This is a genomic window from Colwellia sp. KU-HH00111 (assembly GCF_040362745.1).
Taxonomy (GTDB): Bacteria; Pseudomonadota; Gammaproteobacteria; order Enterobacterales; family Alteromonadaceae; genus Colwellia.
Map to the genome: position 1 here is coordinate 57,672 of NZ_BAABWO010000009.1, position 57,671 is coordinate 115,342.

A 57,671-nucleotide genomic window follows, 5' to 3' on the forward strand; every position below is an offset into this window, starting at 1 on the left:
CTTGAACAAATTTTAGCCGCAGGCATGCGAGTGCCAGATCATGGTTGTTTGCAACCTTGGCATTTTAAAGTAGTAACCGATGATGGCTTGCAGCGCTTAAGTGATCTGTTTGTGGCAAGTAGTGATGCACAAACACAGGATTTAGATAAAATTGCTAAAAAGCCGTTTCGTGCTCCTATGATTATTGTTATAAGCACAAATTATACTGATCATGAAAAAGTCCCTTTGTCGGAGCAATTAATCACCGCGGGTTGCTGTGCCCATGCAATGCAAATGGCTGCATGTTCGCTAGGTTATGGGGCTATGTGGCGTACTGGTGGTTTTGCTTATAATTCACAAATAAAACAAGGGTTAGCAATAGCAGAACGAGATGATATTGTTGGTTTTTTATATATTGGGACACTGGGTAGACCGCAAGTATTGAAACCGACCAAGGCTTTTGCCAATCACGTAAGCTATTGGACATAACTACACATTGCTATTGTTAGAAGGTAGTAGTCAGCTCGGTCAAAAACTACTCTGACACTAAGCTGACTACTTTTTCGTAGCGATTCTTTTATTAGAATGCGGCGTTATTTGGGGTTCTTGGGAAAGGGATCACATCACGAACATTTTGCATACCCGTAGCATAAGCGACTAAACGCTCAAAACCTAAACCAAAACCTGAGTGAGGCACTGTACCGTAACGGCGTAAATCACGATACCAACTGTAATCGGCAACATCTAAGCCCATTTCATCTAAACGGCTATCAAGCACATCAAGTCGCTCTTCACGTTGACTACCACCAATAATTTCGCCTATACCCGGAGCTAAAATATCCATAGCAGCTACCGTTTTACCGTCATCATTTAAACGCATGTAGAACGATTTAATATCTTTAGGGTAATTTTGTAAAACCACTGGGCCGTTAAAGTGTTCTTCAGCTAAATAGCGCTCGTGTTCAGAGTTTAAATCTACACCCCAAGATACTGGGTTTTCGAACTTCTTATCACATTTTTCTAATATAGTGATGGCGTCGGTGTAATCTAAACGTACAAAGTCATTATCAATAACCGAGTTCAAACGCTCAACAAGGGTTTTATCAACACGTTGCTGGAAGAAAGCAATATCATCAGCACGTTCGGCTAATACCGCTTTAAATACATATTTAAGCATTTCTTCTGCTAAATCAGCTGCGTCAGACAAGTCAGCAAAAGCAATCTCTGGCTCTACCATCCAAAACTCAGCTAAGTGGCGAGAAGTATTAGAGTTTTCAGCTCTAAATGTAGGGCCAAAAGTGTATACTTTTGATAACGCGTTACAATAAGTTTCAACGTTTAATTGCCCTGATACCGTTAAAAAGGTTTCTTTACCGAAAAAGTCTTTTGCGTAGTCAATGCCGCCTTTATCATCGCGTGGTAAGTTCTCCATATCGAGCGTACTCACACGAAACATTTCACCAGCTCCTTCACAATCACTACCGGTAATTAGTGGTGTACTGATCCAGAAATAACCTTTGGCATGTAAAAAACGATGGATTGCTTGTGCTAAACAGTTACGAACACGGGTAACCGCGCCGCCAATATTAGTACGCGCACGCAAATGTGCATGTTCACGTAAAAATTCGATACTGTGGCGTTTAGCTGCCATTGGGTAAGTGTCAGGGTCTTCAACAAAGCCTAACACTTCTACCGCGGTGGCTTGGATTTCAAATGACTGTCCCTGTCCAGGAGATTCAACCAATATACCTGTCACTTTTACTGCGCAGCCAGTGGTTAATTTAAGAACATCATCTTGATAATTTGTCAGATCGCTAGGTACAATAGCCTGAATAGCATCAAAGCATGAGCCATCGTGAATCGCTAAAAAAGAAATACCTGCTTTAGAATCACGGCGAGTTCTTATCCAACCATGAACGGTGATAGTTTCGTTAACAGGAAATTGTCCTGCTAATACATCAGTAATTGCTATAACTGACATTGAATGACCTCTTATATATTTATATTATTTAATACTGGAAGATTTGCTGAAATTTTTAAGATGGTTATGTTACCGTGACTATTATGTTTAACAAGTAAAACTTGTTAAATAGATCACAATAATGAAAAAATAATGGGATTGATTAAATATTAATGGCTAAAAAAGTTGAAAACGTGTTGAGAACTCAGCATTCTACCTCTAAACCCGAACGTCGAAAGTCAGCAGACTTTTGGTTTTATTTAGCAAGAGTACTTAACCTTTGTAGTTGGCTTGCTTTTTTGGCTGCTGTGATTATCTCTTATTTTGTTGCCCCAGAAACCAATTATGGTGTACTACGCTATCATAATATTGAAATTAGACAATTTTGGCTAACGCCATTAACGGGGTATTTATATTTAGTGATTTGGTTTAGTGCTGCAAGCAGCTATTCAGCCTTACTTATTGATAAATATCGCAGCCGCAGAGTACAAGACAATCCCCATTACAATTTATATATATTATTGGTCATAAACCTTCTTTGGTTATCGGTTATTTTGCACCATGTACTTAGTGCAGCAAATATTATTTAATACCTGTTGCTGTTGTCTTGACTGCTAAGCCAAATAAACGCGCTTGCTAAGGTAAAAAGCAACTATCTTCGTTTAGCACCGTTGCCATCGCATCAACTAAGTTAATAATTTGCTCTTTAGTAATAACTAATGGAGGTATAATATAAATGAGTTTACCAAAAGGGCGGATCCATACACCTAATTCAACAAAACGTTTTTGAATGACAGCGACATTGACTGCTTGCAAACATTCTATAGCACCAATAGAGCCTAGTACTCGGGTATCGTTAACGCGGGCATGTGCTTTTAAGGGCAATAATGACACTTGCAGTTGTTGTTCAATTGAATGAACCTGGTGCTGCCAGTTGTTTTCAAACAATAAATCAATACTGGCATTAGCCACAGCACAGGCTAAGGCATTTCCCATAAAGGTTGGTCCATGCATAAAGCAACCGGCTTCACCATTACTGATGGTTTGAGCAACTTCACTGGTACACAGTGTTGCTGCTAACGTCATATAACCACCGGTCAATGTTTTCCCTAAACACAGAATATCTGGGCTAATGCTCGCCCATTCACAGGCAAATAGTTTACCAGTACGACCAAAACCAGTAGCAATTTCATCTACAATCAATAACACATCATATTGACTGCATAACTGTCGGCACGCTTTCAAGTACTCTGGATGATAAAAACGCATACCTCCGGTGCCTTGAACAATGGGTTCAATAATAAAGGCAGCAAGTTCATGGTGGTGGTGTTCAAATAATTCGGTAAGTGCTTTTACATCGCTGGGTTGCCATACATCGCCAAACTTGCAACTTGGAGCCGGTGCAAAGATATTTTTCATCAACACATGTTCAAAAATTTGGTGCATACCGGTAACGGGATCGCACACAGACATCGCTGCAAATGTGTCGCCATGATACCCATTTCTTACCGTCATCAATTTTGTTTTTATATGCTCGGCAGGCGTATTACTTTTGGCTTGTTGATATTGCAATGCCATTTTCATGGCAACTTCTACCGCAACGGAGCCAGAGTCAGATAAAAACACCTTATCGAGTCCTGCTGGCGTTAAACTCACGAGTTTTTCGCACAAAGTTATTGCGCTAGAGTGTGTTAAGCCACCAAACATAACATGAGACATGCGCTGTGATTGTTCAATTAATGCCGCATTAAGCTTAGGATGATTATACCCATGTAAAACCGACCACCATGATGACATGCCATCGATTAGTGATTCACCACTGGCGAGGTTTATATGAACGCCATGAGCACTTTCAACTAAATATGAAGGTAAGGGCGCTGACATTGAAGTATAAGGATGCCAAACATGGGTTTTATCGTAAGCTAACAGTGCTGAAGCTGATGTAGGTTCTTTTTTAATCATTTGTAAACTAAAAGTCCAATTCAATGTTGACATAAACATGATGATCGCTAGACTACCTGTTAATTTATTTAGATGCAAACGAGTTTTCCATGTCAAAAGTAGTGTCACAAGCTGTTCTTTCTGCTACATCAGTACCTGAGCAATCAGGTGTTCGCCATAATTGGACGTTAGCTGAAGTTGAAGCATTATCTGCCTTGCCTTTTAACGATCTAATGTTCCAAGCGCAAACGGTACATCGCCAAAACTTTAATCCTAATGAAGTACAAGTAAGTACCTTATTATCGATTAAAACCGGTGCCTGCCCTGAAGATTGCAAATACTGTTCACAAAGTGCTCGCAACAAAACCAATCTTGAAAAAGAACGTTTGTTAGAAGTTGAAAAGGTACTTGAAGCTGCTGCTAAAGCTAAAGCGATGGGCTCAACCCGTTTTTGCATGGGGGCAGCATGGCGTAACCCTAAAGAGAGGGATATGCCCATTGTACTGGATATGATCAAAGGGGTTAAAGCCCTAGGGTTAGAATCTTGTATGACGTTAGGGATGTTAGACGAAAACCAAGCCCAACAGCTCCAAGATGCAGGCTTAGATTATTACAATCACAACCTTGATACTTCGCCAGAGCATTATAATCAAATTATTACCACCCGCACTTATCAAGATCGATTAGATACCTTAGATCACGTGCGCAGTGCAGGAATGAAGGTTTGCAGTGGTGGTATTGTTGGTTTAGGTGAAAAAGCCATCGATAGATCGTCATTACTAGTTCAGTTAGCCAATTTACCTAAGCAACCAGAAAGCGTACCCATCAACATGTTAGTAAAAGTTGAAGGTACACCACTTGCTGATGTTGAAGATCTAGAAAGCTTTGACTTCATTCGCTGTATCGCGGTAGCGCGGATTATGATGCCAGAATCTCACGTCAGGTTGTCTGCAGGTCGTTCTGCAATGAATGAACAAATGCAATCCTTATGTTTTTTAGCCGGGGCTAACTCCATTTTTTATGGGTGTAAATTACTCACCGCGGAAAACCCAGAAACAGATAAAGACATTCAATTGTTTAATAAATTAGGCATTAATACTGAAACCGTGGTTGATGAGAGTGCAATTCAAGATAAACAACTTAAAACTTCTTTAGTTAACGAACAGCATAAAGATCTATTCTACAATGCAGCAACCTAATCAACTCACTTTAGCGAAGCAATGGCATGGCATTTGAGTTTATTAAGCAAAAGTTAACCAAACAGAAAACGTTATCAAGGTATCGTCAGCGTACTTGTATTCAACAAAGCAAAGTAAACCTTAGCACTGTTGATAACGAGGAAAGTGCGCAGATTATTGTTGATGGTAAAACCTATATTAATTTTTCATCAAATGATTATTTAGGTTTAAACAACCACCAACAAATTAATCAAGCGATGCAAGAAGGTATAGATAAGTTTGGGTTATGTGCAAGCGCTTCAAGTTTAGTAACCGGTTTTCATTATGCGCACCAAGCGTTAGAAGATAAAATTTGTCAGTGGTTAAATCAACCTAAATGCTTGCTGTTTTCTAGTGGCTTTACTGCTAACGTTGCCTTGTTTCAAACATTAGGCCAAGAAGTAAATGGTGATCGCTGTCATTTTTTTCTAGACAAATTATCTCATGCTTCTATGCTCGACGGTGCGTTTGCAAGTAAAGCCAAGGTACAACGCTTTGCACACAATAATACTGAGCAACTTGCGCAATTATTGAGTAAAAGTAATTCCGACCATAAACTGATTGCCTCAGAAGGGGTGTTCAGCATGGATGGCGACCAAGCCAAATTAACGGCTTTGCAACAATTAAGTCATGAGCACAAGGCTTGGTTATACCTTGATGATGCTCATAGTATTGGCGTTATTGGTGAACAAGGTCAGGGTAGTTCAAGCCAATTGATAGCGTCAAATGAAGATTCATCAACATCACATATCATTATGGCAACCTTTGGTAAAGCCATCGCTACCAGTGGTGCTTTTTTAGCTTGTGATGAAAACCTTCATGATTATTTGATCAATTTTGCCCGACATTACATCTATTCAACAGCAATTTCGCCAGCGCTTGCTTGGGCAACTATAAAAAGTATTGAGCTTATTCAACAGCAACAATGGCGTCGTGATAAAATAAATGAATTAAGTCATTTGCTGATACAGCAACTTGATCCTAGTATTACTATTATACCTTCTGAGTCATCAATCCATGCGATAATTATTGGCAATGAACAAAAGGCTTTAACGATAAGTCAGCAATTGAAAAAACAAGGGATTTGGTTGACTCCTATACGTCCACCAACCGTTGCTGAAGGTAGCTCAAGGTTACGTGTTACGATATGCGCCAACCATAATGAAAATGATATCAAGCACTTAGCTAAAAGCTTGAACGAGGCGTTGATTTAGATGACAGCAAATAGAATAAGGCAACATAATAAGAAAAAAATCGCTGAAAGCTTTGGCTCAGCGAGTAAGTCTTACGATGTGTCGGCGCGGTTACAGCGATTTTCAGGTAAACATTTAATGCCTTGGTTACCTAATAGACATGATCTAACCGTACTAGATTTAGGATCAGGTACTGGCTTTTTCACTAACTTATTGGCAACATCTTATCGCCAAGTTATTGGTCTTGATTTATCAAAAGAGATGCTTAGATTTGCCAAAGAAAGCAGACATAAGGATATTGTATGGGTCGAGGCCGATGCGCATAAAATCCCCCTTCAAGATGAAAGCATTGATTTGATCTATTCAAATTTAGTGATTCAGTGGTTTGAGCCACTTGATGTAGCCATCAAAGAAATGCTTAGGGTGTTAAAGCCCGGCGGCTTGATTATCTTTACCACCTTGGTGGATGGCACACTGTATGAGTTAAAATCTTCTTGGCGGCAAGTAGACGATGACCAACATGTTATTGATTTTAAAACAGAGGCCCAGTTAGATGAACATTTTAATACAAACAACTCTAGTGTATTAGAACATAAATGCCAAGACATAGTGCTTGAATACCAAAACGTCATTCATTTAGCTCGAGAGCTCAAAGGGCTTGGCGCGAATCATCTCCCTAAAAAACAAAATAGGGGATTATCTGGCAAGGATAAATGGTTCAAAATGACCGATCATTACCAAGATTTTTGCGAGCCTAATGGTATTTATCCTGCAACGTACCGATTGTACTCAGGGCTAGTGGTTAAACTTAATACTTAACTAAGCTGAACTAACTTGTCTAAGTCAACAATTCCAACTTATGTAAAAAGCAAATATGAACGCTAAAAATTCCGCAAGCACACCAGCAAAAGTAAAGCGCCAACAAAGAAATTTTTTTATTACCGCAACTGATACTGATGCCGGAAAAACTTTTGTGGCTTGTGCCATTATTCAAGCATTTACTGATGCAGGCAAACGGGTTGCCGCATATAAACCGGTGGCCGCAGGTTGCGATAAAATAGACGGTAAGCTAATCAATGAAGATGCGCAATTATTAACACAGTTTGCAAATAGCCAACAACTAATTAATGAGGTAAACCCTATTTCCTTGGAGGCGGCTATTGCGCCTCATATTGCGGCAGAGAAGTTAAATATCACATTGACTCTAAATGAAATAAAAGCTGGCTTTGAGCAACTCGTGTCATTAAATGCCGATATTAATATTACCGAGGGTGCAGGGGGATGGAGACTACCATTGCAGTTAAACACTCCAAGTCCAACATTTTTATCTGATTTTGCGATTAACACTAAACAAGATGTTATTCTAATTGTTAATATGAAATTAGGCTGTTTAAATCACGCGCTACTCACGTATCAAGCCATCATTGCAGATGGCTTAACTTGTGTCGCTTGGGTAGCCAACAGCGCCAGCTCAACAACGATGTCAAATCTTGATGAAAATATCGCTAGCCTCGAACAGCTTCTGCCTGTACCCAAAATAGCGCAAATTAATTTCGATAGTGATGCCAGCAGCAGTTTAACTGCTAAAATTTTTGCCGCAGCAAAAGAAATCGATCTGACCTTACTTGGTTAGCCTAGCCTTATTTACTCAATTCAACTATACAGGCATTGGCAATAAACCCTGAGCGGGTTTTATACGCTGAACTTTTACTTACTTTCTCATCTATCTGCTTGATCAGTAACTCAGGTAAGGTCACATTGATTTTGTGACTCTTACCTAAATAGGCACTGATATCAATATCAACAATCGCCCAAAACACCTGTGCATGGGTATGCGGATTATCAATAGCATATTGCTGTCGGTGTTTTTCTACACTTAATGCGTTTGGTACTTTTTCACCGTACTCGGCCAAAATAGCTAAGTGAGATTTAATATCTTGGCTTATTTTTTCTAATCCTAAATCAATAGAATTAGCGCTAGTGCTGCAACCAGGCAAGTCAGGCACCATGATCTGGTAACCATCGCCATTTTTACTATTTTCAAAGATAACAGGGTATTTCATATCGTGCCTTGCTTGTATTTTAAGAGTCTTCAAATTATAACCCTGACAACTCTGCAAGTCAATCGAATTGTAACTCTAGTAACTCCTGTTGAGTTTGATTTGATAACTCTGATAACCCCGCTGTGAGGTTGTCACTACAACTCTAATAACCCCAAAATAGCTGGTGTGAATGTTTACTTCCGTTTTAAAACCCATATAGTGGTAATAGGTAAATACGTGTTAATTTGTTAGTGACTTAATCAAAATACTCATTGTCGATTAGATAAGAGTTAAAAAATAATAAGGCTGGAGTTACTTTTTAAGCTGGCAGATTGAAAATTTGATCATTATAATGAGGTATGATCAAGGAAATTTATTGACCACTGGGTCATCTAACACGCACTTTTTAGGTATGGAGTTAATTAATCATTCACTCGTACCATCACGCTGTCACTTGAGCTACTTACCAAGGATGGCTTAGGAATATTTATGAAAGAACTTATTCACGCCAACCCAAATTTAATGATTACAGTGATCGGTATTGGTGGCTGTGGTTGTAATACCATTAACATGCTCTATGAAAATAACTTGTCCACGAGTGTTAATTTAATTGCAGTTAATACCGACCTAGCAGCACTAAACTCTCTTAATGTTGAAAATAAAATATTAATTGGTGAAGAACTCACCCAAGGCTATGGTGCAGGCTCTAACCCTGACGTAGGCTTGCAAGCGGCACAAGAAAGTAAAGAGATACTCACCAGTGCTATTCAAGGCAGCGATATTGTTATTATTACCGCAGGTTTTGGCGGAGGTACAGGAACAGGCGCTAGTCCATTGGTTGCTAGAATAGCGAGAGAGTTGAACATTAATTGTTTGGCAATTGTTACTTTGCCTTTTGAGTCTGAAGGAAAGCTACGCATGGATTTTGCTTTACAAGGTATTAATGATATTAAAGAGCCAATTCATGCCTATATCACTTTATCTAATGATCTGCTCTTAAAAGGGCTTGGCGAAAGTATTGGTTTATTTACGGCTTTTAACCAAAGCAATGACGTACTAAAAAACTTGCTGATTTCATTGGCGCAAATGTTAACCGAAACCGGGTATGTTAATGTCGATAAAAATGATTTTTCCAGTATTTTGTCTTATGAAGGAGAGTCGATTTTAGGTGTCGGTAAGGCAGAGTCAGAAGAGTTGGCTTTTGAGGCGTTAGACCAAGCGCTTAATAATCCATTAGTGTCTATTGCTAGAATTGATAGCGCCAAAGGTATTATTTTTCAATTATTTTGCAAATCTGAGCCTAAACTAGCCACTTATAATGGACTAATTGATCATATCAGAGAGAAAATAACCAATAAATCAGTGCTTATTGTACCTGGCGTTACCTTAGATCCCAATTTAGCATCAGAAATTGAAATTCTAATTGTTGCTTCAGGTATTGACTCAAGTACAGGAGAGCTCACTAAAGAAGAGTCGCCAATTATCGAACAAACGGGTTACCTTGATGATGAACTTACCTTTGTTGATGATAAAGAAAAAGCGTTAACAGACATTCCGGCGATAACGCGGAAATTAATGGCAATGCGATCCTTACGAACCAATAATGTTTAGCACTAGCAACTTTAGTCATTAAAAAGTAGAACAATTTATGGCAAAACCTAATAAAAAAGGGCCCACCAAAACCATTAATGTTTATTGCAAGGCTTGTAATGCGCCATTATTTAAATATCGTAAAGGCGGCAAGGGAGCACTGGTAAAATGTTTTAAAGAACGTATTAGTCAAGATTTTACCCATATTGCTTGTACTTGTCCCCAGTGTGAAAAGGTTTTCGCCCGTGAAATACTCATTAAAGGCACACCTGCATATAAAATGATTGGTGGTAAAGTGTGGTTTAAATAATTCCAATGATGTGTAGTGAATTTATGTACTAGTGTGCTTATGCAGTAGCTCAAAATTGATCGAGCACTTTTAAGTGCCAGGGTTTAACTAATTATGACAGACGGCTTCAAGCTCATAGCTGCCAGTTGAGTTTATATAAGAACGCTTTCTTTTTGAGGTTATCTAGCCTAAGTGATTTTTATAGGAGGATTAGATTTTTGACCCATTGGTTTTTCCCAAATAAACTCTACAGCGTCTAGCTTAGTTACTCTTTCAATTGCTAGTTTATTGTTTTTAAAGGATTGTCTTTGACGGTTAACCCATTTTCCAAGCCCTGTTGTTCCACCATATAATTGAGGAACATCACAATGACCATTTATCTTAATAAATTCAATCAACTCATTGTATTTACTTTCCCACTTATCACCTTTTTTATGAAGTGAGAGCACTACCCCCAACTCTTTTAATAGGCTGATTTGTTTATCTTCTAATTTTTTATTTCTAAACTTGGTTAATTGATTAAATAACCAGCTTCTTAAAACAGGCAGTTTCTTATCAACAGTAGTTATTTCTGTTAGTGAAAATTTTTCTTTATAATTTACCAACTCAGCGTACCTTTCTTCCCAACTAGCTATGACTTGATTCACAAAGGAAAAATTTATTTCTTCTAATTTTAACTTTCTATGATCTGCTAATTTATCATTTTTATAATTATACCTTTGTGTTTTAACCCATGAACTTAATGCCGTGTTTTCTTGCCAATTTCTAGGGATGTTACAGTGCCCATTTTTAGCAAAATACTCTTCCAATTCGCTAAACCTGTATTGCCAAAGAACTTCATTATTTGTTGTTATGTTGCTTTGTTGTCTTTCTTTTTTTGGTTTTTGTTGTCTTATTTTATTTGCTGAAATTTTATCTCTAGTGAAGAAAAAATCAATACCTTCTAATTTATTTATGCTTTCTATGTCTAAAGAGCCATTTTTAAATAATCGCCTTTGTCTATTAACCCATGAACTTAATGCCGTGTTTTCTTGCCAGTTTCTAGGAACATTACAGTTTTTATACTGCTGCTGATAAGATTGTAATTCTTTAAATCGCAAATCCCATCTAAGAGCATTCTCCCTATATGTTTTATTCTGTAGCATGTTAGAAGTATTGTTTGAGAAATCAATACCTATATCTTCTAATTCTTTGATTTCTTCTATTTCAAGTAAATTATTCTTAAATTTTTTATTTATTCTGTGGATCCAGCCCCTCAAATTATAAGGATCATTTTCCATATTGAATTTAGCGGTGCCATTTTTTTGTTTAAAGTCTTTTAACTGAGCAACTCTTTCAGAAAAACTATAATAATTTCTTTGTTCTAAAAAATTAAAATTGAATTCATCAAGTAGCTCTTTTTTATATGTTGGTAAATTTCCTTTTCGAAATACTTGTCTTTGTGCGTCTACCCATCGACCTAGCTCTCTATCTTGTTTCCACTTTGCAGGCACTCTAGTATTTCCATGTTTTTTTTCATATTGCTTTAATTTTTCAAGCATTTCTAAAAATTTATCATCTCTTTTCTCACTAGTATTATTCCCTTCCCATTTAAAGCCTAGCTTTTCTAATTTTTCTATACGGTTACGCCACTTACGGGATTGAAGGTACTCTTTATATTTTGCTCTTTGAGAAGAAACCCAAGTCGCTAATTGCCTATAATCTTCATCATATTGGTCTACACAAAGGTGGCCTTTAGCATTTTTAAACCTCACTAATTCATTATATCTTTGGGTCCACAAATCGCCTCTAGGAGACCAACTGAATTCAATTAAATCTAGTTTGTTTATTTGCTCTTCATCTAGTTCATTTTGATGGTATTTTTGACGCTGACCTACGCACCATGTTCCTAGGCTTCCGTATCTAGCTGGGAGTAAGGATGTTCCATTTAAATTATAATACTCTGCTAATTCGTCATACTTGTCGTCCCATTCTCTATTTGAAACAGGTTCCCATATGAAATTTAAAGCATTTAAACGGTTGACTCGATCTTCTGATAATTTATTATCTTTCTTATCTCGGATTTGAGTTTTCATCCAATTATAAAGCGTGCCATTATCGTAGCGAGTGTGTACGGTCGTATTCCCAAATTCATTGTAATATTGTTCTAGTTGCTTAAATTTATCTTCCCACCTTGCACTAGCGATATCCCATTTAAAGTTTAAGGTTTCTAGTTTATGAATTCGTTCAATGGTAAGGAGAGGAATTTCATTTTTATATTGCTGCCTTTGGTATTGTACCCAACTAGCAAGTCTTGTATTTTCATTATCATTGGGGACATCAGAGTGACCATATTCATTATAAAAAGTCTTCAATTCTGCAAAACGGTCATACCAAGCAGGAGCTAATTTATTAACAATTTTTGTTTTAATAGCATTCTTTAAATCATTTAAATGAATTTCGGGGCCAAGCACCTCTATAGTTTTATTAAATCTATCATCTTGAAAACCTTTTATATCATTTGAATGCTCACGTATATTACAAATGCTGCTATATAATTGTTCATCTTGTTCTTGAAGAGCATTTAGTACATCAAAGACCTCATTAAATTCTGTTTTACCTATTGCTTCATCAACAGTTTCACCTGTTTCTAGCTCTAAAAATATAGGTACTAATATATATCCAACATCTTTATTTTGGCTTTTTCTCATTGCTCGACCAGTTGCTTGTATAACATCCACCTGACTTCTTTTAGGTGAAAGAAAAGCGACCATATCTACCGTTGGAACATCCACACCTTCGGTTAAACATCTAGCATTCGACATAAGGGCAAAATCACTATTCTTGAAATCATTTATAATGTTTTCTCGACTACCTGCATTTATGTCGCCATTAACATGGAAAGTTTCTAATTCAGGGATATGGTGAGCAATACCTTCATCACCTTCACTGGTAAAGGATTTAGCGGACGCTATTGATTTATGAAAAGTGAATATTTTTTTAACGCCATACTTTTCTAAACACTCTTTTATAGCTAATTGATTAGCAACTTGCTTTGCCTTAACATAATCAGAACCTAAATCTACTCCACTACGTTTGAGTAATTCACGACTTACCGTTTCATTTGTTATCACGGAAACTACAACTTTATAATTACAAATAATTCCTTTATTGGCAGCTTCTGCAAATGTTAACTTGTAAGAGACTTCTCCATAAACATCTTCCTTATCCATTGAATATACTGGAATATCTTTAAAATAATTGTTGTTTTCCCTTATTGAGTAATGCTTCGGAGTTGCAGTTAAAAACAGCCTTTTTTGTATTTTTATATTTTCATCTTTAAGGGCGAAGCTAAACTTTTTACCTTCTCTTCCTGCTGTTTTATGTGCTTCATCAAAAACCCCAAAATCAAATATAAAGTCATTATTAATTGCTTTAGATACAACTTTTGCTGATTGGTATGTTGAAAAAACTATTTTGGTGCCAACAGTATTCTTAAGGTATGAAGCAAGTTCATCAATATCAGTGGTCACAGGGAAGCTTAAATCTGAGGTATAAGCATCAATATTTTTAGTTACCGAGTTATCAGAACAAATACATATATATGAAGAATTAGTTAAACTGGTTTCGTAACACCATTCTTTAAGTATTTGTCTAACTAAAGCTAATGATGGTAGTAGTACCAATATAGATTGAGGCTTCAGTTTTTCCGCAACCCAAAGAGAAACTAATGACTTACCTGTACCACAAGCCATTAATGCTGTTGTTCTTGAAGTACTTTGTAAAGCGTTGGTAATGTTATTTATAGCATCTTGCTGGTGTGCTCTTGGTTTTTTAATGACCCTATTGGTTATTCCTTTTGATAACCAGTTATTTATACGATTAAAGTCGTCTGTTTTTAAATAATCTAAATCGCTCCCCCTAACGCAGTGCAAACCACTTCTTTGATGTAATACATCATCAGGTAAACGAATACTGTTAGTAAAAATTAATTTTGATTTAACAGAGTCTGATAAGCCAATGAACGTTGAAAGTTCATCCCAAGTTAATGATTTTCTATACGATCTAAATTTGACTTGATAAGTACTGTATTGACCAAGTTTATTTAAATAAACACCATCTATCCCTTTGTCATTTGAAGTATTTATATTTAATAAATTTTTTATTTTTAATGGGATATTTTCAAAAGACCAAACTTCTTCGGCTTGTAGAGTAGGCTCAGTAGCAATATAAGCTTCAGCAAATACTTCAAAAGAATCTCCTTTATCTTTAGCGATAGATATTTTTTGAATACGTAACTCTAATTCTTTAAAAGAATTAAGTCCTTCAAACAAACCTTTGGAATAATATTTTGTGGATTTTATATGCTTAGGAAGATCCATTTCTACGATAAACCAATAATACGAAATATATAATTAATTTAACTATACAGAGAACTTTACTTCCGATCCAATAGCTTATTAATATTCATTGGTTTTAGGTGTTTAGCTAACTTTTCTATTGCTGAGTTTCATTCCCATTTAGACCATATTGTTAGTGTTGATTAGTTTAATGACGAATGTCCGCAATGGTGGCTTTTGCGACGGTCAAGTTGAATTACAACTTATGGAAACAAAGTGTCAGTTTAAGTTTTGAGTTACTACTGCTTGGTTTACTTGCTAGGATAACCAGTGATGCTTCTAATTGCTTTATACAAAGGGTTTAATCGAGAATACATTTTTTGATAAACGCTATGATACAACTGATGATATAATTTTTTATTGGCGTTAATTGGCGTAAACACTTTGCCGCCATGGGTCATATTATCCACAGCTTGAGTGTAATCAGCATAAAGGCCAACCCCAACGGCCGCATTAATAGCCGCCCCCAAGCCTGAGGTTTCAAAGGTATGCGGTCGCTGAACGGGCATACCAAATATATCGGCAGTGATTTGCATGGCTTGATCACTTTGTGAGCCTCCGCCTGAGACCATTAACTTAGTGATTTTAATTCCAGTTTTACGTTCGGTAAGCTCTTTTCCTTCTCGCAGCGCATAACCAATACCTTCAATTATCGCACGATAAATATGCGCTCGGGTGTGAACATCACCAAAACCAATCATAGCGCCTTTTGCTTCTGGTCCGGGAGTTCTTATGCCGGGATTCCAGTAAGGCTGTAACACTAAACCCATAGAGCCTGCGGGCACCTGTGCTAATAAATCATCAAACAATACTTCAGTGGCAATACCTTGTTTGCTAGCTAGCTGTTGCTCTTTTAAGCCAAACTCACGTTTAAACCAACTTACCATCCAATATCCTCGTTGAATAATCAATTCCGTGTTATACACATTAGGCATTGCAGCAGGATAGGCTGGTAAATGTTTTATCGCTTCTACATAGTTGGTGTTGGTGGTATTAAAGGTTGCTGTTGTGCCATAACTCAAACTGCCGGTGTCTGGGGTTAAGCAGCCCGAGCCTAGCACTTCACACGCTTTATCTGAACCAGCAGAAATAAGCGGTAAACCTTGAGGTATGCCAGTTTCTAGCGATGCCTGTTCCGATATAACACCTAATGACTCACCACAAGGAATAAGTGTCGGTAGCATGTCTTTGGTTATTGGTAGAGCTTGCCAGCGCCAATCTAATGGTTTACACCAGCTTTGACGTTTAAAATTAAAGGGTAGGTAGCCAACTTGGCTAGATATTGAGTCAACATAGTTTCCCGTTAATTTAAAACTATGAAAACCTGATAGTAACATCAACTTATGGGTGTTTTTCCATACATCAGGTTGTTGATGTTTTATCCAATTTGCCTCAGCTTGGCGTCTAAAGTATTCAATGGTTTTGGTTTCACCCACCAAGGTAAACAGCGCGCGCCAATACCAACTCATGGTATCTAAGTTGTGTTGTTCACGTTGATCTAACCATACAATTGCTGGCCTAAGCGGCTTTCCTTCAACATCAAGGTTAACCATGGTGGCCCGTTGACAGGTCAAAGCAACGGCTTTAATGTGTGATTTGTGTATATTTTTCTTGTCTAATTCTGGCCAAAGTTGCTGGCATGCCTGTCCAAGCATGGTCCAGTAATAGTTCGGCTCTTGTTCCGCCCAACCGGGATGTTTTGAAAAATAAGGTTCAATGTCAACTTTACTTTTCGCAACAATTTCGCCCTTAAGATCAAATAACAGAGCCCGAATACTCTGAGTACCATTATCAAGTGCCAATAAATAGCTGGCTTTATTGTTAGATTTAATCATGATGATGTATTGGGCTTTAAATCAAGAGACATGGGTAAATAATAATATTGTTTAATTATGGCTTGATAGCGGGTGAGTTCATCTTGCCACTTAGTTTCGCTCCAGCCAAGTTCTTGTTGAAAAATAACTGCTAATTGATTAAATAAAGATTCGCCAGCATTTTTTACCAACAAGCCTAATCGGGTTCGTCTTAATAATAAATCATCAAGATGCACAACAGCTTCGTGCTTAATAGCCCAACGGCACTCGGCTAAACAGAACTGAGTATTCTCTATAAGCTTTGTTTCTGCTTGGCTCGTGTTTGATAATATCAAAGGAGCATTATTGCCATACCTGCCAACCAAGCGGGCTAACCATGCTATGTTGTGTTGATGCTTGCTGGGAAACAATTGCTCAACAGCTAAATTTGAAAAAACATGACTTTGCTCGCTTTGCTGGTGTTCTTGTTGGTTTTTTGTCTCAGAAGTTAACCAAGGCATCGCTGCATCAAGTGCTTCAATGGCTGTTAATCTAAAGGTGGTTAACTTGCCTCCACTAGCGGTTACTAACCCTGATTCAGCCCATATAGCATGGTCACGACGTTCTTTTGAAGCTTGTTTAGCAAAATGCCTATCACAACTGATCACGGGTCTAACCCCTGAAAATGTCGAGATTATGTCATGGTGAGTGATCTGGTATTGAGCAAAATTTTCATTAACCACCGCGAGTAAATAATCAAGTTCTTCTTGGCTGATCTTTGCTTCGTTATCCAAATCATCCTGGTGATCTAGATCTGTGGTGCCAATAATGGTTGCACCTTCCCACGGGTAGATAAAAACAGGTCGTTTATCAGCACTGTGCAATAATGTTAACGCAGAATTAACTGGCAATGTGGCTTTACCGACTACTAGGTGACTGCCACGTAACGGCCTGACACGTTGCTCAGTCACTACTTCATTTCGTAATTTATCTGCCCACGCACCAGTAGCATTGATCACCACCTTAGATTGTAGCGTCAATATTTCAGTAGATGGCGCATGGGGGCTGTTGTCTTGAATATTAACGCCAATCACTTGTTGTGTGCGGGGATTTTTCACTAGTGAGGTTGCTTTTACATAATTAATAGCTTGTGCGCCAGCGTTGATAGATTCTTGCAGCACACGCATGACCAGACGCGAATCGTCAACCGTTGAGTCAGTATAATAACAACTGCCTTTAAGGGTTTGACAGCTTAAGCCGGGAAACTTCTTGATGGTTTGGCTGACATTAAAAAAGCGATGATCTTTGATTCCTGCCAGCCAATCGTATAGCCACAACAAGGTATTCATGATAAAGCGCCCGGGTATTTGCCCTTGTTTAAGTACAAAGTAATAGCCCATTCGCTCGATCAAACCAGGGGCTTCTTTTAATAGACGTTCACGTTCTTGCAGGGCTTGTTTGGTTAGTTTGATATCGCCTTGTGCAATATAACGAAGGCCACCATGCACCATTTTTGATGAACGACTAGATGTGCCCCAAGCAAAATCTTGTTGTTCAATAAGCAGGGCGCTTAAACCTCGACGTCTTGCTTCTTGTAAAACTCCTGCGCCAACAATACCGCCGCCAATCACAATAACATCCCATGTTTTACGGGTGGTTTTTGTACTATGTTGTCGTAATTGCGCTAAAAAATCAGTACGGTCGGTAAAGCTAATCGCTGAGTTAGAGTTGTTAACCATAGTGTTACACCAAGGTGCCGGGGTTCATCCGTTTATCTGGATCAAACACCTGACACAAGCCTTTGATCGCTGCAATTCCTAACTCACCTTTTTCTGCTGCTAAATAGGGGGCATGATCTTTACCTACGCCATGTTGATGGCTAATAGTTCCCCCTTGCTTAACGATAGCCTGTGCCCCTGCAGCTTTAATTAATTGCCAACGCTTAAGTGTGGTATCGTAATCTTTGCCCATACGAAAAAGAAACGTGGTGTAAATACTACAGCCTTGTCCATAAAAGTGTGATAAATGAGTAAACACATGAATTTTTTCAGGCTCTTCGCTCGTACCACTAGCTTTAGCGCAATTTGTTTGTGGTGTTAAAGCATTTGCAATAGCTGATTCAATAGTGTTGACAGTATCAGGTACTGCCGACCAATCTACACAGGTTTCCATTGTGTCAACGACTACGCCTATATCCCAAAATCCTTGGCGTAAATAGGGACTTCGAAAACGGCTATGTTGCCAATGTTTACCCAGCGCAGTACCAATATAAACGCCACTGTGTTGGTTGATAAACTGTTTGGTAATTTTCAAGGCGGATTGACATTGCGCCTTGCTACCTGTTATTCCAAAGGTGAACATGGTTTTACTATCGTCATTAGCGATGCCCCGTAAGCGTAAATATTTCTCTAAATATTTAACCGCAGTATCATGACCCGCCAAGGTTAAGTGCGAAGCCGTTTCAACAGCATTACTCAAACGCATCATCGACAATTGTACCCCCGCTTGGGCAATGTCACGCGTAGCGGCGATTCCTGTTTGCCAATTAGGTAAAAAGGCAACATAAAAATATTCTTGCTGAGCGATTTTAGTGACTCGCATTTTCACTTCGGTAATAATTCCCATGCGACCTTCGCTGCCTAACACCATTTCTCTCATATCCGGGCCTGCAGATGATGCTGGAAAGGTAGGAATATCTATAGCACCTTTTGGTGTAACAACTGTGCCACCGGCAAATAGCTTTTCTATTCGACCATAACGCAGTGATTGTTGACCACTAGAGCGACTAGCAACCCAACCCCCAACTGTAGACAGCTCCCATGATTGTGGGAAATGCCCTAAGGTGTATCCTAAAGTTGCTAATTGTTTTTCTACATCAGGTCCTAGCGTGCCAGCGCCAAAAGTGGCAACTTGGCTAAGCTCATCAAAGTCAATCAGCTGATTCATCTCGCTTAACGCAATCGTAATAATAGGGCGGTGATGGTTCACTGGGTTGATATGACCACAAACTGAAGTGCCACCGCCATAAGGGATTACAATTAAATCTTCTTGCTTGGCAAATTCTAATAAGGTATGTACCTGCGCTGTGGTTTTTGGAAATGCTACGCCATCAGGAAACGCATCAAAATTTCCACTGTGAGTTGCGATCCAATCAGGAATACTTTGTCCTGTGCAATGACGTAAACGGACTTCGGCACTGGTGTTAATTAATTGATGTTCTGGTGCTTTTGAAGGCGGCACTTTGGCAATTGCGTCAGCTAATGAAATTGGAGCTAAGGGGGTACCTTTGCCTACAATATTTTCAATATAATGTTGTGAGGTTTGTGTTAGTTCAAAACTAAAATTGTTTTTATCATCACCCCAGCCATTCCAACGTTTCATCTATTCACCTTCATTATTAATCGTCATTATTTGCATACTAGACTCAATTATCGTTCGGTTTTATGGTTTAATAGGGTTGATTATTGATAATTTAGGACATTCAAACATGAATCAAAGGCTAATGAGTATCGATTCAATTAATGCAAAACAGTCAATTATGGGGATTTCGCTGTTAGGAAAGTTGGTTGTTAGTAAGGGCTATGACCTTGAAGGTATGCTTAACAAGTCAGGCATAGCAATGGATTTACTGAACGATCCTAAAGCGAGCATCTCTTTAACACAAGAAATTGCCTTTACCCGAGAACTTGTTAATACCATGACTGAGCCTGATCTTGGTTTTCAAGCAGGGCAATGTTATCGAATTAACGCTTTTGGTCATATTGGTTTAGCCGCAGGCTCTAGTGATACAGTTGAGGAGGCGATTACTTTTTTTTTGAAGTATATACGTCTGGCTTACACCCATTTTGATATAGATTTTTTTACTTCAGCCGGCAATGCTGTGCTCAGATTTAATGATAAATATAACTTAAATGATTTAAGACGGTTTTATCTTGAGCGTGATTTTTCTTTTGCGTTTTTATCTACACGAGACATGTTTCCACGCTCTATTGTTGGGCAAAAACCTAAAACGATACATTTCGACTTTCCTTGTCCATCCAGTGTCGAACACTATCAAAAGTTATATCAATGTCCTGTACATTTTTCGATGCCGCATAATCAAATATTATTTGATGAAAGGTATTTAGCGCTAGCGCTACCTTTAGCGAATTCATTAACACGTGAACTACTAGAAGAGCAATGCAAAAGCCAAGAGAGAGCTTTGTTAGGCCCACAAAATTATGATGAAAAAATCAGAGTCATTATCCAAGCAACCCAAGCTGAGATACCAAGTTTAGATAAAATTGCAAAGCAGTATTTTATGACGCCAAGAACGTTACGACGAAAATTAAAAGAACAAGGGGTTAGTTTTCAGCAATTGGTCAACGAAGAGTTATGTAAAAAAGCGCTACATTATTTATCAACCACCACGCTAACAGTAGAGCAAATATCAATACGGTTAGGTTATAGTGAATCAGCAAGCTTTATTCATGCCTTTAAGCGATGGACAGGTAAAACGCCTAAAGCCTACCGTTAGTTGATCTATGATTATATACCCGCTCCACTTGAAGATGCAGGATTCAGCTGGAGTTAGAAACGTCTTTAGGCAAGGCATTGATTGTAGAGAATGGTTATTCCCTTCTCAAAATCAATAACGCAGCATAAAGCGTTTCTAAACCAGCCCTCGGGGAAGGCTGAGCAAATCATATCCATCGTTACATTTCTTTTTAAGGGAACAACCCTTAATAAAAAAAATGCGCCTTGGTTATGAATCGCTCAGACTTCCTGAAACGAGCATCTTCAAGTGGAACGGGTATAGTAATTAAATCAAGGATAAAAGTTATGCTAGCACAGTTATTTTGTTCTACACTCAAGGTAGCCCTTAAAACTAACGGAAAACTGCATTGCTTTTTTTTGTACGATTGTCGCTAACACACTTATTTTTAACTTTAGCCATACTAATTTCTAATCCTGTGTTAGCGCTTGAAAATATTGTGCTGCAATTAAAATGGTCGCATCAATTTCAATTTGCCGGCTATTATGCAGCTAAAGAACAAGGTTATTACGCTGAAGCTGGTTTTGACGTCACTATACTGCCTTTAGATCAGTCAACAACACCAACTGATGCGGTGTTAAACGGTCAAGCTGATTATGGCATTATTGGCTCTAGCATTATTCTTGATCGAATGCGGGGAATTCCTTTAGTGGCGGTTGCTGCTGTGTTTCAACATAGCCCTTTAGTGTTAATCACTCGTACTGATGATCAGCTACTTGGCCCCTATGAACTAAAAAATAAGCGAATCATGTATAGAAAGGGATATGACGATGCCACTTTAATAGCCATGTTTACTCAGTTAAACATTAATGAGTCAGATTACCAGCATGTCCCCCACAGTTTTGATCCTAATGCGTTAGCCACAGGCGAAGTTGATGCTATTTCTGGCTATTTAACCGATCAACCTTTTTATTATCAAAAAGCCGGTGTAAACATTCAAGTGATTAACCCTATGAATTACGGGATTGATTTTTATGATGATATATTATTTACCAGTGAAGAATTAATACACCGCGATCCTGACAGGGTAAACCAATTTGTCAAAGCAAGCATGAAAGGGTGGAAATATGCCTTAGCGCATAAGGCAGAATTAATAGAGCTGATTCAAACCAAATACGATTCAAACAAACCATTAGCTAATTTAAAGTTTGAAGCTGAGCAAACAGAAAAAATGATCCTGCCAAACTTAGTTGATATTGGCCATATTAGCAGCTCACGCTTTAGGCGCATTGCTGACATTTATAAACAATTAGGCTTTGTACCACTGGATGCAACATTTGAGGGTGTTGATTTCAAAGACTATCTTGTGAAAGAGAAACACTCTCCATTTGAAATGAAGATACTGTTGGCTTTAGTTGGAGGAAGTTTACTGCTTGTAATAGTGCTTTTTTATTTAAATAGACGTCTGAATCATATGGTATCAGACAGAACACAGGGGCTTATGCAAGTAAAAGAGAATTTGGCGCGCTATATAGACATTGTCGACCGCTATGTGATCTCATCTCAAACCGATTTGGACGGTAAAATCACCGATGTCTCCACCGCATTTTGTCGGGTATCAGGTTATAGCAAAGAAGAGTTATTAGGCCAAACACATAAGTTATTAAAACACCCTGAGACCAATGAAAGTATATATAAAGAAATGTGGGACACTATTACTCAGGGAAACACATGGTCAGGGGAGTTATTAAATCAAGCCAAAGATGGCTCACGTTATTGGGTCGATGCTAAAATTGACCCAGTAAGAAATGAAGAGGGTAAAATCTGCGGTTACATTTCTATTAGGCACAATATCACCGACAAAAAAAGAGTAGAAGAATTATCAATTACCGACAAATTGACCGGGCTCAATAATCGTTTGCGTCTTGATGATATTATGCTCGAAGAAATTAGCCGCATGAAACGTTACTCATTGACATTATCAATAATCTTGGTTGATATAGATTTTTTCAAAATAGTTAATGATAACTTTGGTCATTTGGTTGGCGATCAAGTACTGATTGAAATTGCACAAATACTACGTATTAATTGTCGTGGAGTAGATGTTGTTGGCAGGTGGGGAGGAGAAGAATTTCTTATTATTTGCCCTGAAACCAGCATCGAAGAAGCGATTAGTGCAGCCAACAAATTTAGAACAATAATTGCTCAACATGATTTTCCAGAAGTAGGAAATAAAACCGCTAGCTTTGGTGTAACTACGGGCATACCGAGTGATTCTGTTGCGGATATCTTGCGCCGGGCTGATAAAGCATTATATCGAGCAAAAGACCAAGGGAGAAATCGAGTTGAATTTTTGTTAGGCAAATCATCAGATAATTTACAATAACTGCTGAGGTAAAGCGTGAGGCTAGTCAAAGCTACATTAGAAATACAAACGATTTGGGTGACAACGCAAGAAATGGTGTTGCTAGTATATATTGGCAATTTAGACAGACACAAAAAAGCCACCAGAATAGTTAACTAAACTATCTCTAAGTGGCTAATTTATAATATAAAAAATGGTCGGAGTAGCAAGATTCGAACTTGCGACCTCACGTCCCCCAGACGCACGCGCTACCAAGCTGCGCTATACCCCGACGTACAAAAACGATGCACAATACTCTAAAGTAGTAACCTAGGGAGGGTAACCCAAGTATCGTCGTTTTGCGACGCCTATATTAATGATTTATTGAGTTAATGCAAAGACATTTATGTGATCTATCGGCCTATTATTATTAACTGCTTAACTAATACACAATTATTGATTGTTTTGCTCTGTAAAACGCTTAATAAAATGTACACCGTCGATCATCAATGGAAAATCTTTATTTACGGTGATCGGGGCAGCTAATTGGCTTGAGTAACTCTGAAAATTACCATTTTGGTCAATTAATACTGATTTATCCTTATTAAATACCAGCAAACCTTCCGGTGAAGTATTGGCAATAACACGATCTTTCGTCAATGTGGTTAGATCTGCGCCATTACTATATCGGCTTTGATCAAGCTGACAACCCAACCAGTTTTTCATCAATGTTGGCTGTAAATCCATATGGCTAGTAAGCGTACTTAACTCGTCATTATTATTAGTTAGTTGCAATTGCTCGTTAGGGGTAATCAATAAAGCCGACTTTGTAGAAAGCCGGGTTTCTTTAGTTTGGTTACCTAATGAACTGATCCAAATAATGTCTTGTTGCTTTTTATGTTTTTGCGCCAATAATAGTGCGTCAATAAACAACTCAAATTGATACTGGCTGCTTTGATTTTTTGGCGCATTATCACCACTTTGAAAATAAATTAAATGAAGCCCAGGCTTTTTATTATTAAGCTTTTCGGCAAAAACCAAACTTGAAATATCATTGAGTTGAGTATTTTCTTCAAATAATGGCGTAAACCAAAAGGTATTACTGGGTTGTTCAATAGCCGCATCTTTCTGACTATTGGGTGTTATCAGGGTGAATGAGCTGGTTAAACCTTGTTGCCTAAGCGCTTGAAATAAAAGCGGGGTAGTGTTTTGAGCCAGTATGTCTTGCTGGTAAATAGAGGGTAATGCATAAAACAGATTAAACCATGCATCATCAAACAATGCGGTATCCACATGATTATTTAGTTGATAACGATTTGCATTAATTCTACGGCTAAAATTATAAAACTGCTCTTTATTAAGCTGTTCATCGGTAAGTACTAAAAATACCGACTTGCTAACTGCTGGGCTCGCACATTGCTGAGCCTGGAGTACTGGATAGCGCGGAATAGCACTACTAAAAGATAACGGTCTTGTTTTTCGCTCAATATAGTCGTCAACATCAAACAACCCATATTTAGTGAGTAAGGTTTGTGCTGTTGCCGGATAAGACAATGGCAATACCGTATCTTGGCGCAGCACATCATAATCTAAATTGGCATCGGCCCAAATATGGGTTAAATGACTAAAAAAGAAAGCAACTACTAAAATCATAATTACAAAACGAGCGAAAATGGTTTTTTGTAACTGCTTTAAATGCTTCCACGCATAGTTACTAATAATAAATTCAAAACCCAAAATTATGATAGCAAGCATGCCACTAACGGTATAAAAAATCGCGTTTTCTTGTGCTATTTCTTTGATCAAACTAATGATTTGGGCACTCGAAGATGCATTTACATGGTAGCCTAATCGGCTGTAAATAAAGCCATCAAGTAATAACAGTAATAAGCCAAAGGTAAAAATTATTGAGCCGCTGGTTCGAATAACCTTGGTATTAGGCCAAATGATTGTTAACGGAAATAACAACAACACAAAGCTCATAAAGGTTAGAAAGGCCATATGACTGACCCATGTGGTTATTAGGTATACTTGTCCTATTAAGGTGGTTGGTGCGGTTTCACTAAACAGGTAATAAGACGAAAGGGCAATTGCTGCGATAATATTAAAAAAAGTGAACCAATGGCTCCAACTGATTAAATGTAATAGTTTTTTACTATAGCTTTTTGTATCAAAAGAGACCATTGAACTTCATTCTTCTTATTACGGATTAAATAATTACGGGTAAATATAAAACTAATGTGTTTTTTGAATTGATTGATTTAATGCGCGCGTAAAATTGTCTACAATGGCACCTTGTTTATCTGCTGGAATTTTACTAATAATATTAGTTATGGTATTTCCAAGACACATTAACGCTAAATCGGTGGTTGCTGATTCTTTTACCAGTACATCCATAAGTTCTTGAATAATTTTTTCTACACGTTCATTGGAGTATTTCGATACAATGGGCATAATGACACTTAATTGCTGATGATAAATAATAGTTTTGTAGTTTATCAAATGCCTGAACAATATACTAATATATCGATCCCTAACTATGAGTTTAATGATTTCTAATATCGCACTACATTATATTTCAAAAAAAGAAGAATCAGGCGAGGTTGTATTACGCCTTGGCCCTGAAAACATTGACATTAGCGCAAAAATAACAGCGTTTGTCGATGGTTTACACACTATATACAACGCCAAAGGCAGTAAGGCTTATGGTAGCTTTTCTGATATGCCAGCCCCAGGCACAAATGATGACGGCACTGATGTGCAAGCGGCACGTTTTGTTGATTTAATGGAAAGCTATTTGGGTGAACGCCAAGACTTTTACCAATTTAGCATTCAGGCAGCTAATACCCTTAAAAATGAAATAGAAAAATATGATCTTGAAGAAAGTGGCTATTTAGTGGTTTGCCACTATGAATTTATGGGGGGGCGTTATCTTTTAGTGGCGGTTATTCCGGTTTCACAACATTATAGCGTTGATGGTGAGCTTAATATTTCAGCGGATCAACACCTTGATACCAATAAATTACAGCTTGCTGCACGTATTGATTTGTTTGATTATCAGCAAAATGCCAGTGGTAATCGTTATATCTCTTTTATTAAAGGTCGTGCTGGGCGTAAAGTGTCTGACTTTTTCTTAGACTTTTTAGGGTGCGAAGAAGGCTTAAATGCCAAAGAGCAAACTCAAACACTAGTACAAGCCGTTGAAGACTTTGTTGCCGTTAATCAACTTGATGCAGGTGAAAAACAGCAAACACGTAAAGAGCTTTTAAGTTATTGCAAAGAGCAAAAAGCTAGCTCTCAAGATATTTCAATGCAAGATGTCGGCAAGGTTATTGGCCATACTACAACTGATACCAGCGGGAATGAACAAGATTTTTATCAATTTTGCCAGCAGCAGTCTTATCCTATTGAAGAGTCGTTCCCTCATGATCAAGCGGTAGTGAATAAAATCACCAAGTATTCCGGCTATGGCAATGGTATTAGCTTAAGCTTTGAGCGTAGTCATTTTGGACAAGACGTGGTTTACAATCCTCACAACGATTCAATAACCATATTTAAAGTGCCGCCAAACTTAAAAGAACAATTACAGGCTTTATTAGCAAACAATAGTGATGACACCATCGAAAACAGCTAGGATAGCCATAGAAATGGTTACGCGTAACCGATATATCCTTTATTAAACAATTACCTAGTTGTATATGGTAATTAAATAGAACCATTAAAGAAAAGAGACATTGCATGACAAACCCAACAGAATCAAGCCCAGTAAATAGCATAACTATTGTGCGTCCGGACGACTGGCATGTACATTTACGCGATGGCGAAGTATTAAAAAATACGGTCAAAGACATTAGTCGATATTTTGGGCGCGCAATTGTTATGCCTAATTTAGTACCACCTGTTACTAATTTAACGCTGGCTAAAGCCTATTACGATCGCATTATGGCTGCTGAGCCAAAATCAGGGTTTCAACCGTTAATGGTTTTGTATTTAACTGACTCAACTAGCCCAGAAGATATTATAGAAGCCAAAGAATCAGGGCTTGTTTTTGCAGCAAAACTCTATCCAGCTGGTGCAACCACAAATTCTTCTTCTGGTGTAACCGACATCACTAAAATGGCTGACGTTTTAACAACGATGCAAAAAGTTGGTATGCCGTTATTAATTCATGGTGAAGTTACCACCGATGATATTGATATATTTGATCGTGAGCAGGTGTTTATTGACACAATTTTATCACCGTTAGTTGCTAATTATCCTAATTTAAAAATAGTGCTTGAACATATCACTACAAAAAATGCCGTTGACTTTGTAAACAGTGCCAGTGAAAACGTTGCTGCAACGATTACCGTGCATCATTTATTATTTAATCGCAATCATATGCTCGTTGGTGGTATTCGTCCGCATTATTTCTGTTTACCTATTTTAAAACGTAATATTCATCAACAAGCTTTAATTAAAGCGGCCACTAGTGGTAGTGCTAAGTTTTTCTTAGGGACTGATTCTGCACCACATGCACAACATGCAAAAGAATCTAGTTGTGGCTGTGCTGGCTCTTACACTGCACATGCAGCAATAGAATTATATGCTGAGGTGTTTGAACAAGAAAATGCACTAGATAAACTAGAAGCGTTTGCTAGTTTAAATGGCCCAGCTTTTTATCAATTACCGACAAACAAAGATACAATCACTATAACAAGAAAACCGTGGCAAGTTCCTGCAACGCTCAGCTTTGGAAATGATGTAGTTGTACCGATCCGCAGTGAAGATCAAATTGTTTGGCAAGTGGAAGACTAACGAATGCAATTATTTGTAGACAACCTAACCGTTATTGATTTTTCTTACCTTTGCAAAGTACGTGGCATAGTTGGGGAAAGTTGGATTGTTGATGTATTACTTGATGGCTCACTTAACGAGCAGTCTATGGTGCTTGATTTTGCTATTGTTAAAAAACAAATTAAAGCCATTATTGATGAGGCGGTAGACCATAAGCTGTTGTTACCATTAAAAGAAAAAGCGTTAACGGTTAACGACTCAAGCTATCATAAAAACCACCAAACATTAGATTTTGTCAGTGAACGTGCCAGTTATTACCTGCAATCACCAAAATGTGCCTTTGCTAGCATTGATTGCTTAGAAATAACCATTGATTCCGTTACTCAGTATTTAAACGAAATTATTATGGCTGAACTGCCAAATAACGTGCAAGGCTTAACCCTAACTTTACGCCCTGAGGCTATTGCCGGTGATTTTTATCATTATACTCATGGCTTAAAACTTCATGATGGTAACTGTCAACGCATTGCCCATGGTCACCGCTCTAAAATACAAGTATTTGTTGATGGTGTTAAAAATACCCAATTAGAGCATGACTGGTGCCAGCGCTGGCAAGACATTTATATTGCTAGTGAAGGTGATAGGGTGGCGCAATCTGAAATTCAACTCTCCAAACAGGCGATGTTGAATTTAACACCCGATCACCAATATTTTAGTTATTGTGCGCCACAAGGTCGATTTGACATAGCCGTAGAGAAACAGGTATTAGATGTAGTAGATTGTGACTCTACCGTTGAACTATTAGCGGATTTTGTTGCCCGTCAACTTAAGAAAAATTTACCTACTAATACCATTAAAGTGATTGGTTATGAAGGTGTTGCCAAAGGAGCTATTGTAAGTGTTTAAAGGTTCATTACTCAGTAATAGCATTATTTGTTTATCGGTTTTATGTTCAAGTTTATCTGCAACTGTGGTTCAGGCAAAGCCAACAATTGAATTACTCGGTGAAATACAGCAGGGTGGTTTAATTGTTGGTAAAACAAGTGCTGAAAATAAAGTGATGCTAAACGATACACGGTTGCCTGTTACAAAGCAGGGCAACTATGTTTTTGGTTTCTCGCGAGATGACAACACACAATATCAACTGGTGATTACTGAGCCAGACGGCTCGCATACTAGCAAAACCATTACACCTAAAAAGCGTGAATATAAGCTGCAACGTATTGAAGGCATAAAAAAAAGCATAATGCAGCCTAACCCTAAAGCTGTAGCAAGATCAAAAAAAGACAGTAAACAGATCCGCGCGGCACGTAAAATTTCAAGTGAGATAACCAGTTTTGCCAAGGGATTTATTCCCCCCATAAATGGCACTATTACTGGTGTTTACGGCAGCCAGCGCATTTATAATGGTGTACCTAAAAGGCCACATTTTGGTTTAGATTATGCAGGGAAAATAGGCGATCCGGTTAAAGCTCCTGCATCAGGTAAGATATTATTATGGGTGCCTGATATGTTCTATTCAGGTGGAACTTTAATTATAGATCATGGCCATGGCATCAGTTCAACCATGCTACATTTAAGTAAGTCTTATGTTAAAAAAGGTGATATTGTTAATCAAGGCGAGGTGATTGCCGCTGTTGGTAATAGTGGCAGAGTCACTGGACCACATTTAGATTGGCGTATAAACTGGTTTGACGTAAAAATTGACCCTGCATTAGTGCTAAAAATACCGTCGCTACAATAGGTTAAATAGAGATAACAATATAGAGAACTACTGATATGGTACCCAAAGCTATTAAACAGTTAGTTAAGCTATTTAGTTTAATATTATGTTTTATATTACCCGCACAAAGCAAAGAGTTTGTTGTAGGCTGGGAGCTGTGGTATCCATATCAATTTCACAATAATGAAAGTAAACTTACCGGTGTTGATGTCGAAATTTTTAACTTGATCGCTAAAAAAGCCGACATGACAATCTCTTATGTAGAGCTACCTTGGCAACGCCATTTAATGTATATCCAAAATGGTATGGTTGATATCGCGTTTGGCGCTTCACATACCGAAGAACGTGCAAAAACTGCGCATTTCTCTCTTGCCTACCGTAAAGAAAAAGTTAACTTATTTGTTAAGAAGGGCACTAAAAACGACATAAAACTGAATAAATTAGCGGATCTGATCTCAAGTGATTACCTTATTGGTGTAGAAAATGGTTATTACTATGGTGAGAATTATGAAAAACTCAAACACTCACCAGAGTTTATGGCACAAATAAGTAGCGTACTAGATATAGAGCAAAACGTTAAAATGCTATTAAAAGGGCACATTAATGGATTTTTGGCTGATCCCTTTACCATGCAGTCGTTTATAAAAAAATACCAATTTAAAGATCAATTTGAGATTCATACACTGCCTATTTACCAAAGCGACATATATATTATGCTCAGCAAAAAAACTTGTGCTGTTGAAGATTTAGCTAAAATCAATCAGGCAATTACCACTTTGAAAAATGAGGGTAAATTAGCTGAAATTATACAGCGTTGGTCTACAAAGTATTAATCGATATTTGTTTTAAATTAATAAAGACGATTCTTACAGTACCTTTCCATGTAAATCTTAGATTTTGTTGTCGTGTTTTGTTATTCTTTAATCATTAAATATGAAACAAGGATTGTGATGTACCGAGGTCTGTTAACTAAGTGGGATAATGCCAAAGGTTTTGGTTTTATAAAATCATCAGAATTAAGTAGCGACACCTTTATCCATATATCTGCGCTCAAACATATGAGCCGAAAGCCTAAACAAGGCGATTTCATTCATTTTGATGTTGAGCAGCACAAAGGAAAATCTAGAGCGACCAATGCCCGTATTGAAGGCGTAAAAGCGAATTCATCCTTTGAAGTTTCCAAAAATTATAAACCTCGCTCAGGCAATAAATTTATTTATGCTGCTGTAATTGTCGCAATCGCAGCATTCACGTTTCAGCATCTTGATTTAGGCCAAAGTAATCAAACACAATTTACACCAACGCCAATACCAACACAGCAGTTTACCTGTGATGGACGCCAGCATTGCAGCCAGATGACATCTCGTGCAGAAGCAGAGTTTTTTACTAAACATTGTCCTAATACAAAAATGGATGGAGATAATGATGGTATACCTTGTGAAAACGATTTAAGGTTTTAAGTAATGACATACCATCTAAGAGTAGTTCATTCCAATTAAATGCAATCTATGACCACAGATATTAAAGATATAGATTGGACACAGGTCACTAAGTCCGATACTGTTTAGTACTGGACTTAATTGTTACCTTATATGTATGTGGGAAATGCCCATGGAAATAACTAGATGAAATTGTGATCTAACCCACAATAAAATGCTTCGCTGAGTAAATTCTAGTAAGTTATCCCGCACAAAGTACCTAGATTTAACAGAGAATCACCTATATTTTAATAAATAATAAGCGAAAAGCTTATTTTTATTGGCGTATCGGTTAGTTTTACTGAATTTAAATGCAGTTAATCGACTTTTCTTTTTTTACCACTTTCAGCACGTAACTTGTTTTCAGATTGTACATACACTGTATCTGTAGTTGCCATGCTGGCATGACCCAAGTCTTCAGACAAATCTTTTAATGCGCGGCCACGTTCAATTTCCATACTTGCACCCGTATGGCGAAGCCAATGTGTGGTCGCTTCTTTAAGTTTCATGGCTTTGTTTTCACCTTGAGATTTTTTCATTCGTGCAAAAGCGTGATCAAAGATGTCTTGTACTAAACGTCTTAAATGTCGAGATGACATGCCACCTTGACCGCGAATTTTTTCAACAAGTACGTTGTTTTCACCACTAGAAGGTAAACCAGAAATATCTCTAGATGATCGGTAACGTTTTAAAAATGGTATAAAATCTGGTGGTACTGTGGTGTCACGTAACTTTCGGCCTTTGCCAAACACTTTAAGCCACCAATTTTCATCTTCATCTTGCCAAAAATGCCCCATAATGGGTGACCAATTATCGCGCTCTGACAGCTCAGATATTCTTAAAAATAGGGTTTTTAGTGAGGCTATTACAAATAAGTTTCTTTCGTACAGTGGATCATGGTTGGCCATATCAACGGCTGTATCAAGTAGGTATTGCCATTGTGCACCAGACAATCGCTTAACTTCTTTAACTTGGGTGTCGCTAATAAAATGCTTACAATCTTTTTTAGCTATTTGTGCTGGATTACCATAACAAAGCTCTTCACCCATTAAATAGTTATAAAACACGATTATTGCAGTAAAGGTTGACGTTAAGGTTTGCTGAGACGGTCGATATTTCTTTTTATCGACGTCTTTTAATTCCTGGCTTTTAGTAGCTTGCAGTTTAAATGGTTTCCATAACTCGTTAACATTGAAGTAGCTATTTTTGTGTTTAAATCGCTCTTGATTACTAGTGCCAATCCAAGACACAGGTGGTTTCCAACAAAAATCAGCGTAGTCTAAAATATCTGTTTTACGTAGTTCATCTATGTTTTTTTTCTTTTCAAGAAATGACCATAATAAAAATTTTTCAATTTCATTTCTAAACCTGTCATATGTGTGTGCTGATTTATTTCTGCCCGTATATTCAAGAAATGCTTTTCCCCATTGCCAATGGGTTAAGCGCCACTGACTGTCAGCTAACAAGAAGTCGTTTAACTTAGGATAATCGCTAAAATCAAATTCACAGAGTTCAGCGTAAGTTGGAAACAAAGGTAACGGCGTGGTTTTAGACATAAGCGAGATTAAAAGAAGTTTAAGTATGACTTTTCATCATTATATTTAGCTATCCACACTAAGTCCAGTACTAAAAGGTATCGGACTTAATGGTTGTTACCCTTTGATTGTCTAGCTTCATTATGGCGCTTACTATGATCTGCTTAGATTTAACGTGCTACACCATTTGCTTGCTTTTAGAAACTCTTCTTGAACCAGGTTTTGATCGAGTGAATATTGATCCAAACTGTGAATTAACTCTGTGTCTGAGGTGAGCTTTTCTCTACCAACAATATAGCTTGTTGTTATATCAAGTAACTCACCTAGTAAACCAGCATGTTTAACTAAGGCTGTTTCAATTGGCTCAGCTAATGGCATGGTTTTAACAATTTCAGACATTGGCATTGATAACATCACTTCTATTGAACTTAGCAAGCCAGTGATAAAAGCAAAATCATTAACTGATTTAAATGCGGGGTTTTGACTTAAAGCCTGCATCATTTTACCAGTGATCAAGGCTTGTTTACATACTTCGTCGGTTGTTTCAGAAGTTAGATTGGATAGCGCTAAAATTGACACAAACTGTCTCAATTTGTCTTCACCTAAATAAGCAGCGGCTTGTTTTAACGAATTTATTTCAACTCTTGCTCCGGTGGCTACATTGTTTACCATTTTTAACAAGCCAACGGTTAAGTTAACGTCGTGACTAATTATTTCAGCAATGGTTTCGTAGTTTAATGGATAATTAAATGTTTCACTTAACAAGTTAAGCATTTGCGTTTTTATCGGAGCAAGCGTTTGGCCTTCAATAATTTCTGGCTCATGGTAAAAGTAGCCTTGAAAATAATCAAAACCGACTTCAGCTAATGTTTGTTGCTGATTACGTGTTTCAACGCGCTCTGCCGCAATTGCAACATTAAAAGGTCGCATTCTGTTAACTGCGGGTATCAAGCGCTTGGTATTAATTTTTTCAATATTAACTTTAACAATATCAATATAAGGAAATAACAAATCCCAGTGTGGGGCTAAATCATACTCAGTTAATGCTATTTTATAACCTTGTTCATGGTAAAACTTTATGATTTTAAGTAACTTTTTGGTGGGTTTCTCCTGCCCCACTAACTCAATAACAATTGATTTTTTATCAAACATCAATGGAAATTTATGAATCAGGCAGTTCTCGGTAAAATTAATGAACGCCAACTTACCCATACTGATTGTCTCAATATCACCATGAATATGATTTTGAATAATCAGCTTTGAACTAGCGATGTCCATTTCCATATCAGGAAATTTATTATCAACGCTATCTCTAAAAAGTAATTCATACCCAATGGTTTCGGATTTGCCATTGAGGATTGCTTGTCGGGCTATATAAGAATTTTTCATTTATTGGCTGTATTATTATTAATTGTAAGTAAAAAGCAAGGCTCATTAGATTATACTATGAATGCTAAGTGTTGCTAGCTAATTTAATAATAACGTTTTTATTACTGTTCAGCAGTTGTAATTACGGTGTTTTAACTACTGGTGCTAATTTTTCAATTTTACCATCAATATTAGCTAACGGCTTAAGCCCAAGTAATTTTGCCATTAGTGGTACAATATGAATATTTTCTATAGGCTCAACTACCCTACCAGGAATTATATCAGGGCCAGAAGCTAGAAAAATTGCTGACAATTGCGCTTGGTTTTTGGCATCGTAGCCGTGTGTTGCTCGGTTACTATCAGCCCTGTTTTCACTGAAAATAACACTAGGTGCGGCCTCTACGATAAAGTTGGGGGTGATGGTTAACTTATTATTAAATTGCCAATGGCTTGGATAGTTATTTTTTTGATACACCGTAAAGAGGCTAGCATTTTGCTGTTGTTTAGCTTTAACTGATTGTATTATTTTTATTTGTTGCGATTTAGTCAGTTTTTTATCATCAAAATAGACAAGTAATTGCGTGGAACTTTGTGCCACAGTAATGGCTTTGTCGTCAATAAACGCTGCAATGTCATCATTAAAAATAGTTGATACTGCGATATTTTTTTCTATTTGCATCATGCCGTGATCTGACACAAGAATAATGTTTACTTGTTCTGCAACTTCTTGTTGTAATCGTTTGATAAAAAAGCCAAAAAGCTGGTCAAACTTAGCGATAGCCTGTGCTAGTTCAGGCGAGTTAATACCATACTCGTGCCCTATTTCATCAATTGTAGAAAAGTAGCTGACAACAAATTTTGGCGCCTGTGCCTGAGGAAGTTTTAACCATTTGATTATTTGGTTAAATTTTAATTCGGCTGAATCAATATTATTGTAAGGAATATTAAAGGTTGGCTGGTGGCTTTGACTTTTTGCTTCTGACTCAGGCCAAAAATAAACGGCTGATCTTAGGTTGTTTTCTTCAACATATGACCAAAAGGGCTTAGCGGTTAACCAAGCACTATTTTTTTTACCCGCCCCCATTGAATAGAATTCAGCTAAGTCAGGATGATAAAATTTATTGTGAATAATACCGTGTTTATTCGGATAAACCCCAGTGATGATCGATAAATGGTTAGGGAAGGTTTTACTCGGATAAACAGGTAATAATTTAGCCGCTACCCCAGATTTAACAAATGCACTTAAATTTTTAGGTTTAAATTTGTGTAAATAATCATAAGCAAAACCATCAATAGAGAGTAAAATCAATGGTGATTGTGTTGCTTTTCCATAAACAGAGCCAGAAAGTAACAAGGCTGCTAAAACTAGAACTAAACGGCTCAATCAGCATTAGCATTTTCAATGATGTAATGTAAGCCGTGAACTTTTATCTCTTTACTTTGCTGGTTAATGCCATAGTAAGATGAAGTGCGTACAGCAATGTGGTCAGTTTCAACTTTTTTAAAATCAAAAAACTCTTGCACGGCGATACCAATGGGTGCGCCACCACGCCATATTCCAACAATAAATTGTGGTCTAAAGCCATCTTGATATACTTTTGCTGCTAATCTAAATGAATCTTCAAGCAACTCTTGCGCTGTAATGTATTTCTTTTCCATTAATATGAACCTTAAATTTAACTTATGGCTTATTATAACGTGAATAATAAAGTTTTTTAAAATATTTGTCTAATTAGTCAAGTTTTGTTGGTGTTTATGCCGATATGATCATCAAAAAAGCGCAAGTGAGCAAATATTGACTGGCAAGCTTGCAGGTAAAACCCTAAATTTACATTAGCAAAATCATCATGTGTTGTATGGTAGTTTTTGTGTGTACCTACGCCAAAGTAAATAAATGGGATTTTCGCTCGATTAAAAGCTCCGTGATCACTTGCTCTGGTCCAACTAATACGGTTGTTGGTGCTGATATTTTTATTCTTAAATCCACGTTTGAGCTTTATATTTTGGCTATGTGGAAGTCGGTAAAGTTGTTGGATTTTGTTGGGTGATAAAACCTGCCCTAAACGATTATCAATATAATACAAGCGCTTGGTTTTTTTACTGCCGGCGATCATATCAATATTTATATTGAGCTTTATTTGTGGCAGTAACTGCTGTTGCTCATTAATAAAAGCTTTAGCACCGAGTAAATTAACCTCTTCTGCATCAGTAAATAAAAAAATAACGCTATGCTTTAACGGTGCTTTAGCTATTTTTTCTGCAAAAACAAGTAATGCTGCTGTACCTGAGGCATTATCATCAGCACCGTTATAAATGTTAGTGCCTTTTTTGCCAAGATGATCGTAATGCGCACTTAAAAGGATATATCGATCAGGAAAGCTTGTACCTTGAACATAGCCAATTATATTCTTGCCTAATTTTTTTGTGAAAAAAGTGCTATGGGTGAATGGATGAATAAATTGTTGCTGCCATGGTTTTACGTCACTTTGGGCTAGAGATGCTATTAAATACTCTTGTGCTTTAATGCTCTCGGGTGAAGCAAAGCGTCTACCAGCCATATTGTCTGCTGATAAACTTGCTAAGTGTTGGTGAAGCTGCTCTACTTGGTAGGGCGCAAAAACTGTTTCAACAGCCCTACTCTGCTTATTTTCTGGCGGTGTGACAGTGCAACCAATTAGCATCAGGTTTACAGCAATAAGTGCGCTTGCGGCTAGGTAACTATTAATTAGTCATTTCTGCCTTTAAAAAATTCAACTTTGCAATATATTGATGCTCGGTTGTTCTACTCCTGTTTAACGATAAAGCCTTTCTCATAGCCACTCGGGCGTCAGATAATCGGCTCATTTGGTAGTATACTTTTGCCATACCAAAATACAGTTCATGTATTTTATTATTTAATCTGATTGCTCTTTTATAATGTTGCAACGCTTGTCGATAATCATGATTGAAATAGGCTTCATCAGCTAACACTGCGTGGTAATAAGGGTTTTTTCTTCTTTTTGCTAGTAAATAACTATTAATTTCATCTGCTTCTTTCTTTTGATCTTGACTACGTAATAAAATCGCTAGATTTGTTAACGCCGTTAAATTATTAGCATTAAGTTGTATGGCATAACGATAAGACTTTTCAGCAAGTGAGGTGTTATTAGTTAATCGGTATAATACCGCTAGATTCCCCCACGCGGGGCTAAAACTGCTGTCTGCTTGAGTGGCCGCTTTTAAATATTGATAGGCAACATCATAGTTATGATCAACAATGGCTTGCCCTCCTTTGTTATTATAAAACATGGCTAATACGGTATTTTTTTCTATTATTCTTTTAGGAAAAGATTGTTTAACTACAAAGGGATCAAAGTCGATTATAATATTGTCATTACCATAAACAATTTTAGTCTCTTCTGGAGCGCCAGGTTTAATTATCAAATTAACGTGGCCAGTAAGCAAATTATACTCTCTATTTCGTACCCAATATTCGGGCACATCCACTTGTTGAAACTCTACATTTAAATTGGCTCTTTTAGCTAACGCATAGGCCATAATGGTGAGTGACATACAATTGGCTTTTTGACTGTGGTATGCCTCTCTTGCAGTAAGATTGGCATTATTTGAGTAACTCAAAGCTATTTTCTCTTTCGCAAAAATATGCCTTAACAGCTTCATGGCTTTTTGTTTAGTGGTTAGTGCACTCGTTAAGCTTTTTTCAACCATAGTAATCATTTCATCATCGAGCATAAATATTTCTTGCTCAGATTCTATTTGAAATGACGGAGGATAAGAAAATTGAGTATCTAAATACAGTAAGTCTTGAGCAACCTCATCATCGATAATACTCAAATTATTAGAGCTCTGACATGAGAATAAAAACGGTAAAGTTAACAGACTCAAAATTATCAGGTTACGTTTCATAATTACTCCCAGATCACTAAATAAAGAGGGATAATTTAAGCTTAGGTCAAAATTGAATATAATGCTATTAACCTTAACAGCCATTAATATTTGTTTACAAAAAGGGTTTACATCTACCTACTAACATTTACAATGCCGACAACATAGCTTAATAAGTAGAGAATATTCATTGAAAAACATAGGCTTAGGTTGTACAGATTTCACTATTGCTGTGTATATTCAAAACATACCAAATATGCCAGAATATCAACAGCTAGCGGGGGTATCATCGCTAGTTTCAAGTGAGATAGAAGCCATTAATTCAGCGTGCGGTAATGGTTGGCGAAAGGTGTTTAATGTCTATGCAAAATTGCTTTATGCGCTAGATCAAAAGCACTTTAACTATTCGACGTTTGCAAGCTCATGGCAAAGCTACCGTGATCGCATTTTACTCCAGCATAACTCTCATACTGCTTTATTATTTTCTACACCGAAAATCGATGAAAATAACAAAACTCTGCATATTATTTGTGGCAAAACATATGCTAAGCACATGTTAGATAGTGGTCAACTAGTGGCTAACTTGGTCTGGTTAGATAATGAATTTGCTATTGATAAGTCGAAGAATTTAATCGTATGCCCGTATTTTGATTATCGACAATTATCAAATATTAAAATCGAAAAATTAGCTTGCTTACTTAAAGACCTAAAGACCTAAAGACCGGATTGAAAATAGATAGACTCAAAACAACATTATTTTGACCAATACCAACTGGTAATATTATAACGAAATTCACCTGTGTATTTCGAGCTTAATTGCTTCACCCAGTGTTCAGAGCCTTTTGATGAGGGATCAAACAAAACACAGCGGTTATATAAAGGAGGCACGCAAACAGGTTTATCATCCTGACCAATAAAAACAAGTTCTCCCCCAGCATCTGGTTGCCATTCTTTATTTAAATATATCAGCATACACACTTCTCTACCGGGTGAATCATCAGCGTGCTGTTCAACAAAATCGGCCGCACTTAAGCGAAAGTAATTAGTGTTAATCTCAGGATCAGTTACATTCAAATCTGTTAATGCAACATTAAAGATTCGTGACAACAAATCCATAAATTCATCTTCACGTAAAAATGCCAAAAACTGATCAGCTATAGTCATATTGATAGCATCAGCAATAGGCGTTTGACGCTGCCATACATCTCGCTGCACAAAGCGTTGGTCAGTTGTGGTTTTATCCCACTGGGTATTGTCAACATACAAAGCTGAGTATGTATGTCTTTGAGTTTTCCACAAAGATGAGTTACGTAAAAGCTGCATTACAGCATCGAGCTTGGTTTCATCAAATAAACCATCGATAACAACATGATTAGGACACGAATTTAATAATGATGCCCGATATGTGCTTAATGCAAAATCGGTTACTTTTTCTTTGTTTAACCACATAAAACTGCCTGCTTGAGTTTTGCTAAGTTTTAAACGTTAATGATACCGTGTTGAAAGAACAGACGTTACTGTTTAAAGGTAAAACATCTAGTTGTCGTTTTCTAAGTTTCTCTTTCGAGCGGATCATTTATGTAAATTTCCCACGTGCAATATACAGATATGTTGATATTAAGTATTTAATCAGGCGGCTTTTTTTATCAGGCCAACCATAATAACTTTTGCAACTTTCCTAACATAAACTACACTTTATGTACTTTAATCAAGTATGGACGCTATGATGCCTAAACCCCGCTCACAACAAATTAGTTTACTCGAAACCCCGTATTACCATATTTGCAGCCGCACCGTGCGCAAAGCCTTCTTATGCGGTGTAGATACAACAACCGGCATCAGCTTTGAACACCGACGTAGTTGGATTGAAAAACGCCTATTTCAACTCACACAAGTCTTTGCTATTGATATTTGTGCCCATGCTATTATGCATAATCACCTGCATTTGGTACTGCATGTGGATAGTGAGCAAATAAAACGTTGGTCAGTCATGGATGTGCTAGAGCGCTGGCATCGTTTATTTAAAGGCACTCACCTCACACGGCAATACCAAAACAACCAACCCCTTGATAAATATCAGCTAGCGATGGTTGAAGCAACCGCCCAAATATACAAGCAACGTTTAATTGATATCAGTTGGTTTATGCGTAGCTTAAATGAGCCTATTGCCAGGCAAGCCAATAAAGAAGATAAATGTACAGGGCGCTTTTGGGAAGGCCGTTTTAAATCTCAGGCCCTGCTTGATGAAGGCGCCTTATTATCTTGTATGGCTTATGTTGATTTAAACCCCGTACGGGATGCTATTGCGCCTACACCCGAGCAATCAAGTTTCACCAGTATTCAATTGCGTATCAAAACTGCCATTAATGGTAAACAACCTAAACAATTACGCCCTTTTACCGGTAACGAACACCAAGAAAAAACTCAGGGTATCACCTTTAGTTTAAAAGACTATTTAACCCTAGTAGATGAAACAGGAAAAGTAATACGCAGTGATAAACGTGGTGCTATTAACCCTAATGCAGGCAATATACTCACAAGGCTACATATTAGTGATGACAGTTGGTTAAAACTCACCACACAATTTGAATCTATTTTCACTGGCGCTGTAGGAACCGCAGCGCACTTAAGTGAATTTAGCGAACATGTTGGTTTAAAGCGCACCCATGGCATAGCAAATGCTCAAGCCTGTTTGAACAGTGCTTAATTCCAGTTAGCGATAAAAAACAAACAACAAAACAAAAAGATAACGTTTCCCTGACGTGACGGCAAATACTCACCTTGAGTTTACCTAAACGTCAGAAAAAGCGTGGTTACGGGACATAAAAGCAGCTCACTAAGCCATTTACCTCATCATTGCGTCAATATTTTTAATAAAAGAATTGCCGATTAACGGTTAGTTTTTGCTAGGAGTAATCATGGGTGGCTTATTTAATTACCCATCATGGGTGGCTTATTTAATTACCCACATATTCATCTGGTTATTCCTGCAGGTGGGCTTGATAAAACAAAAAAACAGTGGCAACCAAAAACAGGTAAGTACCTGTTTAACGCCGATAACCTTGCCAAGGTGTTTCGTGGTAAATTTATCGCACTGCTGTGCGATTCGGGGTATTATCTACCGCCTAACACCCCAACCTCATGGGTGGCTGACTGTCATCATGTGGGCAAAGGTGACAGTGCATTAACCTACCTTGCGCGCTATCTTTATCGTGGAGTGATTAATGAAAACAATATCTTATCAATACACCATGACCAAGTAACGTTTCAATACCAAGACAGTCAAACCAAGCAGTATAAAACCATCACTGAGCACGCTACCGCCTTTTTATGGCGCGTACTGCAACATGTACTGCCTAAAGGGTTTCGACGAGCGCGCAATTATGGGTTTTTACACGGGAATGCTAAACGTACATTAAAGCGGTTACAGCTAATGCTTCATGTGATATTGCCGCCCATAGCTCCAGCCCCCAAACAAGGAGTTTGCTGCCCTCAATGTAAAGCGTACATGACCCTATACCTGATGCGACGAGCGCAGCGCGTGATTATTGGTTACCCGATTTAGAACAAGGACGTGCCTAAGCAAATGGAATTGTTGCGCCCAAAACATTCACTGAGTGAGGATTTTATTTATAAGCGAAATATAGCTGACAAAAAAGAGTTACGTGACGATATTGCTCAACTAAACTGAGTGATAGTAGGCAGACTCGGCTTGAAAACAACCGCTAGAAAGTCCCGCAAAGAGACAACCCTCCGCAATTTTATTTATTTACTTATAAAGAGTACACATCAACAACGGGCTTGTTCAACAACAGGATTAAGTTGCGGCAAGCGCAACCTATCCTTTATTTATTAGGTGCGATTTGGTAACTTATATTTTAAAGTAACATCTCTAGTTTCAACTTCTCTAGGTCCTTTTGTTGGATCATGGAAGTACCAGATATTAAACTTACGCTCAAAGGGCTTAGTATCAAAACCTAATGACTCCCAGCCTAAATGATTAGCGATCCTTTCTGCTACTTTTAATTTGGCGGGAGAAGAAGCACTTCCTTGGAATGCACTCATTACTGCGCCAAGTAAAAAGTCAGAAATTTGGATGTTTTCAGACTCTTTTGAATCTTTTTCAACTACTGATTTGATTGGTGCGTCACCTTTATAAGCTCTTTTCAAAATACGATTAGCGATTATATGAAATGATTCATCAGCTTTTTTATACCTTGAAGCTATTGGATCTACTTCAACACGAAACTCACATGTTCGATTAATGTGTGCTTTTTTTATAGCAAACATTTTAGTGGTCATTAATTTAGTGAAGTGCTTTCTCATAGCTAAATCATAATCACCATCATGAAATTCTTTATTCACCATACCTTTACGTATAACAATACAGTGAAAAGCGAGCCATTGATGTTTAAAAAACAACTCAATTAGCTCTTTGTAAAATTCCGCACAATCTTTTTTATGTGCTTTTTGCCACTTTATTTCATTGTGGTATCTGTGTTTCTGGCGGAGTTCTCGTATTTTATTTACAAAATCACCTCTTCTTTGGTATTTCATCCAAAGCGAGCCAAAACCATAATATTTTTGTCCACCAACACCTGACTCATCACAAGCTACATGCCAGATTAATTTACCTTGCTGCATAACACCTCCAATGTGTAGAGTTAACGCACAGCACCTAACAGCTTTATTAGCAGGATACACTTCATGTTTAAACATGAAGTGTATCCTTCTTTCATAAATTGATAAAAATCTACAATACAATAATTACTTTGTTTCATCAATAACTTAATGCTAAAGCTTTCAACTGGTGGATGAGTGAAGGGTTGGTTAAATCCTTTTTTATGCAATTGGTATCATTCTGAACAAAACTGATTTTTATACAGTGTAAGAAATAAATAAAATTATCATGGGTGGCCTGATAATTTTTATAATTTTTATTAGTTTTTTATTTAACCTTACGAAATAATTTCTTGAATTCTAACTTTCTAGCCTTTAAGTCCGAATGCCGCCTAGACAATAGATAATGAGGTTTATTTTTACTTGATGATTCTTGTAATGATAAATTTAAATTGATGGATGCTGAATGTAAGTCTCTTAAACTTACTGTTAAGTTATTTAAAACTCTAAAATCATTTTCATCGGATCTTTTTAATTGCCAACGAACAGCTAGCTTTGTAAAGCTTATAAAAACTCTTGGATTGTTAAGTTGGAAGTGAGCTATGAATGGCAGAGTATCTATAAATAGTTTAATCACTATAGAGCCATAGGCTCTATAGAGAAACTCTTCATCGTAAAGTTCATGGTATATCGCATTTGCTGCTCTTTCCCACTCATTTAAAATTAATATTATTGGTTTTCGATATTTATTATTCTTATCTTTGGCTACTTTGAGTAAATAACCATCAGGCTGCTCTAGAGCTATTCGAAGGGTATACCAAGCTTCTCTAATATCTGCATTATTCTTATAACTAGCCTCAAAATCTAAAGAGTTTTTCTCTTTAGATGTTTGTCTTTGTTTAAGTATACCTATAGAAGCTACAATCAACGCAACCGCCCCTACAATAGCGGTTGGGTGTTTTGTATATATTTGTTCAAGAATTCCCGCGTAAGTTAAAATTGAATATATAACTAAAGCAATAAGGCCAACAATAACTGTCGGGTACTTTGTATGTATTCCCTGTAAACTTATCATTAACTTCCCTATTAACGAGAAAAGAAGAGCTAGGCTCTTCTTTTCATAATACTTTGACTCGAGACCACTAGTCCCAAAGTTCCTCATTTAAGATCTTTTTAAATTGTTTCATAAAGCACCTCTGAGAAAATTAACTAAACAATAGATATATGAAGTATACCCATTAAGATATATTTAGTAAACACAAAACAACATTACTGCACTATAGAAGAAAAATTAATAGCTTTATTAGCAGGATAAACTTCATGTTTAAACACGAAGCTAGTCCTTCTTTCATAAATTGATAAAAATCTACAATACAATAATTACGTCACTTTATCAGCAACTTAATACCAACCTATTAACTGATTGATGAGTATAAAATTGGTTAATAGGTGATATATTTAAAACGAGCAAGACAGTACCCTAGTGATGATGACCACCAACACCGTGAGCATGCCCGTGCTCTACTTCTTCGTCTGTTGCGGCACGTACATCAACGACTTCAATATCAAAGGTGATCACTTTACCTGCTAATGGTGGGTTAATATCAACCGTGATCATAAATTTGCCTGTTTTTACTACAGTAACCTGACGTTGGCCTTGTTCGGTGTTAACCACAGCGATCATACCGGCTTTCCACTTAGCATTTTTACTTGGCAAGCCTTGTAAATGTTTTGCTGGTACACGTTCTACTAGATCTTCTTGGCGTTCACCGTATGCCTCTTCAGGTTGTAGAGTCACACTAAACTTATCACCCGCTTCTTTGTCTGTTAATGCTTTTTCTAAGCCAGCAAGGGTATTATTTGCGCCGTGTAAATAAGCCAGTGGATCACCACCATGGGATGACTCAATTTCAACGCCTGCTTCATCTTTTAATACGTAGTGAAATTGGGCAACAGTTTTATCAGTAATTTTCATGGGTTCTCTTCAACTTTTAGTTTGGTTTTGTTTTCATTCAATTTTGAATTAGATAATGGCGAGAAGTTTAGCATTAAATAATGCGTTTTTATGCCCATAAAAGCAAAATAACAACACTTAATATAATTAAAAACATCCCTAGGTATTCTATGGTGGTAATTTTCTCTTTGAATAAGCGATATGTCAGCGCTAACGTGATAAAAAACTCAACCTGTCCGAGCGCTTTTACATAAGCTGCGGTTTGCAGGCTAGCCCCGGTAAACCAACCAATAGAGCCAAGCACACTTGTGACACCAATAAATAAACACAAGCGCCAATGTTTAACCATTAATACCAGTTGATGTTTGTCTTGAAAATACACGTAACTTATAGACATAAGGGTTTGCACCGTGATCATAAATACAAGCGTCACCGCAGCGCTTACCAATAAATCCGTATGCAAAGCTAAGCTAGATTCTCTAATGAGTAAGGTGGTAACAGCTAGGCCCAAACCAGCCGCCAAGCCAAATAATAAGCCTGCTGTGGCATCAGAGCCAGCAAACATAGTTCTAGGATTAAATCTTACTTTTGATACTAAAAACACACCAACAACCCCAACAATAACACTGAACCAACCCATAAAACTTAAGGGCGCGGCAAAAAGCAATGCGCCAACTATAGCCACCTGAATTGCTTCAGTTTTTGCCAAACTAGTGGCCACAGCAAAATTTTTGTAACGAAATGCCGCTACTAAACAGGCTGTACCAATAATTTGTGTAACACATGCAATAAGCGCATAAATTAAAAAATCAGTATTGAGCGTTGGCACAGCTGCATCACGAAATTCCAGCATCCACCATAAATAACCCCATGCAAAAGGGAGTGCATATGCATAACGCACCGCAGTGGTTGCCATTGAGTTCAGTTTACCTGAAAGCTGTTTTTGTCCCGCTGTTCTAATTGCTTGCATGGTTGCAGCAAGCAAGGTGAAATAAATCCAGTTTGGGTCTAAAAGTGAAAACACTAAAAATCCTTGAGTGGTGAGCGATGCATGTCTATTAATAATTCATTGATAATAGTACAGGTAAAATTAAGCCGTATTAAAAGCAAATTGCTTATCAAGACAACTAACCCCTAGCCCACTTTGTTTTTCTACTTTTACTTGCACCGCAATTCGCTCTTTTAGCGCTTCAACATGGCTAATAATCCCAATCATTTTGCCCGTGGCATTTAAATTATCTAAGGCATCAAGGGCAATTTCTAGGGTGTCGTTGTCAAGCGTGCCAAAGCCTTCGTCTAAAAACAGCGAGTCTATACTGGTTTTATTACTGACTAAATCTGAAAGTGCCAAAGCTAAGGCTAGGCTGACTAAAAAGCTTTCACCGCCTGAGAGTGTTTTAGTATCTCGAACACTATCTCCTTGCCATGTATCAAGCACTTCCAAAGTTAAGGTTTCACTTTGCTGACATTGCAGTTGGTAGCGGCCATCAAGTTTATTTAGTTGTTCATTGGCTAAATATACAAGGTGATTTAACGTAAGGCCTTGGGCAAACTTTCTAAACTTGGCACCATCTGCTGAACCAATTAGATAATTTAATTCAGATAATTCATCAAGCTGACATTGCGCTTTTTCTATTTGTGCTAGCAAACGTTGTTGTTGGTTTTTACTTTGCTGATCGTGCGCTATTGCTTGTTGTATTTTACCTAATTTCACCTGTTGTTGTTTGAGTTGCTCTGTCAATAATTCAAGTTCACAGTCAATATTTTCTATTGAAGGCTCGGTTAATTGTTCGAGCATAGCTTGATAAGATAGCCGACTTTTTGCAATTGCTTGCTCAAGGGTATGTTCAGCTTCAGTTATAGCAAGTTCGTTATCAATAATGTGTTGTTTTACGCTCACTTCTTGCCCTGAAAGTTGCTGTAATTGCGCTTCAACGCCTTGCTGTTGTTGTTGCAGGTCATTGAGCTGAGCTTTACCTTCAATTACAGCCTTATCTATTTTTTTTCTAATATAATCAGTTGATTGCGGTGCAGGCTCAGTATAACCCAACGACGCAAAACAAGTTACGCGTAACTCTTTTTTGTGATTTAATTGACCTGTTAATAATGATATTTGCTGTTGAAGTTGTGATAATTGTAGCTGACTGTTGTTTACTTGTTCTTGGCTAAGCATCACACTCTGGTCAACGCTAAATAAACGGGTGGTAAGCGTTTGTTGGTTGATTTCTCTTTGCTCATACTCCGCCACTTGTTGTTGTAAATACTGCAACCAAGTTTCAGAGTTAATGATTAAGTTAGCAAGCGGCTGGGCTTGCTCATTTACTGCGTTTAATAACGGCGTAAGTTGAAGTGAGTCAACATCGGCTATTAGCGATTTTTCAAGATGTTGTTGCTCTTCTGTTACCTGCTGTACTGCTTTAGTCTGCTCAATAAGTTCTTGTTCATTATGGTTAAGCTTTTCTTGAATAATCGCCACTTGATGCTGAGTTTGAGTTACCAAATGGCTTATTTTAACCGCTTGTTGCTCTAATAAATCATACTCGTTATAACACTGATTAAAGGCGGTATAAAACTGATTTAACTGGGTTACTTGGCTGTTTATTTCGCTGGCCGAATTTTCTATTTGTGCTGTTTCTGCGAGGGAATGTTGCGCGGCAGTTGTTAAGGTAGGGCTGTTTAAACTTAAATTTGCATAACTGTCGTTAAGCTGTGCTTGCTCAGTAATTATCTTCTGTTCACTAGCTTGGTTAGTGTTAAGCTCTGCACCTAATTGACTTTGTTGTTGAGCAAGCGCTTTACCCTGTGCTTCTAAATTGTCTAATTCGGCATTAATTTGTGCCAATCGCGCACTTTGTTCATCAGTATTAACTCCTTGATATGCGGTTATTGCTGGGTGCTCTTCAGAGCCACACAATGGACAAGGGTGCTCTGGTTGAAGTTTAGCGCGGTGTTCGCTTAACGACATGATTGTTTGTTGCTGCGCTATCAAGGTTTCTACATCGAGTTTTTGTTGCTTATATGAAGTAAACTGAATACGTAAATCTGCAAGCTGTTTTTCAATAGTAGTCAATGCGGGAAGCAACTGTTGATTTTGCTCACTTAGTTGTACTTGTTCTTGAGCAATTGTTTGATATCGCTTGGCCAATTGCACAGCTTGTACATATTGGCTTTGTTGTTGTTGATAGCTATTCATTTTAGCATTCAACGCTTCGTGCGTGAGCGGTTGTGCCGTTAAATCAACTAAATCTAACAAAGCAGTGTTTTGTGCAACTAATTGTGCTTGTTTTTCATTAACCGTGTTTATTTGCGTTTGTAGGTGGTTTTGCTGTAGCTGGTGCTCTGACAATTGTTGTTGATATTTTTGCTGCTCTTTTGCCAGTTGCTGCCCGTTATGCTGACTTGTAGCTAACTGCTGCATCTTATTAGCTATCGTGGTTTTAGCTTGCAAAAGCTGATTGACTTGATTGTTCCATAACGGCAGTTTTTCTTTAACGGTAGCGAGTACTTGGTGCTGGGTTATATAAATTTGCTCTACCGAAATGGCTTTGCTTAGTTGTGTTTGTTCAGCTTGCGCGCTTTGCTGTTTTAATTGCGCAGTTTTTAGCGTTTGTTGTTGGGCTTTTTCTTGCTCAGTTATTTGTGCTAATTGTGTAGCAAGGTTGGCAATATCACTGTCTAGCGGTAAAATTTCATTAATTAGCGATGTTTCGATTACTTTATGTTGCGCATATTGCTGTTCTTGGGCAATAACACATGCCTTGGTTTTTGCTTGGCTACTATCAACTTCGACCTGAACTTGCTGACGTTGCAAAGCTAACTCGGCAACTTGTTGTTTTTGTCTTTGCTGCGTTTGTTTAAGTATTTGCACATTTTTTAAGGCGCTGTAGGCTAACTGTTTGCTAACCATGTGCTGGCTGTGTTGTTCAAATGCCGTCTCTTCTGCTTGTAAGTCATTTAATTCTTGTTCGGAAAGTAGATCAACCCCTTGTGATTTTGCTTGCAGTAATTGTAACGATTTTTCAGCGGCTTTATGATTTTCAAATACTTTTTTTGAAATATCACCGTATATTTCAGTGCCCGTAAGTTGCTCTAATAATTGCGCTCTATCGTTAGCCGGTGCATTTAAAAATGCGGCAAACTCACCTTGTGATAGCATCATCGATTTTCTAAAACGCGAAAAATCTAAGCCTGTGATCTCAGCGACTTTCTCTTTAACCTCTTTTAATTTTTCAGCAATGATGGTGCCATCTAAACAGGACAACTGCGCTATAGGTGCAAGTAAATTACCATCAACTTTATTTCTTGCTCGTTTTTGGCTCCAAAAAGCCCGGTAGCCCTGGCCTTTCACTTCAAATTCGACTTCGGCCATACAATTTGACGTGAAGCGTGTCATCAATTGGTTTTGACTTGCCGACACCTTTAACCTAGGTGTTTCATGATATAGCGCTAAACAAATAGCATCAAGGATGCTGGTTTTACCTGCCCCAGTTGCCCCAGTAATAGCAAAAAGCCCATTTGAGTCAAACGGAGCTTGGGTGAAATCTAACAGCCAAGCATTTTTTAAGGCGTTAATGTTTTCAAAGCGTAAACGTAATATTTTCATGCATTTTGCTCTTGATCAGCGTTTTCATTATCTGAGACAGATTCAGGAGAGAGTACTTGTGAAACGACTTGTTTAAACAGTGTTTGTAATTGTGCTTTACGTTCAACCTGTTGCGCCTTTGTTTTTGCCATGGTTTGCTCATCAGTTTTAGTCGATATTTGTTCTTCATCGAACCATGCTTCTTGATGTAAACGCGAGTCGAACACCTCGGCTAAAGATAATTCATTTAAGGTGTTTTGATCTTGCTGATTTTGTAGACGCAATTGTTTTCTCGCTTGTTTTTCACGCCTTACCAACAACACTTCAACAGGATAATCTTTAACTAATGCGGTGATCTTAGGTTGTAGGTCGCTTAATAAACCGGTATTAGATAATTCAATATCTAGCCAGATTTTTGTATTGTTGGTTGTGAAATCTTCACTATTTAAAAGAAGGTCATGCTCTGCAAGCAGCTGCTCTATATCGTTATTTAATTGTGCTAGTGAGGTTTTAACCATAGCTAAAGGTTGAAAACATGGCACCAGTAAATCGGTAACAGCTTCTAGCTTATCTTGCTCGAAATCAACCATTAACACCCGTTTATTTTGTTTGGCTTCATCAAAACTTAGTGCAATAGGAGAGCCGCAATATCGTATATGCTCAGTTTTTCCGACTTTTTGCGCTCTATGTATGTGTCCTAAAGCAATATAGTCAGCGGCAGGAAAAACATCGCTTGGTATCGCTTCTAAGGTACCAATATAAATATCTCTAACAGAATCAGACGTGGTAACGCCTAAAGCCGTTAAGTGACCCGTAGCAATAATCGGTAGTTTACTGTTACTTGCTTTTACTAATTGTTGTGCTTGCTCAAATAACACTTGATAATGGGCAACGATAGCATGTTGTAAACTTATAGCTTTATCGGTTGCTGACTGCCCTGCTTGACTTTTAATCACATCACGCGGCCTAATAAAAGGCACCGCACAAATAACTGCTTGTGCTTGGCCTTGTTTATTTTCAAGCATAAAAACTTGCTCAGCCAAATTATGTTCATCACTTGTATCGGTGACATTTGCGATAACTTGGGTCGACAACACATTAAGTAAAGTTTTTGACTCAGCTAACATACTGACAGAGTCATGATTACCGGCTAAAACAATTAATTGGCAATCGAATGCTTGCAACTCTCGGATAAAATTAAAGTACATTTGCCGAGCGTAACTTGGCGGTGTGGCAGTATCAAAAATGTCACCTGCGACAATCAGGGCATCAACGTTATGCTCATCAACTTGGGTCAGTAACCAATTAAGAAACTGTTGATGTTCATTTGAACGGCTTTTGCCGTAAAAGTATTGACCTAAATGCCAATCAGAGGTGTGAATAATGCGCATAAAGATGACAGCAGTGTTCTGAGAATTAGGTTGATAATTCTACCTGAATAGGATAAATAAACCATTAAAGTTATTAATAAAAGTCTGTGAATTATGATGACACCTGCAACCAAGCAACTAGAACAAAACAATGTGCGTTTTCAAGTGCTTCAATATCAGCATCAGCCCAGTGCCAGCTCTTATGGTCTAGAAGCCGTGGAAAAATTGGCGCTCAATGCCGATCAGGTGTTTAAAACGCTAGTTGTATGTACTGACACGGATAAACTAGCAGTAGCAATTATCCCCGTAAAAGTGAAATTAAATCTAAAAGCAATTGCCAAAGTATTACAGGTTAAAAAAGTCAAGATGGCTGAGGCAAAACGAGTAGAAACAACGACTGGCTATATTTTAGGCGGGGTTAGTCCGTTAGGTCAGAAAAAACAATTAACAACCGTGATTGACGCTAGTGCTGAGAAATTTGAAGAAATCTATGTCAGTGGCGGCAGGCGTGGCCTTGAAATAGAGCTAGCGCCAAAGGATTTAGCTCGGCTATGCCAAGCTAAATTTGCAACTATTTCAAACTAAGCTGTTTAATATTTAGCTATTGTATTAGGTACTCCACAATACAATGCCTCTAACATTTAAATGAATATGTTTTTATCAGCTGATAGCGCTATTAACTGAGTAGCCGGTAAAGGCTTACTAAAAAAACAGCCCTGTAAATAGTTACACTTTAATGCTTTAAGTAGCGTAACTTGCTCTTGGTTTTCAACACCTTCTGCAACAACAATTAAATCTAAACTGTGTGCAATAGCAATAATTGTCTTCACTAGTTCACTATCTGCCTCATTTGAGCTAAGGCCATGTATAAAACGACGATCTATTTTTAAAACAGAAAAAGCAAAACGTCTTAGGTAATTTAACGACGAATACCCGGTACCAAAACCATCCATAGACAATTTTATCCCAAGCTGGGTAATGGCTGTTAACGCATCATTAATGTAAGGTTGATCTATCATCAACACTCTTTCGGTGATCTCAAGTGCAAGTTGCTCTTCGCTAATATTGACTTGCTGAAGTGTATTTTGAATATAGCTCACCAGTTCGCTATTTCTAAATTGTCGAACAGAAATATTTATCGACATTGTGTAATTTTTGTTGTCTGTATTTTGCCATTGACTGAGAAAAGACAGGGATTGTTTAACTACATATTTGCCAATAGGCACAATTAAACCGGTATGTTCGGCAATCTCGATAAATTCATCTGAGGTAATTTCTCCTAACGCTGTATTATGCCAATACAATAACGCTTCTGCGCCAATGATCTCGTTGTTGGTAGCACTAAATAAAGGTTGGTATAAAACATCAAACTCATTGCGCTCTAAGGCACCATGTATTTGCTCTTCTATCGCGATTCGCCTTAGCATTTTAGCATTCATTTCATCCGTGAAAAATGAATAGGTATTGCGGCCTAATGCCTTAGCTTGATACATGGCACTATCTGCACTTCTTAATAAATCTGCGCAACTTTTACCATTGTCAGGATAAATAGCGATGCCAATACTTAAGGTTACTATTAGCTCTCTACCGTCAATTTTAAATGGATCTCTAAAAATGTTAAGTAGGTGTTCAGTAATGATTAAGGCGTTATGATCATCACTTAGGCCGCGCAGTAAAACAATAAATTCATCACCGCCTAAACGGCCTACAGTATCTTCTTTACGCACTACTTGATTTAATCTATGTGCACACTCTATTAACAATTTATCGCCTATTTCGTGCCCCAAAGTATCATTAACTTTTTTAAAGTCATCAAGATCAAGAAAAAGTATGGCCGTTTTTTCTTTATTTCGTTGTGCTTCATTTATCAGTTGAGCTAAGCGATCAAGCGCTAAAAAGCGGTTCGGCAATTGTGTAAGTGAATCGTAATAAGCATGGTGGCGGATACGTTCAGCTGTTTGATGTTTATCTGTTATATCTCTGACAATTGTGACTAGTTGGTTATGTTCTGCTAAATAACTTATTCTCGCCTCAAAGTGTGCTTGACCTGCTGGCATGGGCAATTCATATTCAATACACTCTACACCTTTATGTGTGATGACTTTCGCCATAGCCGCTTTGAGAATAGTCGCCACAGGAGTCGGTAAAATATCAAACATTGATTTATTAATAAAATCTTTAGGTGGTATATATAATTTTTCTTGGTTTGCAGCATAATAATCGATAATAGTGCCATCTTCTTTCATTAAGAAAAACAGATCTGAGATGGCATCAAATGTCGCTTCTAGCATCCGCTCTCGAAACGTTAATTGCTTTTGTGCATGTTTAACCTCGGCTAGGTTGACATCAATACAATACATTTGCTTTTCATTGTCTTTATTGGCAAATAAAACATGGCTTGATAAAACGCAAACATCTTCACCATTTTTATGACGCAAAATTAACTCTGAAGTCGGTATTTCTATACCATCTTCTAACCACTGCCTGACACTTTTAATTACAACTGCTTTCATTGCTTCAGGTATGATTAAGTCTTCGAGCCTTTGACCCATTGCTTCATCACTTGAGTAGCCATAAAGTAGCTCACTACCTCGGTTCCAGTAGATGACTTGCCGATGTTGATCGTACCCTTGAACAGCAATGTTATCGATTTCGCCAAATAATTGATGAAGCGGCGTATTAAGCATAAATTGATGATTAATGATATTGTTCAAGTTAATTAAATCCCTAGTAAGTTAGCTGTTTAATCCATTAAATCTGTGATTTGTTGTTATCTTCATTATAGACATAAATTAATAATCTCGCCTCATTCGCTTGGCACGCTCTTTATTATTTATATTGCAAGAGCATATAACGCGCTACTATTTACCATTCTTGATGCTATTGTTTGCTTAAACATGATGGCGGTGAAAGATTATTTGATCAAATTCAGCAATCACCATCAAACTCACCTTAAGCATTAGTTGCAAATTACTATTTAATTGCTAAATTTAGCTTCATAAAAACAATAAAAACGACTAAATAAGGATTTTCATGGCTTCTGATATAGAAATTGCTCAACAATTTACCCCTAAAGCTATCAATGCTGTTAGCGATGCATTGAATATAAAAGCAGAACACGTTTTGCCTTATGGCCGAGATATAGCAAAAATCTCGCTCGACGCATTAACGACGCCAAGCACGAAAAAAGGCCAATTAATTTTAGTTTCTGCCACCACACCAACACCATCTGGCGAAGGTAAAACCACGACTACCATTGGTTTGGGACAAGCATTTACTCAACTTAATGAATCAGTTTGCATGGCATTACGCGAGCCATCACTTGGCCCTTGTTTAGGCATGAAAGGCGGTGCAACTGGTGGCGGTTACAGCCAAATAATGCCCAGTGATAAAATTAATTTGCATTTTACTGGTGATTTTCATGCCATAACGAGTGCGAATAATTTACTCTCAGCCACAATTGATAACCACATTTATCAAGGAAATTTATTAAACATTGACCCTAGACAAATTACTTGGCGCAGGGTGATGGATATGAATGACCGTAGCTTACGAAAGATAGTGCTTGGTTTGGGCGGAAAAATGCAAGGCATTCCCCGTGAAGGTGGCTTTGATATTACCGCTGCTTCTGAAATTATGGCGATATTGTGTTTAGCCAATAATAACCAAGACTTAAAAATACGACTTGAGCGAACCTTAGTTGGCTACACTTATGATGCAAAACCTGTGTATGTTAAAGAGCTTGAGATTGCCGGCGCTATGATGGCGTTACTTCGGGATGCAATGCAGCCTAATTTGGTACAAAGTTTTGAAGGTACACCGGCATTTGTTCATGGTGGCCCCTTTGCTAATATTGCCCATGGTTGTAATAGTGTTATAGCCACACGTATGGCAATGCATCACGCAGATTGGGCGATCACCGAAGCAGGTTTTGGTTTTGATTTAGGCGCAGAAAAATTTTTTGATATCAAATGTAGAATCGCACAATTAGACCCTGACGCTGTGGTGCTTGTGACCACAATAAGAGCATTAAAAATGCACGGAGGTAAAGATAAAAACGACTTAACAGCAGAAGATTTAAGTGCGGTAGCCAAAGGCTTAGAGAATTTAGATAAGCACATAGAAAGTGTAAAATTATTCAATAAACACCCTGTTGTGGCATTAAATCGTTTTGCTAGTGATACCGATATTGAAATTGCGCTAGTAAAAGCCCGTTGTGATGAGCATGGAGTATCATTTGCAGAAAGTACTCATCATGCAGATGGCGGTAAAGGCGCAATTGACTTAGCTAAAGCAGTAATGGCATCAGTAGAGAAAAATAAGCCTTTTACTCCTCTATATCAACTTAATGATTCAGTCGTTGATAAAGTAAGAAAGGTTAGCCGGGCGATGTATGGTGCAACCGATGTCGCTTTTTCAAAGCAAGCAGAAAAAGACCTTAAACATGTAGAAAAATTAGGCTTAACCCACTTACCCATTTGTATTGCTAAAGCGCCCAGCTCTTTGTCTGATGATCCAACGCTGCACGGTAGGCCGAGAGATTTTGAAGTCACGGTAAGTGCTATTCAAATTAATGCCGGTGCTGGGTTTTTAGTGGTGCTAACTGGCAATATTATGCGTATGCCGGGGTTACCCAAAAAACCTGCTGCAAGTAAGATGAAATTGCTCGCAAACGGGGTGATTGATGGGTTAGAGTGACAATAAAACCCTACTCGCACAATTCAAATTAATGGTATAAAAAAAGGCAACATTGCGGTTAACAATGTTGCCTTTTTATCCGTTTATTTTACCATTACTTAGCCGTTAACGACTCTGCAAGGTACAACCAAGTTGGCAATACGGTATCAGGGTTTAACGACACACTGTCGATGCCTTGCTCTACTAGCCAAGCAGCAAAATCTTCATGATCTGAAGGTCCTTGACCACAAATACCTACATACTTACCTCGTTTTTTACACGCAGATATGGCCATAGACAATAACGCTTTTATTGCAGGGTTACGCTCGTCAAATAAATGGGCAATTAAGCCAGAGTCTCTATCTAAACCAAGCGTAAGCTGAGTTAAGTCATTAGAGCCAATGGAAAAACCATCAAAATAATCGAGGAATTGATCAGCAAGTAAGGCATTTGATGGCAATTCACACATCATGATAATTCGTAGGCCATTTTCACCACGCTTTAAACCATGCTCTGCTAAAATATCGATAACAGCTGAGGCTTCTTCTAATGTTCTTACAAACGGGATCATCACTTCAACATTGGTTAGCCCCATGTCATTACGAACACGTTTTATCGCTTCACACTCAAGGGCGAAACAGTCACGGAAATCTTTAGAAATATAGCGAGCCGCACCGCGATAACCAATCATAGGGTTTTCTTCATCGGGCTCAAATTCTTCTCCGCCTACCAAGTTCGCGTATTCGTTTGATTTGAAATCAGACATCCGCACAATCACTTTCTCTGGTGAATAAGCAGCAGCCAGGGTTGAAATACCTTCGGTAAGTTTGGCAATATAAAACTCAACCGGACTTTGATATCCAGCAATAATATCGTTTATTTCTTCCTGTAAATCTGCTGACTGACTATCGAAATTAATTAATGCTTTAGGGTGAATACCGATCATTTTATTGATAATAAATTCTAAGCGAGCTAACCCTATACCTGAATGTGGTAATTTAGCAAAAGCAAAGGCTCTGTCTGGATTACCAACATTCATCATAATTTTAATCGGCAGTTGTGGCATGGCGTCAATTTCAGAGGTGGTAACTGTATAATCTAGTTTGCCTTGATAAATAAAGCCGGTATCTCCTTCAGCACAAGAAACTGTTACTTTATCACCGGTAGCGATAAGCTTGGTTGCATTACCACAACCAACAACCGCAGGAATTCCCATTTCACGGGCAATAATTGCGGCATGACAGGTTCTGCCACCTCGGTTAGTGACAATAGCGGAAGCGCGCTTCATGATAGGCTCCCAATCAGGGTCGGTCATATCAGTGACTAATACATCACCGGGAAGTATTTTGTCCATTTCTTCAAGTGACGATAAAACTTTGGCTTCACCGCTACCTATTTTATGACCAATAGAGCGTCCTTCACAGATCACCGCTGCTGACGTTTGTAATTGAAATTGTTCCATTACATTTGAGCTTTCACGGCTTTTAACCGTCTCTGGACGCGCTTGTACTATGTAAAGTTTATTGTCTAAACCATCTTTGGCCCATTCAATATCCATTGGTCGACCGTAATGCTTTTCAATAATAACCGCTTGTTTAGCCAAATCTTGCACTTCGTCATCAGTTAACGAAAAACGATTAGCATCTTGCGGGTCAATATCAACAATTTCAACTTGTTTACCATGCTCTTGGTTTTCTACAGGAACATCGCTATACACCATTTTAATCGCTTTACTACCAATATTACGACGTACAACAGCAGGTTTATTTTTAGCTAAAGTCGGTTTATGTACATAAAACTCATCGGGATTGACTGCGCCTTGCACCACCATTTCACCTAAACCAAAGCTTGAAGTGATAAATACAACATCTTCAAAGCCTGATTCAGTATCGATTGAGAACATAACACCTGATGCTGAAATGTCACTACGAACCATACGTTGAATACCCGCAGATAAAGCGACGCCACGATGGTCATAGCCTTGATGTACTCGGTAAGAAATCGCACGGTCATTAAATAAGGATGCAAAAACATGCTTGATGGCAACCATCACAGCATCTAACCCTCTAACATTGAGAAAGGTTTCTTGTTGTCCAGCAAACGATGCATCTGGCATATCTTCAGCCGTTGCGGATGAACGAACCGCAAATGATGCGTCATCGGTAAAATCGCCGGCTAATTTGTTATAAGCCTGTTCAATGTCCTGTTGCATTTGAGGTAAAAATGGGGTGTCTATGATCCATTGACGAATAGTGTTGCCACATTTAGCTAACGCATTAACATCATCAACATCTAAGGTATCAAGTAATTGATAGATTTTTTCATTGATGCCACTTTGCTCTAAAAATTCATTAAAGGCAAAAGATGTCGTTGCAAAGCCCGTTGGCACTTGCACTCCAACATTTGCTAAATTTGAAATCATTTCTCCAAGAGATGCATTTTTTCCGCCTACACGGTCAACATCACCCATTCCCAAGTTTTCATACCAAAGTACGTTTTCTT

At 37.8% G+C, this 57,671-nt stretch carries 43 protein-coding genes, 1 tRNA gene and 2 pseudogenes (2 of these 46 cut by a window edge); 21 read left to right on the forward strand and 25 right to left on the reverse strand.

The window, feature by feature from the left end; all coding sequences use genetic code 11:
• On the forward strand, positions 1-468 hold the 3' portion of the coding sequence (locus ABXG98_RS15575; protein WP_353539614.1) for an NAD(P)H nitroreductase. The gene continues 75 nt to the left of window position 1, outside the view; the window shows 468 of its 543 coding nt (coding positions 76-543); its start codon lies beyond the left edge, outside the window; its stop codon occupies positions 466-468.
• A gap of 91 nt (positions 469-559) precedes the next feature.
• Here the strand turns inward: ABXG98_RS15575 and asnS are convergent, their stop codons facing one another.
• The gene (gene asnS, locus ABXG98_RS15580) at positions 560-1,960 is read right to left on the reverse strand and encodes an asparagine--tRNA ligase (RefSeq protein WP_353539615.1); all 1,401 of its coding nucleotides are present in this window, start codon (positions 1,958-1,960) and stop codon (positions 560-562) included.
• A gap of 152 nt (positions 1,961-2,112) precedes the next feature.
• Here asnS and ABXG98_RS15585 point away from each other — a divergent pair, with 152 nt between their 5' ends.
• Entirely contained in the window at positions 2,113-2,529 is a 417-nt protein-coding gene (locus ABXG98_RS15585; protein ID WP_353539616.1) for a hypothetical protein, read from the forward strand.
• 46 nt (positions 2,530-2,575) lie between these two features.
• Here the strand turns inward: ABXG98_RS15585 and bioA are convergent, their stop codons facing one another.
• Positions 2,576-3,901 carry an adenosylmethionine--8-amino-7-oxononanoate transaminase gene (gene bioA / locus ABXG98_RS15590; protein WP_353539708.1) on the reverse strand — a complete coding sequence of 442 codons (1,326 nt, stop codon included), beginning with the start codon at positions 3,899-3,901 and terminating at the stop codon, positions 2,576-2,578.
• 89 nt (positions 3,902-3,990) lie between these two features.
• Between bioA and bioB the strand changes: the two genes are divergently transcribed.
• Genes bioB through bioD form a run of 4 tightly spaced genes read left to right on the forward strand, consistent with a single transcriptional unit; the run spans position 3,991 to position 7,923 of the window.
• On the forward strand, positions 3,991-5,079 hold the full coding sequence (gene bioB, locus ABXG98_RS15595) for a biotin synthase BioB (protein ID WP_353539617.1): 1,089 nt from the start codon (positions 3,991-3,993) through the stop codon (positions 5,077-5,079).
• Positions 5,080-5,105: 26 nt separating this feature from the next.
• On the forward strand, positions 5,106-6,311 hold the full coding sequence (locus tag ABXG98_RS15600; RefSeq protein ID WP_353539618.1) for an aminotransferase class I/II-fold pyridoxal phosphate-dependent enzyme: 1,206 nt from the start codon (positions 5,106-5,108) through the stop codon (positions 6,309-6,311).
• Positions 6,312-7,109, forward strand: a complete 798-nt coding sequence (bioC, locus tag ABXG98_RS15605) for a malonyl-ACP O-methyltransferase BioC (RefSeq protein ID WP_353539619.1) — start codon at positions 6,312-6,314, stop codon at positions 7,107-7,109.
• 55 nt (positions 7,110-7,164) lie between these two features.
• The gene (gene bioD / locus ABXG98_RS15610; RefSeq protein ID WP_353539620.1) at positions 7,165-7,923 is read left to right on the forward strand and encodes a dethiobiotin synthase; all 759 of its coding nucleotides are present in this window, start codon (positions 7,165-7,167) and stop codon (positions 7,921-7,923) included.
• A 7-nt stretch (positions 7,924-7,930) separates the two neighbouring features.
• Here the strand turns inward: bioD and ABXG98_RS15615 are convergent, their stop codons facing one another.
• The gene (locus ABXG98_RS15615) at positions 7,931-8,353 is read right to left on the reverse strand and encodes a type II toxin-antitoxin system HicB family antitoxin (RefSeq protein ID WP_353539621.1); all 423 of its coding nucleotides are present in this window, start codon (positions 8,351-8,353) and stop codon (positions 7,931-7,933) included.
• Between the two features lie 468 nt (positions 8,354-8,821).
• Between ABXG98_RS15615 and ABXG98_RS15620 the strand changes: the two genes are divergently transcribed.
• Complete coding sequence (locus tag ABXG98_RS15620) at positions 8,822-9,943, forward strand: cell division protein FtsZ (protein WP_353539622.1); 1,122 nt, start codon at positions 8,822-8,824, stop codon at positions 9,941-9,943.
• A 37-nt stretch (positions 9,944-9,980) separates the two neighbouring features.
• Positions 9,981-10,232, forward strand: a complete 252-nt coding sequence (locus ABXG98_RS15625) for a hypothetical protein (RefSeq protein WP_353539623.1) — start codon at positions 9,981-9,983, stop codon at positions 10,230-10,232.
• 167 nt (positions 10,233-10,399) lie between these two features.
• Here ABXG98_RS15625 and ABXG98_RS15630 read toward each other — a convergent pair whose 3' ends face one another.
• From ABXG98_RS15630 to ABXG98_RS15645, 4 genes are all read right to left on the reverse strand, one after another.
• Complete coding sequence (locus ABXG98_RS15630; protein WP_353539624.1) at positions 10,400-14,572, reverse strand: DEAD/DEAH box helicase; 4,173 nt, start codon at positions 14,570-14,572, stop codon at positions 10,400-10,402.
• Between the two features lie 269 nt (positions 14,573-14,841).
• Complete coding sequence (locus tag ABXG98_RS15635; protein ID WP_353539625.1) at positions 14,842-16,425, reverse strand: FGGY-family carbohydrate kinase; 1,584 nt, start codon at positions 16,423-16,425, stop codon at positions 14,842-14,844.
• Positions 16,422-18,122: a glycerol-3-phosphate dehydrogenase/oxidase gene (locus ABXG98_RS15640; RefSeq protein WP_353539626.1), complete on the reverse strand. Its 1,701-nt coding sequence runs from the start codon at positions 18,120-18,122 to the stop codon at positions 16,422-16,424. Before ABXG98_RS15640 ends, ABXG98_RS15635 begins: the two co-directional genes overlap by 4 nt.
• Positions 18,123-18,126: 4 nt before the next feature.
• A complete protein-coding gene (locus tag ABXG98_RS15645) occupies positions 18,127-19,764 on the reverse strand; it encodes an FAD-binding oxidoreductase (protein ID WP_353539627.1) in 1,638 nt (545 codons plus the stop codon).
• 106 nt (positions 19,765-19,870) lie between these two features.
• On the opposite strand from ABXG98_RS15645, the gene ABXG98_RS15650 reads away from it, so the two are divergent.
• Both ABXG98_RS15650 and ABXG98_RS15655 read left to right on the forward strand, forming a co-directional pair.
• Positions 19,871-20,899: an AraC family transcriptional regulator gene (locus ABXG98_RS15650; protein WP_353539628.1), complete on the forward strand. Its 1,029-nt coding sequence runs from the start codon at positions 19,871-19,873 to the stop codon at positions 20,897-20,899.
• A 367-nt stretch (positions 20,900-21,266) separates the two neighbouring features.
• Positions 21,267-23,243, forward strand: a complete 1,977-nt coding sequence (locus tag ABXG98_RS15655; RefSeq protein WP_353539629.1) for an ABC transporter substrate-binding protein — start codon at positions 21,267-21,269, stop codon at positions 23,241-23,243.
• 173 nt (positions 23,244-23,416) lie between these two features.
• On the opposite strand, the gene ABXG98_RS15660 is transcribed toward ABXG98_RS15655, so the two are convergent.
• The 3 genes from ABXG98_RS15660 to ABXG98_RS15670 all read right to left on the reverse strand — a co-directional run bounded on the left by ABXG98_RS15660 (position 23,417) and on the right by ABXG98_RS15670 (position 25,655).
• Positions 23,417-23,493 (reverse strand) — tRNA-Pro (locus ABXG98_RS15660).
• Between the two features lie 161 nt (positions 23,494-23,654).
• Positions 23,655-25,385 carry a DUF3413 domain-containing protein gene (locus ABXG98_RS15665; protein ID WP_353539630.1) on the reverse strand — a complete coding sequence of 577 codons (1,731 nt, stop codon included), beginning with the start codon at positions 25,383-25,385 and terminating at the stop codon, positions 23,655-23,657.
• Between the two features lie 51 nt (positions 25,386-25,436).
• Entirely contained in the window at positions 25,437-25,655 is a 219-nt protein-coding gene (locus tag ABXG98_RS15670) for a YejL family protein (RefSeq protein ID WP_353539631.1), read from the reverse strand.
• 94 nt (positions 25,656-25,749) lie between these two features.
• Between ABXG98_RS15670 and yejK the strand changes: the two genes are divergently transcribed.
• The 6 genes from yejK (at position 25,750) to ABXG98_RS15700 (ending at position 31,160) form a co-directional block, all read left to right on the forward strand.
• Positions 25,750-26,835, forward strand: a complete 1,086-nt coding sequence (gene yejK, locus ABXG98_RS15675; protein ID WP_353539632.1) for a nucleoid-associated protein YejK — start codon at positions 25,750-25,752, stop codon at positions 26,833-26,835.
• A gap of 104 nt (positions 26,836-26,939) precedes the next feature.
• Entirely contained in the window at positions 26,940-27,998 is a 1,059-nt protein-coding gene (gene pyrC / locus ABXG98_RS15680; protein WP_353539633.1) for a dihydroorotase, read from the forward strand.
• 3 nt (positions 27,999-28,001) lie between these two features.
• Positions 28,002-28,883, forward strand: a complete 882-nt coding sequence (locus ABXG98_RS15685) for a 6-carboxytetrahydropterin synthase (RefSeq protein ID WP_353539634.1) — start codon at positions 28,002-28,004, stop codon at positions 28,881-28,883.
• Complete coding sequence (locus tag ABXG98_RS15690) at positions 28,876-29,721, forward strand: M23 family metallopeptidase (RefSeq protein WP_353539635.1); 846 nt, start codon at positions 28,876-28,878, stop codon at positions 29,719-29,721. Before ABXG98_RS15685 ends, ABXG98_RS15690 begins: the two co-directional genes overlap by 8 nt.
• A 35-nt stretch (positions 29,722-29,756) precedes the next feature.
• A complete protein-coding gene (locus tag ABXG98_RS15695; RefSeq protein WP_353539636.1) occupies positions 29,757-30,533 on the forward strand; it encodes a substrate-binding periplasmic protein in 777 nt (258 codons plus the stop codon).
• A gap of 117 nt (positions 30,534-30,650) precedes the next feature.
• Positions 30,651-31,160 carry a cold shock domain-containing protein gene (locus ABXG98_RS15700; RefSeq protein WP_353539637.1) on the forward strand — a complete coding sequence of 170 codons (510 nt, stop codon included), beginning with the start codon at positions 30,651-30,653 and terminating at the stop codon, positions 31,158-31,160.
• A 335-nt stretch (positions 31,161-31,495) separates the two neighbouring features.
• Here the strand turns inward: ABXG98_RS15700 and ABXG98_RS15705 are convergent, their stop codons facing one another.
• From ABXG98_RS15705 to ABXG98_RS15730, 6 genes and pseudogenes are all read right to left on the reverse strand, one after another.
• Positions 31,496-32,734 carry a tyrosine-type recombinase/integrase gene (locus tag ABXG98_RS15705; protein ID WP_353539638.1) on the reverse strand — a complete coding sequence of 413 codons (1,239 nt, stop codon included), beginning with the start codon at positions 32,732-32,734 and terminating at the stop codon, positions 31,496-31,498.
• A 132-nt stretch (positions 32,735-32,866) separates the two neighbouring features.
• Entirely contained in the window at positions 32,867-34,102 is a 1,236-nt protein-coding gene (locus ABXG98_RS15710) for an EAL and HDOD domain-containing protein (RefSeq protein WP_353539639.1), read from the reverse strand.
• 121 nt (positions 34,103-34,223) lie between these two features.
• Positions 34,224-35,465, reverse strand: a complete 1,242-nt coding sequence (locus ABXG98_RS15715) for an alkaline phosphatase family protein (protein ID WP_353539640.1) — start codon at positions 35,463-35,465, stop codon at positions 34,224-34,226.
• Positions 35,465-35,740: pseudogene (locus ABXG98_RS15720) on the reverse strand (phosphoribosyltransferase); the annotation flags it as partial. The pseudogene ABXG98_RS15720 and the gene ABXG98_RS15715, both read right to left, overlap by 1 nt.
• A gap of 77 nt (positions 35,741-35,817) precedes the next feature.
• Positions 35,818-36,762, reverse strand: coding sequence for a M20/M25/M40 family metallo-hydrolase (locus ABXG98_RS15725; protein WP_353539641.1), 945 nt, complete (start codon positions 36,760-36,762; stop codon positions 35,818-35,820).
• Between the two features lie 40 nt (positions 36,763-36,802).
• The gene (locus tag ABXG98_RS15730) at positions 36,803-37,987 is read right to left on the reverse strand and encodes a tetratricopeptide repeat protein (protein ID WP_353539642.1); all 1,185 of its coding nucleotides are present in this window, start codon (positions 37,985-37,987) and stop codon (positions 36,803-36,805) included.
• Between the two features lie 169 nt (positions 37,988-38,156).
• Here ABXG98_RS15730 and ABXG98_RS15735 point away from each other — a divergent pair, with 169 nt between their 5' ends.
• Entirely contained in the window at positions 38,157-38,684 is a 528-nt protein-coding gene (locus ABXG98_RS15735; protein ID WP_353539643.1) for a DUF6942 family protein, read from the forward strand.
• A gap of 35 nt (positions 38,685-38,719) precedes the next feature.
• Here ABXG98_RS15735 and ABXG98_RS15740 read toward each other — a convergent pair whose 3' ends face one another.
• Positions 38,720-39,415, reverse strand: coding sequence for a 2OG-Fe(II) oxygenase (locus ABXG98_RS15740; RefSeq protein ID WP_353539644.1), 696 nt, complete (start codon positions 39,413-39,415; stop codon positions 38,720-38,722).
• Positions 39,416-39,692: 277 nt separating this feature from the next.
• Between ABXG98_RS15740 and ABXG98_RS15745 the strand changes: the two genes are divergently transcribed.
• Positions 39,693-40,673, forward strand: a complete 981-nt coding sequence (locus tag ABXG98_RS15745) for a transposase (RefSeq protein WP_353539709.1) — start codon at positions 39,693-39,695, stop codon at positions 40,671-40,673.
• 255 nt (positions 40,674-40,928) lie between these two features.
• A pseudogene (locus ABXG98_RS15750) lies at positions 40,929-41,531 on the forward strand (IS91 family transposase); the annotation flags it as partial.
• Between the two features lie 287 nt (positions 41,532-41,818).
• On the opposite strand, the gene ABXG98_RS15755 reads toward ABXG98_RS15750, so the two are convergent.
• From ABXG98_RS15755 to sbcD, 6 genes are all read right to left on the reverse strand, one after another.
• The gene (locus ABXG98_RS15755) at positions 41,819-42,685 is read right to left on the reverse strand and encodes a DUF3800 domain-containing protein (RefSeq protein ID WP_353539646.1); all 867 of its coding nucleotides are present in this window, start codon (positions 42,683-42,685) and stop codon (positions 41,819-41,821) included.
• 229 nt (positions 42,686-42,914) lie between these two features.
• Positions 42,915-43,661 carry a DUF4760 domain-containing protein gene (locus tag ABXG98_RS15760; protein ID WP_353539647.1) on the reverse strand — a complete coding sequence of 249 codons (747 nt, stop codon included), beginning with the start codon at positions 43,659-43,661 and terminating at the stop codon, positions 42,915-42,917.
• A gap of 405 nt (positions 43,662-44,066) precedes the next feature.
• Entirely contained in the window at positions 44,067-44,561 is a 495-nt protein-coding gene (locus tag ABXG98_RS15765) for an FKBP-type peptidyl-prolyl cis-trans isomerase (protein WP_353539648.1), read from the reverse strand.
• Between the two features lie 88 nt (positions 44,562-44,649).
• Entirely contained in the window at positions 44,650-45,564 is a 915-nt protein-coding gene (locus tag ABXG98_RS15770) for a DMT family transporter (RefSeq protein WP_353539649.1), read from the reverse strand.
• Between the two features lie 66 nt (positions 45,565-45,630).
• Entirely contained in the window at positions 45,631-49,143 is a 3,513-nt protein-coding gene (locus tag ABXG98_RS15775) for an AAA family ATPase (RefSeq protein ID WP_353539650.1), read from the reverse strand.
• Positions 49,140-50,513 (reverse strand): exonuclease subunit SbcD, encoded by a 1,374-nt coding sequence (sbcD, locus tag ABXG98_RS15780; RefSeq protein ID WP_353539651.1) that lies wholly within the window; start codon positions 50,511-50,513, stop codon positions 49,140-49,142. Before sbcD ends, ABXG98_RS15775 begins: the two co-directional genes overlap by 4 nt.
• A gap of 96 nt (positions 50,514-50,609) precedes the next feature.
• On the opposite strand from sbcD, the gene ybaK reads away from it, so the two are divergent.
• On the forward strand, positions 50,610-51,077 hold the full coding sequence (gene ybaK / locus ABXG98_RS15785; protein WP_353539710.1) for a Cys-tRNA(Pro) deacylase: 468 nt from the start codon (positions 50,610-50,612) through the stop codon (positions 51,075-51,077).
• Positions 51,078-51,133: 56 nt separating this feature from the next.
• On the opposite strand, the gene ABXG98_RS15790 is transcribed toward ybaK, so the two are convergent.
• Positions 51,134-53,179, reverse strand: a complete 2,046-nt coding sequence (locus ABXG98_RS15790) for a sensor domain-containing protein (protein ID WP_353539711.1) — start codon at positions 53,177-53,179, stop codon at positions 51,134-51,136.
• Between the two features lie 346 nt (positions 53,180-53,525).
• Here ABXG98_RS15790 and ABXG98_RS15795 point away from each other — a divergent pair, with 346 nt between their 5' ends.
• Positions 53,526-55,190 (forward strand): formate--tetrahydrofolate ligase, encoded by a 1,665-nt coding sequence (locus tag ABXG98_RS15795; RefSeq protein ID WP_353539652.1) that lies wholly within the window; start codon positions 53,526-53,528, stop codon positions 55,188-55,190.
• Positions 55,191-55,284: 94 nt separating this feature from the next.
• Here ABXG98_RS15795 and ppsA read toward each other — a convergent pair whose 3' ends face one another.
• A protein-coding gene (gene ppsA / locus ABXG98_RS15800; protein WP_353539653.1) for a phosphoenolpyruvate synthase crosses the window boundary here: on the reverse strand, positions 55,285-57,671 show its 3' portion. 4 nt of this gene lie beyond the right edge of the window; only the last 2,387 of its 2,391 coding nucleotides appear in the window; its start codon lies beyond the right edge, outside the window; its stop codon occupies positions 55,285-55,287.

Excerpts from the sequence above, each read along its gene's own strand:
- asnS (WP_353539615.1), bottom strand. The coding sequence starts at position 1,960 with ATGTCAGTTATAGCAATTACTGATGTATTAGCAGGACAATTTCCTGTT.
- ABXG98_RS15585 (WP_353539616.1), top strand. The coding sequence starts at position 2,113 with ATGGCTAAAAAAGTTGAAAACGTGTTGAGAACTCAGCATTCTACCTCT.
- bioA (WP_353539708.1), bottom strand. The coding sequence starts at position 3,901 with ATGATTAAAAAAGAACCTACATCAGCTTCAGCACTGTTAGCTTACGAT.
- bioB (WP_353539617.1), top strand. The coding sequence starts at position 3,991 with ATGTCAAAAGTAGTGTCACAAGCTGTTCTTTCTGCTACATCAGTACCT.
- ABXG98_RS15600 (WP_353539618.1), top strand. The coding sequence starts at position 5,106 with ATGGCATTTGAGTTTATTAAGCAAAAGTTAACCAAACAGAAAACGTTA.
- bioC (WP_353539619.1), top strand. The coding sequence starts at position 6,312 with ATGACAGCAAATAGAATAAGGCAACATAATAAGAAAAAAATCGCTGAA.
- bioD (WP_353539620.1), top strand. The coding sequence starts at position 7,165 with ATGAACGCTAAAAATTCCGCAAGCACACCAGCAAAAGTAAAGCGCCAA.
- ABXG98_RS15615 (WP_353539621.1), bottom strand. The coding sequence starts at position 8,353 with ATGAAATACCCTGTTATCTTTGAAAATAGTAAAAATGGCGATGGTTAC.
- ABXG98_RS15620 (WP_353539622.1), top strand. The coding sequence starts at position 8,822 with ATGAAAGAACTTATTCACGCCAACCCAAATTTAATGATTACAGTGATC.
- ABXG98_RS15625 (WP_353539623.1), top strand. The coding sequence starts at position 9,981 with ATGGCAAAACCTAATAAAAAAGGGCCCACCAAAACCATTAATGTTTAT.
- ABXG98_RS15630 (WP_353539624.1), bottom strand. The coding sequence starts at position 14,572 with ATGGATCTTCCTAAGCATATAAAATCCACAAAATATTATTCCAAAGGT.
- ABXG98_RS15635 (WP_353539625.1), bottom strand. The coding sequence starts at position 16,425 with ATGATTAAATCTAACAATAAAGCCAGCTATTTATTGGCACTTGATAAT.
- ABXG98_RS15640 (WP_353539626.1), bottom strand. The coding sequence starts at position 18,122 with ATGGTTAACAACTCTAACTCAGCGATTAGCTTTACCGACCGTACTGAT.
- ABXG98_RS15645 (WP_353539627.1), bottom strand. The coding sequence starts at position 19,764 with ATGAAACGTTGGAATGGCTGGGGTGATGATAAAAACAATTTTAGTTTT.
- ABXG98_RS15650 (WP_353539628.1), top strand. The coding sequence starts at position 19,871 with ATGAATCAAAGGCTAATGAGTATCGATTCAATTAATGCAAAACAGTCA.
- ABXG98_RS15665 (WP_353539630.1), bottom strand. The coding sequence starts at position 25,385 with ATGGTCTCTTTTGATACAAAAAGCTATAGTAAAAAACTATTACATTTA.
- ABXG98_RS15670 (WP_353539631.1), bottom strand. The coding sequence starts at position 25,655 with ATGCCCATTGTATCGAAATACTCCAATGAACGTGTAGAAAAAATTATT.
- yejK (WP_353539632.1), top strand. The coding sequence starts at position 25,750 with ATGATTTCTAATATCGCACTACATTATATTTCAAAAAAAGAAGAATCA.
- pyrC (WP_353539633.1), top strand. The coding sequence starts at position 26,940 with ATGACAAACCCAACAGAATCAAGCCCAGTAAATAGCATAACTATTGTG.
- ABXG98_RS15685 (WP_353539634.1), top strand. The coding sequence starts at position 28,002 with ATGCAATTATTTGTAGACAACCTAACCGTTATTGATTTTTCTTACCTT.
- ABXG98_RS15695 (WP_353539636.1), top strand. The coding sequence starts at position 29,757 with ATGGTACCCAAAGCTATTAAACAGTTAGTTAAGCTATTTAGTTTAATA.
- ABXG98_RS15700 (WP_353539637.1), top strand. The coding sequence starts at position 30,651 with ATGTACCGAGGTCTGTTAACTAAGTGGGATAATGCCAAAGGTTTTGGT.
- ABXG98_RS15705 (WP_353539638.1), bottom strand. The coding sequence starts at position 32,734 with ATGTCTAAAACCACGCCGTTACCTTTGTTTCCAACTTACGCTGAACTC.
- ABXG98_RS15710 (WP_353539639.1), bottom strand. The coding sequence starts at position 34,102 with ATGAAAAATTCTTATATAGCCCGACAAGCAATCCTCAATGGCAAATCC.
- ABXG98_RS15725 (WP_353539641.1), bottom strand. The coding sequence starts at position 36,762 with ATGCTAATTGGTTGCACTGTCACACCGCCAGAAAATAAGCAGAGTAGG.
- ABXG98_RS15730 (WP_353539642.1), bottom strand. The coding sequence starts at position 37,987 with ATGAAACGTAACCTGATAATTTTGAGTCTGTTAACTTTACCGTTTTTA.
- ABXG98_RS15740 (WP_353539644.1), bottom strand. The coding sequence starts at position 39,415 with ATGTGGTTAAACAAAGAAAAAGTAACCGATTTTGCATTAAGCACATAT.
- ABXG98_RS15745 (WP_353539709.1), top strand. The coding sequence starts at position 39,693 with ATGCCTAAACCCCGCTCACAACAAATTAGTTTACTCGAAACCCCGTAT.
- ABXG98_RS15755 (WP_353539646.1), bottom strand. The coding sequence starts at position 42,685 with ATGTTTAAACATGAAGTGTATCCTGCTAATAAAGCTGTTAGGTGCTGT.
- ABXG98_RS15760 (WP_353539647.1), bottom strand. The coding sequence starts at position 43,661 with ATGATAAGTTTACAGGGAATACATACAAAGTACCCGACAGTTATTGTT.
- ABXG98_RS15765 (WP_353539648.1), bottom strand. The coding sequence starts at position 44,561 with ATGAAAATTACTGATAAAACTGTTGCCCAATTTCACTACGTATTAAAA.
- ABXG98_RS15775 (WP_353539650.1), bottom strand. The coding sequence starts at position 49,143 with ATGAAAATATTACGTTTACGCTTTGAAAACATTAACGCCTTAAAAAAT.
- sbcD (WP_353539651.1), bottom strand. The coding sequence starts at position 50,513 with ATGCGCATTATTCACACCTCTGATTGGCATTTAGGTCAATACTTTTAC.
- ybaK (WP_353539710.1), top strand. The coding sequence starts at position 50,610 with ATGACACCTGCAACCAAGCAACTAGAACAAAACAATGTGCGTTTTCAA.
- ABXG98_RS15790 (WP_353539711.1), bottom strand. The coding sequence starts at position 53,179 with ATGCTTAATACGCCGCTTCATCAATTATTTGGCGAAATCGATAACATT.
- ABXG98_RS15795 (WP_353539652.1), top strand. The coding sequence starts at position 53,526 with ATGGCTTCTGATATAGAAATTGCTCAACAATTTACCCCTAAAGCTATC.